Source organism: Methanospirillum stamsii (genome assembly GCF_003173335.1).
Lineage (GTDB): Archaea > Halobacteriota > Methanomicrobia > Methanomicrobiales > Methanospirillaceae > Methanospirillum > Methanospirillum stamsii.
Genome location: NZ_QGMZ01000026.1, coordinates 1 through 53,916 on the forward strand (window position 1 = coordinate 1; position 53,916 = coordinate 53,916).

Annotated in this window: 60 protein-coding genes; 21 read left to right on the forward strand and 39 right to left on the reverse strand. The window is 42.5% G+C overall.

Annotated features, from left to right (window positions below):
* Window positions 1-57 precede the first annotated feature (57 nt).
* Window positions 58-369, reverse strand: coding sequence for an AAA family ATPase (locus DLD82_RS11930; protein ID WP_109941352.1), 312 nt, complete (start codon window positions 367-369; stop codon window positions 58-60).
* Between the two features lie 300 nt (window positions 370-669).
* Here DLD82_RS11930 and DLD82_RS11935 point away from each other — a divergent pair, with 300 nt between their 5' ends.
* The 3 genes from DLD82_RS11935 to DLD82_RS11945 are packed head-to-tail and all read left to right on the forward strand — an operon-like array spanning window position 670 to window position 5,864.
* Window positions 670-2,391, forward strand: a complete 1,722-nt coding sequence (locus DLD82_RS11935) for an AAA family ATPase (protein ID WP_109941353.1) — start codon at window positions 670-672, stop codon at window positions 2,389-2,391.
* Window positions 2,337-4,142 carry an AAA family ATPase gene (locus DLD82_RS11940; protein ID WP_245920431.1) on the forward strand — a complete coding sequence of 602 codons (1,806 nt, stop codon included), beginning with the start codon at window positions 2,337-2,339 and terminating at the stop codon, window positions 4,140-4,142. Before DLD82_RS11935 ends, DLD82_RS11940 begins: the two co-directional genes overlap by 55 nt.
* A gap of 30 nt (window positions 4,143-4,172) precedes the next feature.
* Window positions 4,173-5,864: an AAA family ATPase gene (locus DLD82_RS11945; protein WP_109941354.1), complete on the forward strand. Its 1,692-nt coding sequence runs from the start codon at window positions 4,173-4,175 to the stop codon at window positions 5,862-5,864.
* A gap of 42 nt (window positions 5,865-5,906) precedes the next feature.
* Here DLD82_RS11945 and DLD82_RS11950 read toward each other — a convergent pair whose 3' ends face one another.
* Window positions 5,907-6,935: a UDP-glucuronic acid decarboxylase family protein gene (locus tag DLD82_RS11950; RefSeq protein ID WP_245920432.1), complete on the reverse strand. Its 1,029-nt coding sequence runs from the start codon at window positions 6,933-6,935 to the stop codon at window positions 5,907-5,909.
* Window positions 6,936-7,091: 156 nt separating this feature from the next.
* On the opposite strand from DLD82_RS11950, the gene DLD82_RS11955 reads away from it, so the two are divergent.
* The gene (locus DLD82_RS11955) at window positions 7,092-8,006 is read left to right on the forward strand and encodes a glycosyltransferase family 2 protein (RefSeq protein ID WP_109941355.1); all 915 of its coding nucleotides are present in this window, start codon (window positions 7,092-7,094) and stop codon (window positions 8,004-8,006) included.
* A gap of 8 nt (window positions 8,007-8,014) precedes the next feature.
* On the forward strand, window positions 8,015-8,371 hold the full coding sequence (locus DLD82_RS11960) for an EamA family transporter (RefSeq protein ID WP_109941356.1): 357 nt from the start codon (window positions 8,015-8,017) through the stop codon (window positions 8,369-8,371).
* A 26-nt stretch (window positions 8,372-8,397) separates the two neighbouring features.
* Here DLD82_RS11960 and DLD82_RS11965 read toward each other — a convergent pair whose 3' ends face one another.
* The 23 genes from DLD82_RS11965 to DLD82_RS12075 form a co-directional block, all read right to left on the reverse strand.
* Window positions 8,398-10,488: a hypothetical protein gene (locus DLD82_RS11965; RefSeq protein WP_109941357.1), complete on the reverse strand. Its 2,091-nt coding sequence runs from the start codon at window positions 10,486-10,488 to the stop codon at window positions 8,398-8,400.
* Between the two features lie 125 nt (window positions 10,489-10,613).
* Window positions 10,614-11,492, reverse strand: a complete 879-nt coding sequence (galU, locus tag DLD82_RS11970) for a UTP--glucose-1-phosphate uridylyltransferase GalU (protein WP_109941358.1) — start codon at window positions 11,490-11,492, stop codon at window positions 10,614-10,616.
* Between the two features lie 2 nt (window positions 11,493-11,494).
* A complete protein-coding gene (locus DLD82_RS11975; RefSeq protein ID WP_109941359.1) occupies window positions 11,495-12,766 on the reverse strand; it encodes a UDP-glucose dehydrogenase family protein in 1,272 nt (423 codons plus the stop codon).
* Between the two features lie 114 nt (window positions 12,767-12,880).
* Complete coding sequence (locus DLD82_RS11980) at window positions 12,881-13,612, reverse strand: formylmethanofuran dehydrogenase subunit C (RefSeq protein WP_245920433.1); 732 nt, start codon at window positions 13,610-13,612, stop codon at window positions 12,881-12,883.
* Between the two features lie 17 nt (window positions 13,613-13,629).
* Complete coding sequence (locus DLD82_RS11985; protein WP_181391413.1) at window positions 13,630-14,049, reverse strand: type II toxin-antitoxin system VapC family toxin; 420 nt, start codon at window positions 14,047-14,049, stop codon at window positions 13,630-13,632.
* A complete protein-coding gene (locus DLD82_RS11990; protein ID WP_109941362.1) occupies window positions 14,039-14,347 on the reverse strand; it encodes a hypothetical protein in 309 nt (102 codons plus the stop codon). The genes DLD82_RS11985 and DLD82_RS11990 overlap by 11 nt, the downstream gene beginning before the upstream one ends.
* A gap of 52 nt (window positions 14,348-14,399) precedes the next feature.
* Window positions 14,400-16,097 carry a formylmethanofuran dehydrogenase subunit A gene (locus tag DLD82_RS11995; protein WP_109941363.1) on the reverse strand — a complete coding sequence of 566 codons (1,698 nt, stop codon included), beginning with the start codon at window positions 16,095-16,097 and terminating at the stop codon, window positions 14,400-14,402.
* Window positions 16,090-17,394 (reverse strand): formylmethanofuran dehydrogenase subunit B, encoded by a 1,305-nt coding sequence (locus DLD82_RS12000; protein WP_109941364.1) that lies wholly within the window; start codon window positions 17,392-17,394, stop codon window positions 16,090-16,092. Before DLD82_RS12000 ends, DLD82_RS11995 begins: the two co-directional genes overlap by 8 nt.
* Window positions 17,384-17,773, reverse strand: a complete 390-nt coding sequence (locus DLD82_RS12005; RefSeq protein WP_109941365.1) for a molybdopterin dinucleotide binding domain-containing protein — start codon at window positions 17,771-17,773, stop codon at window positions 17,384-17,386. The genes DLD82_RS12000 and DLD82_RS12005 overlap by 11 nt, the downstream gene beginning before the upstream one ends.
* Window positions 17,770-18,381, reverse strand: a complete 612-nt coding sequence (locus DLD82_RS12010; RefSeq protein ID WP_109941409.1) for a 4Fe-4S dicluster domain-containing protein — start codon at window positions 18,379-18,381, stop codon at window positions 17,770-17,772. Before DLD82_RS12010 ends, DLD82_RS12005 begins: the two co-directional genes overlap by 4 nt.
* A gap of 88 nt (window positions 18,382-18,469) precedes the next feature.
* Window positions 18,470-19,555 (reverse strand): hydrogenase large subunit, encoded by a 1,086-nt coding sequence (locus DLD82_RS12015; RefSeq protein WP_109941366.1) that lies wholly within the window; start codon window positions 19,553-19,555, stop codon window positions 18,470-18,472.
* A complete protein-coding gene (locus DLD82_RS12020; RefSeq protein WP_109941367.1) occupies window positions 19,552-20,004 on the reverse strand; it encodes an NADH-quinone oxidoreductase subunit B family protein in 453 nt (150 codons plus the stop codon). The genes DLD82_RS12015 and DLD82_RS12020 overlap by 4 nt, the downstream gene beginning before the upstream one ends.
* On the reverse strand, window positions 20,001-20,378 hold the full coding sequence (locus DLD82_RS12025) for a hypothetical protein (RefSeq protein ID WP_109941368.1): 378 nt from the start codon (window positions 20,376-20,378) through the stop codon (window positions 20,001-20,003). The genes DLD82_RS12020 and DLD82_RS12025 overlap by 4 nt, the downstream gene beginning before the upstream one ends.
* Window positions 20,375-20,620, reverse strand: coding sequence for a hypothetical protein (locus tag DLD82_RS12030; protein WP_109941369.1), 246 nt, complete (start codon window positions 20,618-20,620; stop codon window positions 20,375-20,377). Before DLD82_RS12030 ends, DLD82_RS12025 begins: the two co-directional genes overlap by 4 nt.
* Window positions 20,617-21,459 carry a respiratory chain complex I subunit 1 family protein gene (locus DLD82_RS12035; protein ID WP_109941370.1) on the reverse strand — a complete coding sequence of 281 codons (843 nt, stop codon included), beginning with the start codon at window positions 21,457-21,459 and terminating at the stop codon, window positions 20,617-20,619. Before DLD82_RS12035 ends, DLD82_RS12030 begins: the two co-directional genes overlap by 4 nt.
* Before the next feature lies 1 nt (window position 21,460).
* A complete protein-coding gene (locus tag DLD82_RS12040) occupies window positions 21,461-21,664 on the reverse strand; it encodes a hypothetical protein (protein WP_109941371.1) in 204 nt (67 codons plus the stop codon).
* 2 nt (window positions 21,665-21,666) lie between these two features.
* Complete coding sequence (locus DLD82_RS12045; protein WP_109941372.1) at window positions 21,667-22,323, reverse strand: hypothetical protein; 657 nt, start codon at window positions 22,321-22,323, stop codon at window positions 21,667-21,669.
* On the reverse strand, window positions 22,316-22,912 hold the full coding sequence (locus DLD82_RS12050; protein WP_181391414.1) for an EhaG family protein: 597 nt from the start codon (window positions 22,910-22,912) through the stop codon (window positions 22,316-22,318). The genes DLD82_RS12045 and DLD82_RS12050 overlap by 8 nt, the downstream gene beginning before the upstream one ends.
* The gene (locus DLD82_RS12055) at window positions 22,912-23,379 is read right to left on the reverse strand and encodes an EhaF family protein (RefSeq protein ID WP_109941374.1); all 468 of its coding nucleotides are present in this window, start codon (window positions 23,377-23,379) and stop codon (window positions 22,912-22,914) included. Before DLD82_RS12055 ends, DLD82_RS12050 begins: the two co-directional genes overlap by 1 nt.
* Window positions 23,376-23,612, reverse strand: coding sequence for a DUF2107 family protein (locus DLD82_RS12060; protein WP_109941375.1), 237 nt, complete (start codon window positions 23,610-23,612; stop codon window positions 23,376-23,378). The genes DLD82_RS12055 and DLD82_RS12060 overlap by 4 nt, the downstream gene beginning before the upstream one ends.
* A complete protein-coding gene (locus DLD82_RS12065; RefSeq protein ID WP_109941376.1) occupies window positions 23,609-23,836 on the reverse strand; it encodes a DUF2108 domain-containing protein in 228 nt (75 codons plus the stop codon). Before DLD82_RS12065 ends, DLD82_RS12060 begins: the two co-directional genes overlap by 4 nt.
* Window positions 23,833-24,156 carry a DUF2109 domain-containing protein gene (locus DLD82_RS12070; RefSeq protein WP_109941377.1) on the reverse strand — a complete coding sequence of 108 codons (324 nt, stop codon included), beginning with the start codon at window positions 24,154-24,156 and terminating at the stop codon, window positions 23,833-23,835. Before DLD82_RS12070 ends, DLD82_RS12065 begins: the two co-directional genes overlap by 4 nt.
* Window positions 24,153-24,638, reverse strand: coding sequence for a hypothetical protein (locus tag DLD82_RS12075; protein WP_109941378.1), 486 nt, complete (start codon window positions 24,636-24,638; stop codon window positions 24,153-24,155). The genes DLD82_RS12070 and DLD82_RS12075 overlap by 4 nt, the downstream gene beginning before the upstream one ends.
* 248 nt (window positions 24,639-24,886) lie before the next feature.
* On the opposite strand from DLD82_RS12075, the gene mobB reads away from it, so the two are divergent.
* From mobB to DLD82_RS12105, 6 genes are all read left to right on the forward strand, one after another.
* Window positions 24,887-25,597, forward strand: coding sequence for a molybdopterin-guanine dinucleotide biosynthesis protein B (gene mobB / locus DLD82_RS12080; RefSeq protein ID WP_109941379.1), 711 nt, complete (start codon window positions 24,887-24,889; stop codon window positions 25,595-25,597).
* An 18-nt stretch (window positions 25,598-25,615) separates the two neighbouring features.
* Window positions 25,616-26,557, forward strand: a complete 942-nt coding sequence (locus tag DLD82_RS12085; protein WP_109941380.1) for a hypothetical protein — start codon at window positions 25,616-25,618, stop codon at window positions 26,555-26,557.
* Window positions 26,558-26,645: 88 nt separating this feature from the next.
* Window positions 26,646-27,068, forward strand: coding sequence for a metal-dependent transcriptional regulator (locus DLD82_RS12090; RefSeq protein WP_109941381.1), 423 nt, complete (start codon window positions 26,646-26,648; stop codon window positions 27,066-27,068).
* Window positions 27,069-27,130: 62 nt separating this feature from the next.
* Complete coding sequence (locus DLD82_RS12095; protein WP_219968373.1) at window positions 27,131-28,006, forward strand: metal ABC transporter solute-binding protein, Zn/Mn family; 876 nt, start codon at window positions 27,131-27,133, stop codon at window positions 28,004-28,006.
* The gene (locus DLD82_RS12100; protein ID WP_109941383.1) at window positions 28,006-28,782 is read left to right on the forward strand and encodes a metal ABC transporter ATP-binding protein; all 777 of its coding nucleotides are present in this window, start codon (window positions 28,006-28,008) and stop codon (window positions 28,780-28,782) included. Before DLD82_RS12095 ends, DLD82_RS12100 begins: the two co-directional genes overlap by 1 nt.
* Entirely contained in the window at window positions 28,779-29,612 is an 834-nt protein-coding gene (locus tag DLD82_RS12105) for a metal ABC transporter permease (protein WP_109941384.1), read from the forward strand. The genes DLD82_RS12100 and DLD82_RS12105 overlap by 4 nt, the downstream gene beginning before the upstream one ends.
* 369 nt (window positions 29,613-29,981) lie before the next feature.
* On the opposite strand, the gene DLD82_RS12110 is transcribed toward DLD82_RS12105, so the two are convergent.
* From DLD82_RS12110 to DLD82_RS12135, 6 genes are all read right to left on the reverse strand, one after another.
* On the reverse strand, window positions 29,982-30,863 hold the full coding sequence (locus DLD82_RS12110; RefSeq protein ID WP_109941385.1) for a metal ABC transporter substrate-binding protein: 882 nt from the start codon (window positions 30,861-30,863) through the stop codon (window positions 29,982-29,984).
* A 25-nt stretch (window positions 30,864-30,888) separates the two neighbouring features.
* The gene (locus DLD82_RS12115; protein ID WP_109941386.1) at window positions 30,889-31,719 is read right to left on the reverse strand and encodes a metal ABC transporter permease; all 831 of its coding nucleotides are present in this window, start codon (window positions 31,717-31,719) and stop codon (window positions 30,889-30,891) included.
* Complete coding sequence (locus tag DLD82_RS12120; RefSeq protein WP_109941387.1) at window positions 31,719-32,462, reverse strand: metal ABC transporter ATP-binding protein; 744 nt, start codon at window positions 32,460-32,462, stop codon at window positions 31,719-31,721. Before DLD82_RS12120 ends, DLD82_RS12115 begins: the two co-directional genes overlap by 1 nt.
* Window positions 32,459-32,902: a formylmethanofuran dehydrogenase subunit E family protein gene (locus DLD82_RS12125; RefSeq protein WP_109941410.1), complete on the reverse strand. Its 444-nt coding sequence runs from the start codon at window positions 32,900-32,902 to the stop codon at window positions 32,459-32,461. The genes DLD82_RS12120 and DLD82_RS12125 overlap by 4 nt, the downstream gene beginning before the upstream one ends.
* A gap of 105 nt (window positions 32,903-33,007) precedes the next feature.
* A complete protein-coding gene (locus DLD82_RS12130; RefSeq protein ID WP_109941388.1) occupies window positions 33,008-36,661 on the reverse strand; it encodes an AAA family ATPase in 3,654 nt (1,217 codons plus the stop codon).
* Between the two features lie 5 nt (window positions 36,662-36,666).
* Window positions 36,667-37,899: an exonuclease SbcCD subunit D C-terminal domain-containing protein gene (locus DLD82_RS12135; protein WP_109941389.1), complete on the reverse strand. Its 1,233-nt coding sequence runs from the start codon at window positions 37,897-37,899 to the stop codon at window positions 36,667-36,669.
* Window positions 37,900-38,045: 146 nt separating this feature from the next.
* Between DLD82_RS12135 and DLD82_RS12140 the strand changes: the two genes are divergently transcribed.
* Window positions 38,046-38,543 carry a protease inhibitor I42 family protein gene (locus DLD82_RS12140; RefSeq protein WP_245920435.1) on the forward strand — a complete coding sequence of 166 codons (498 nt, stop codon included), beginning with the start codon at window positions 38,046-38,048 and terminating at the stop codon, window positions 38,541-38,543.
* Between the two features lie 218 nt (window positions 38,544-38,761).
* On the opposite strand, the gene DLD82_RS12145 is transcribed toward DLD82_RS12140, so the two are convergent.
* Both DLD82_RS12145 and DLD82_RS12150 read right to left on the reverse strand, forming a co-directional pair.
* Window positions 38,762-39,271, reverse strand: a complete 510-nt coding sequence (locus DLD82_RS12145) for a hypothetical protein (RefSeq protein WP_146199784.1) — start codon at window positions 39,269-39,271, stop codon at window positions 38,762-38,764.
* 109 nt (window positions 39,272-39,380) lie between these two features.
* On the reverse strand, window positions 39,381-39,752 hold the full coding sequence (locus DLD82_RS12150; RefSeq protein WP_245920436.1) for a tetratricopeptide repeat protein: 372 nt from the start codon (window positions 39,750-39,752) through the stop codon (window positions 39,381-39,383).
* Between the two features lie 332 nt (window positions 39,753-40,084).
* On the opposite strand from DLD82_RS12150, the gene DLD82_RS12155 reads away from it, so the two are divergent.
* From DLD82_RS12155 to DLD82_RS12165, 3 genes are all read left to right on the forward strand, one after another.
* Window positions 40,085-40,531, forward strand: a complete 447-nt coding sequence (locus DLD82_RS12155) for a response regulator (RefSeq protein ID WP_181391416.1) — start codon at window positions 40,085-40,087, stop codon at window positions 40,529-40,531.
* 44 nt (window positions 40,532-40,575) lie between these two features.
* Window positions 40,576-41,817, forward strand: a complete 1,242-nt coding sequence (locus DLD82_RS12160; protein ID WP_109941393.1) for an aldo/keto reductase — start codon at window positions 40,576-40,578, stop codon at window positions 41,815-41,817.
* 163 nt (window positions 41,818-41,980) lie between these two features.
* Entirely contained in the window at window positions 41,981-42,505 is a 525-nt protein-coding gene (locus tag DLD82_RS12165) for a chemotaxis protein CheW (RefSeq protein WP_109941394.1), read from the forward strand.
* Window positions 42,506-42,515: 10 nt separating this feature from the next.
* On the opposite strand, the gene DLD82_RS12170 is transcribed toward DLD82_RS12165, so the two are convergent.
* The 4 genes from DLD82_RS12170 to DLD82_RS12190 form a co-directional block, all read right to left on the reverse strand.
* Window positions 42,516-43,766, reverse strand: coding sequence for a BaiN/RdsA family NAD(P)/FAD-dependent oxidoreductase (locus DLD82_RS12170; protein WP_109941395.1), 1,251 nt, complete (start codon window positions 43,764-43,766; stop codon window positions 42,516-42,518).
* Between the two features lie 219 nt (window positions 43,767-43,985).
* Window positions 43,986-45,020 carry a LamG domain-containing protein gene (locus DLD82_RS12175; protein ID WP_109941396.1) on the reverse strand — a complete coding sequence of 345 codons (1,035 nt, stop codon included), beginning with the start codon at window positions 45,018-45,020 and terminating at the stop codon, window positions 43,986-43,988.
* A 14-nt stretch (window positions 45,021-45,034) separates the two neighbouring features.
* Complete coding sequence (locus DLD82_RS12180) at window positions 45,035-45,991, reverse strand: ornithine cyclodeaminase family protein (protein WP_109941397.1); 957 nt, start codon at window positions 45,989-45,991, stop codon at window positions 45,035-45,037.
* Window positions 45,992-46,432: 441 nt separating this feature from the next.
* Window positions 46,433-46,951, reverse strand: a complete 519-nt coding sequence (locus DLD82_RS12190) for a GNAT family N-acetyltransferase (protein ID WP_109941399.1) — start codon at window positions 46,949-46,951, stop codon at window positions 46,433-46,435.
* Window positions 46,952-47,099: 148 nt separating this feature from the next.
* Between DLD82_RS12190 and DLD82_RS12195 the strand changes: the two genes are divergently transcribed.
* From DLD82_RS12195 to DLD82_RS12215, 5 genes are all read left to right on the forward strand, one after another.
* Window positions 47,100-48,923, forward strand: coding sequence for an IPT/TIG domain-containing protein (locus tag DLD82_RS12195; protein WP_181391417.1), 1,824 nt, complete (start codon window positions 47,100-47,102; stop codon window positions 48,921-48,923).
* Between the two features lie 171 nt (window positions 48,924-49,094).
* Entirely contained in the window at window positions 49,095-49,958 is an 864-nt protein-coding gene (locus DLD82_RS12200) for a polyphosphate polymerase domain-containing protein (RefSeq protein ID WP_109941401.1), read from the forward strand.
* Window positions 49,955-50,560, forward strand: coding sequence for a DUF4956 domain-containing protein (locus DLD82_RS12205; RefSeq protein ID WP_109941402.1), 606 nt, complete (start codon window positions 49,955-49,957; stop codon window positions 50,558-50,560). The genes DLD82_RS12200 and DLD82_RS12205 overlap by 4 nt, the downstream gene beginning before the upstream one ends.
* A 158-nt stretch (window positions 50,561-50,718) precedes the next feature.
* Window positions 50,719-51,351, forward strand: coding sequence for a thiamine phosphate synthase (gene thiE / locus DLD82_RS12210; protein WP_109941403.1), 633 nt, complete (start codon window positions 50,719-50,721; stop codon window positions 51,349-51,351).
* A gap of 60 nt (window positions 51,352-51,411) precedes the next feature.
* Window positions 51,412-52,170, forward strand: coding sequence for a sulfide-dependent adenosine diphosphate thiazole synthase (locus DLD82_RS12215; protein ID WP_109941404.1), 759 nt, complete (start codon window positions 51,412-51,414; stop codon window positions 52,168-52,170).
* Here DLD82_RS12215 and tsaA read toward each other — a convergent pair whose 3' ends face one another.
* Together tsaA and DLD82_RS12225 are read right to left on the reverse strand one after the other, a co-directional pair.
* Window positions 52,171-52,602, reverse strand: coding sequence for a tRNA (N6-threonylcarbamoyladenosine(37)-N6)-methyltransferase TrmO (gene tsaA / locus DLD82_RS12220; protein WP_109941405.1), 432 nt, complete (start codon window positions 52,600-52,602; stop codon window positions 52,171-52,173). It lies immediately after the preceding gene.
* Between the two features lie 6 nt (window positions 52,603-52,608).
* Window positions 52,609-53,097, reverse strand: a complete 489-nt coding sequence (locus DLD82_RS12225) for a TspO/MBR family protein (RefSeq protein WP_109941406.1) — start codon at window positions 53,095-53,097, stop codon at window positions 52,609-52,611.
* A gap of 168 nt (window positions 53,098-53,265) precedes the next feature.
* On the opposite strand from DLD82_RS12225, the gene eif1A reads away from it, so the two are divergent.
* The gene (gene eif1A / locus DLD82_RS12230; protein ID WP_245920437.1) at window positions 53,266-53,652 is read left to right on the forward strand and encodes a translation initiation factor eIF-1A; all 387 of its coding nucleotides are present in this window, start codon (window positions 53,266-53,268) and stop codon (window positions 53,650-53,652) included.
* Window positions 53,653-53,916: the final 264 nt, after the last annotated feature.

Genomic DNA, 53,916 nt, shown 5'->3' on the forward strand with positions numbered 1-53,916 from the left:
ATGTGTTTGAAAATTGGAGGAAAACTTATCCGAAAGTCATCCCTAACTCAGCCGAGTTCAGGTCTCATTGTCTGATACTAACAATTCTCTGAATATATCTGTTAAGAGAGCAAGTTCATCTCCCACAATTGGCTGGAGTCTGTCATCATCAAGGTTGAGATATAAAATACATGATTTTGGAACTCCCTGGTTGATTAATCCGGTAATCATCTGATACATCAGGTATGTCTTTCCGGATCTCCGAACCCCGATAATGTCATTGATATGAGGAATATTCATCTGTACCTGGTATTGTCTGTGATGTATTTCCGGCAAAGAACTCTCCTGCCATTCAATGATAGCAGTTTTTAATTTTGCCCGGGTATCCATATAAAGAAGTAAGGGTTTTTACAATGATTAAGTTATCGTATATGGACGATAAATATTAATGAAATTATCGTTTATGTGCGATAGCGTCGCTCTATATAAATAACTTAAAACCAATCAGACCGGATTTTCTTGGAGGACAGTAAATATGGTATATCTGTGATAATTTGTGATAAACTTATCAAATATATGCGATGTCTTCCACTCAAAATCATTATCTCAAAATTTCGCTATCCATTAAACAATATTCCGGAAAAAGGGATACTCATAAGAATAACCGGAAACAATGATTAGTATATCGCAATGACTCTCCTAAAAATCCCGTATGGTATCAGCAATTACCGGACGATTGCCCTTGAAGGATATGCATATGTCGATAAAACCCGGTACATCCGGATCCTTGAAGAATATCCCAGCCCCTACCAAATATTCCTTCGGCCAAGGCGGTTTGGAAAGAGCCTCTTTGTATCACTTTTACATTATTATTACGATATCAGTGAAAAAAATAATTTTAATGACCTCTTTTCAGGAACAGAAATTGGAAAAGATCCGACGATAAAATGTGGAAAATACTATATATTAAGTTTTGATTTTTCTGGAATTATTTCCTCTACTCAATCAGATCTCGAACGTAGTTTCTTCAACAACACCCGATTCTCCCTGCAAAACTTTATTGAACGATATAATCTTCCATTGACCCTGGGTGAAAGAAGTTCAGCAGCAGATCAATTGACTGAATTTTTCTCAATCATTTCGACGAGAATAAATGGTCCAATATTTGTGATCATTGATGAATATGATCACTTTGCAAATGAATTACTGAGTTTTCATATAGATTTATTTCAGGGTACAATCAGTAGAGATGGTTTTATCCGGAAATGGTATGAAGTTCTTAAACGTGCAACGAAAACAATGGTTGACAGGATATTTGTAACTGGAGTTTCACCAGTCACACTGGATAGTCTTACATCAGGATTTAATGTTGCTGATGATCTTACCCGATCTCCATTATTCAATGAGATGGTGGGGTTTACGGAGAAGGAGTTAGTCCAGTTAATAGAATCAACGATATCTTCATCAATATCAATTTCCCCAATGACAGGGTTATTAAAATTTTATTATGACGGGTATCTGTTTAGTGAAGATGCAAAAGAACGCCTTTATAATAGTGATATGGTTCTCTTTTATTTAAAACAAATGCAAACCCTGAACGAAGCCCCAAAAAAGCTTCTGGACACCAATATTTCCAGTGATTATGGTAAATTAAGTAACACATTCCGGTTGAAAAATCCTGACCAGAATTACGAGGTAATAAAGGATATTGTCTCCAACAATAATATTTTTTCCCACCTGACTGATCAATTCTCGATGGATCTGCCTTTTTCTAAAGATGATTTCAAATCTCTTCTCTTTTATCTGGGTCTTCTGACTATACGCGATAGTCTTCCCGGAGCAGTATCTCTCCAGATCCCCAATTATGTCATCCGCGGATTATACTATGACTTTTTCCTTGATCTTATCGCAAAAGAGGCCCCTTTTCAGATAGAACCGGACAGAATCCGGGATGCGATATACCAGATCGCCTATGCAGGATTATGTGACAAATTAACTGCCCTTATCGAAGAACTCCTTCATGCCTTTTCAAACCGGGATTTTATCGGATTTGATGAGAAATACATCAAGATTGCCATTTTTGCCTATGCCAACATGAGTAGTTTGTACCTGGTAAAATCAGAATATGAAGTTCCGGGTGGTTATATTGATCTTGCCCTCCTGAAAAGAGACCCCTGGCACCCGGATTATTATGCTCTCTTCGAACTAAAGTATCTGAAAAAGAGTATAAGTTCTGATGAGGAGATAGAGCAGGCAGCCAGTCAGGGAATCGAACAACTAAAACGGTATACATCATCTCCGGAATTATCCTCAATCCCGAATCTGAAGAAATGGGTTTTGGTCTTTTCTGGTGACCGGTGTGTGAGAAAAGAGGAAGTGTCGGATTTAGACGACCTGAAGAACAGTCAGTAAGAAAACTATTGCATTCATACATTCCAAAAATGACCCTCCTAAAAATCCCGTATGGTATCAGTAATTATCGAACGATAGCCCTTGAAGGATATGCATATGTCGATAAAACCCGGTACATCCGGATCCTTGAAGACTATCCCAGCCCCTATCTTTTCTTTCTTCGCCCAAGACGGTTTGGAAAAACCCTTTTCGTATCGATGATCAGTTCCTATTATGACATCGCAGAGAAAGATAATTTTCAAAGGCTTTTTTCAGACACTGAAATTGGGATGGAACCAACTGAAAAAAGGAACAGTTACTATGTTCTTAGTTTTAATTTTTCAGGAATTTCATCTGAATCTGAGTCCCAATTAGAATCAAGTTTTATCCGTAAAACAAGTAACTCGTTATTTTCATTTATTAACCGGTATCATCTGGAAATTACATTGAGTGATAATGGTTCAGCCGCAGACCAGTTATCAGAATTTTTTACTATCCTCGGAGCAAAAATACATGGGTCGGTTTATGTTACCATTGATGAATATGACCACTTTGCGAATGAATTATTAAGTTTCAATATCCCTGTTTTTCAAAGTACCATCGGCAGAAATGGATTTATCCGAAAATGGTATGAAATCCTAAAGGAAGCAACACAAACAATAGTACATCGCATCTTTGCAACCGGGGTGTCACCTGTAACTCTTGATAGTCTCACCTCCGGCTTTAATATCGGGAGAAATGTTACCCGGTTTCATCAGTTACATGAGATGATGGGTTTTACAAGAGAGGAAATATCAATTCTCATTTCGAGAACTCTTCCTAAAGGCACTGTAAATCCTGAAATATCAAAATGCCTTCAGGAATATTATAATGGGTATCTTTTCAGTGAACAAGCAGAAAAACGTCTATTTAATAGTGATATGATACTCTATTATCTGCATTCATATCTTGACCTTGGGAAACCTCCTGAAAAACTAATAGATGTTAATATCGCAAGCGATTATAGCAAAATAGGAAATCTTCTCCAATTGAAAACTCCTGATAAGAACATTGAAGTAATAAAGGAAATAGTGAGTACTGGTATGACATCCGTTCAGATGACTGAGCAGTTTTCGATGGAAAAGTCCTTTTCATCTGACGATTTTAAATCCCTTCTTTTTTATCTTGGCCTGCTCTCCATTCGTGAGAGCCTTCCCGGAGCAGTCTCTCTCCAGATACCAAATTATGTCATCCGTGGATTATACTATGACTTTTTCCTTGATCTTATCGCAAAAGAGGCACCATTTCAGGTAGAACCTGACCGGATCCGGGATGCTATGTACCAGATTGCATATGCAGGGTCATGTGACAAATTAATAGTTCTTGTCGAAGAACTTCTTCATGCCTTTTCAAACCGTGATTTTATTGGATTTGATGAGAAATACATCAAGATTGCAATCTTTGCATATGCAAATATGAGTAGTTTGTACCTGGTAAAATCAGAATATGAAGTTCCGGGTGGTTATATCGATCTTGCTCTCCTGAAAAGGGATCCCTGGCACCCGGATTATTACGCTCTCTTCGAACTAAAGTACCTGAAAAAGAACCAGAGTTCTGATGAGGAGATAGAGCAGGCAGCCAGTCAGGGAATCGAACAACTAAAACGGTATACATCATCTCCGGAATTATCCTCAATCCCGAATCTGATGAAATGGGTTTTGGTCTTTTCTGGTGACCGTTGTGTAAGAAAAGAGGAAGTGTCGGATTTAGACAATCTGAAGAGCAGTCAGTGAGAATACTATTACATTCATACAATCCAAAAAATGACTCTCCTGAAAATCCCGTATGGTATCAGCAATTACCGGACGATCGCCCTTGAAGGATATGCATATGTCGATAAAACCCGGTACATCCGGATCCTTGAAGACTATCCCAGCCCCTTTGTTATCCTATTACGTCCCCGTAGATTTGGAAAAAGCCTTTTTGCTTCCCTCCTGAATTATTACTATGATATTGCGGAAAAAGATAATTTTCCGGCACTTTTTTTACATACTGATATCGGACAAAATCCAACACCCGGAAGGAATTCTTACTATGTATTAAACTTTAATTTCTCCGGAATTGCATCTGAATCAGAAGGAGAACTCTATGAAAGCTTTCGTAGAAAGACGAGAAATGCCTTAAATTTATTTATTGAACGATATAATATTAGCATTGAAATTTCCAATTCAGGTTCAGCCGCAGATCAGTTATCTGAGTTTTTCAATCTGGTATCAACTCGGTTAGATGGTCAGTTGTTTATCATTATTGATGAATATGATCATTTTGCAAATGAACTGTTAAGTTTTAATTTCAATATTTTTCAGAATACTATCGGTAGAAATGGATTTATCAGAAAATGGTATGAAGTATTAAAAGAAGCCACCGCAACCATCGTCAGCCGGATATTTATTACCGGAGTCTCACCAGTCACCCTTGACAGCCTGACCTCCGGATTTAATATTTCAGACAATATCTCAAGATCGCCCTTGATGAATACGATTATGGGATTTTCCAGAGAGGAAATCCACTCATTACTGCTACAAACAATCCCGGGAGATATTGATTATAATATGGTTGAAATAACCCTGCAGGAATATTATGATGGGTATCTTTTTTGTGAGACTGAAGAAAAAAGACTATTTAATAGCGACATGGTTCTTTACTATATAAAACAATATCAGATCTTTCAAACACCTCCAAAAAGTCTTCTTGATACGAATATTGCAAGTGATTACGGAAAACTAGGCAATCTCCTGCGAATCAAAGATCCAGATCAAAATATCAGTGTACTAAAAGAAATTGTTACAACCGGATTTGTATCTGCGAACATTACCGACATATTCTCAATGGATCTGCCTTTTTCTAAAGACGATTTTAAATCCCTTCTTTTTTATCTTGGTCTGCTTTCCATTCGTGAGAGCCTTCCCGGAGCAGTCTCTCTCCAGATACCAAACTATGTCATCCGAGGATTATACTATGACTTTTTCCTTGATCTTATCGCAAAAGAGGCACCTTTTCGGGTAGAACCTGACCGGATCCGGGATGCTATGTACCAGATTGCATATGCAGGGTCATGTGACGAATTAATAGTTCTTATCGAAGAACTTCTTCATGCCTTTTCAAACCGTGATTTTATTGGGTTTGATGAGAAATACATCAAGATTGCAATCTTTGCATATGCAAACATGAGTAGTTTGTACCTGGTAAAATCGGAATATGAAGTTCCGGGTGGTTATATTGATCTTGCCCTCCTGAAAAGAGACCCTTGGCACCCGGATTATTACGCTCTCTTCGAACTAAAGTATCTGAAAAAGGGCCAGAGTTCTGATGAGGAGATAGAGCAGGCAGCCAGTCAGGGAATCGAACAACTAAAACGGTATACATCATCTCCGGAATTATCCTTAATCCCAAATCTGAAGAAATGGGTCCTGGTTTTTTCCAGTGACCGGTGTGTGAGAAAAGGAGAGATATGAATCTCCCAGTTCGTAAAAAATAACCGTCGAATGGTTCTTTATTTATTTTTTATTCATCATCTTCAAGAGTCCATCCCTTAACTCCACCTTCGGTTCCCATCCGAGTGTCGCCCTTGCCTTCGTAATATCCGGAACCCTCCGTGTCGGATCATCCGGAGGCATCGGCTGATAGGTCAACTCTGATGATGAACCGCAAAGCTCAATAATCATCCGGGCAAGTTCGAGGATGGTCCACTCTACCGGATTACCAATATTCACCACTTCTCCTGAAATCCCCGGAAGAACTGCCAGCCGGAGAAGGCCGGTTATCTGATCAGTAACATAGCAGAATGACCTGGTCTGTTTACCGTCCCCAAAAATGGTTATAGGCTGATTATTTGCAGCCTGATCCATGAACCTGGGGATGACTCTCCCATAATGACCGTCTGATCTCATTCCCGGCCCGTAGGTATTAAATATCCTTGCAATCCTGACATCTAGCCCGTGCTGTCGGAAATATGCCATGCAAAATGCTTCACCTGCCCGCTTGGCTTCATCATAACAACCACGAATACCAAGGGTATTGACATTTCCCCGATAGGTTTCCGGAGTTGGGAAAATCGCTGCCTCTCCATAGGTCTCACTGGTTGAGGTGAATAAGAATGCTGCTTCATATTTCTTGGCGATTCCAAGGGCATTCATCGTTCCAAGGGTATTGGATTTTAGTATCTGGATTGGGTAATGCTCAAATTCGAGCGGGCTTGCCCGTGAAGCAAGATGACAGATTAGGTCAATTTTTCTCCCCGGATCATACGATTTCGAGATGTCATGGAAAATCCTGGTAAACTTCGGATGGGTTTTCAGATGATCAGTATTTTCTGCTTTTCCTGATGCATAATTATCCAGACAGATCACTTCAGCCCCTTTATTAAGAAGCGTCTCGCACATCCACGAACCCAGGAATCCGGATCCGCCGGTAATCAATACCGTCTTACTTTCAAAAGAGATATCTGATATCCCGTTTAAAATTTGTTCTATATCTGATTGTGAAGAATGAGTCATATTTTTCTTCTCCATTATATTGTCTTTCATGTATGAAAAAACTCATCCGGATGGCAATACACAAAATGAAAACAGTTGCATTATTATCTTTCATGACGGTACATTCAGAGTACTTGACATTAAGAGGTTGTAATGATTAATAGCACCCGTTTGTTTTCCAATAGAAATTAAAAAAGGATTTTTTACATGACAATTTCACTCATTGTGCCTGCATATAATGAAAAGGAGGCTATTGGTCCGGTCATCGAGGAATATTCTCCCTATGTGGATGAAATAATCGTTGTTGATGATGGTTCAAATGATTCAACTTATGACATTGCATGTTCATATGCAAGCGGGAAAATCCATGTTTTTCAGCATAAAGAAAACCAGGGAAAAGTTGGTGCATTATTAACAGGTGTGAATCAGTCAACCGGAGATATCATTGTTTTCACCGATGCTGACTGCACCTATCCAGCCAGGTATATCCCGGAATTTATTAAAGAACTTGAAAGGGGTTCTGATCTTGTTCTTGGAGTCAGGAACATCGAAGCACACAATATTCCTTTCTTTAACCGTATAGGGAATGCAATCTTCTCAACAATGGCAACGTATATAAGCGGAAAATATATTTCTGATGGTCAGACCGGTTTCCGGGCTTTTAAAAGAGAGATGTTCAAAGAACTTCATGTTCATGCAAAAAGTTTAGAATTCGAAACAAAAATGACGGTCAGGGCTGCAAAACTTGGGTATCTCATATCTGAAGTCCCTATTGAATACCGGGAACGAGTTGGAACATCTAAGCTTCACCCCGTCCGCGATGGATATCGCATGTTTCGTGCTCTTCTCTCGATAGCATGGCATGAAACCTCACCACTTGCAAAAATGATCTCGGTCCCGGGAATAATTCTTCTTTTTGCGGGTCTTATTTTCGGGCTGTTCAGTCTTCAGGAACGAATATTTCATTACCATCTTGTCCATGAATATTATCCGCTGATTTCAGTATTTCTTATGCTTTTTGGTATCCAGCTTACATCAATTGGCCTTATTATCGATTACCTGTCGAAAAAAATGGATCGTCTGGAAGAACGGATACGTCAGTTATCTTTTAAAAAGGACTAATCGTAAGAATGAACACGATAATTATTATCCTTATAGGGATTTTATTTGCTTCATCTGGACAGATCCTCTGGAAAATCGGGATGACAGACATCGGTCCGGTAACATCCTTTTCTGCCGGAACGCTTCTACCAATGGTGCTCAGTCCCTGGGTAATTGGAGGGACACTGTGTTACGGGTTATCTACGGTATTTTGGTTAATTGCATTATCACGTGCAGATCTTTCATATGTGTATCCATTTATTGCCCTTACTTTTGTTATCATTTTTATCGCTTCATTCCTTCTTTTCCATGAGAATATCAGTTTCCCCAGGCTTTCCGGAGCGATCATTATTGTCTGCGGAATAATTGTTTTAGTAAAAGGATGAAAAAGGGAAAATCTGATTTTTACTCGTTATAAAACAGATAAATTTGAAAATTTAAAGCTAAAACATTTGTCAGAGATGGTATTCATCTCCGGTATATCACATAATTTTGTACAGGTGCTGGAAAAAATTATTTCATTAAATCCTTTATTCAGATGTATTGTTCCTCCTCCTTCAGTAAACCCACCAGGAAGTGCGTTTATTGTTCCAATATCCACACCATTCACAGATATTGAAAGGTTTTTGTTTCCATTTGTTGGCTCTGCCAGGAAATAGATCTGATAATCCCCTTCAGATTTTGCATATGCTTTTATTTTTCCAGAATTTTTAAGGAAAAATTCGGGAAGTATATTTGATCCAAACCAGCCACTTTGAAAGATTAACATTACTTCATCGGGTAAAATTTCTGGTTCTGGCAGGATTTCATATACATAGGTATCTGAAAATGAATTTGTAAAACGGACAGTATGATAGAATTTTTCTTCAATCTCGTGATTAATTGATGAAATTAAAAAATTATAAAACTCATCAGATTTTTCTTCTGGTACATTTTGTAACGCTCCAATTCTGTCGGCATGTAGTAATACATATCTAACACCAATTTTTTGAAGTAGGGAAACTGTATTGTTTGACGGGAAGAAAGCTCCTGTGTCCCGCATTATTTTTGATGCTTCCTCAACGTCACGCCCACTATACCCATTTACCATGTCTTTCCAGTGGTACACGGAATAATACGTATATTCAGAGTTATCTTCAACCCATCGTGTTGGGAGTTCAATTATTGCATAATTACCTGTCTGATTGGCGAGCCATCTGTATTCCTGTGGTACCTGATCACCAGTGGCAAGTGATGCCGGCATATAAACCGGACCATGCCACGAGACAAAAATGGTGAGAAGAATAAGCCCAATTGCAACGGGAGTTTTATATGATACACTTTTTACCCGGTTGATGATTACAGCAGCTCCAAAACCCGTCAGCACAGAACAGGCAAAACTTATAACAAAACTGAACCTGGCCAGATCACGAATTATGGCAATAAATGGCACGACGGAATAGAGATAATAATACGGTAAAAAAATACCTGTTGGAGTCCCGGAAATCTTTAGTATTGGTCCTAACGTGAGAATATAACTGACAATTCCGATTATAAAAAAAATTATCGGGATTTTTTGTTGCCTGATACGATTTGGAAAGGTGATCGTGTTTTGATTATTTGGTGTATCAGTGGAAAGTGGGAGAATTATGCCGATAATTGCGAATATAAGAAAAACAATGCCAAATTTATCGATGACGGTATGAATATCAACAGGCCATGATGAATCAAATGGGGTGTCTATGTCTCTCTCGGCATCATAGTGTTTGCTGGCCTCAAAATATGGAATCGCGAAGGGTAATAGAATGATACTAATCAGGACTAATGAAATTAGTATCCTGCATAGTGCCTTTTGGGTGAGAAGTCTTTTTCGAACATCTGTATCAAGTATAACATACCCTGCTATGAAAATGCTCCCAATTATTACGGAGAATATCCCGACATACCACCCGGACAACGCCTCCATGATAAAAAAAAGGGAACATGCCAGTATGTCACGAAGGGATACGGAATAAAAAAACCGATCGAGAAAAAGGAGCATAAAAGGAACCCATTGCATTGCGAGAAGATGCAGTTGTATTCCGGTTCGGTATGCAAAAAAAGCAAAAAAGATTCCTGCAATAAATGCTGCATAACGGTTTTTGGTATACCTGAATGAAAGCAGGTACATACCAAAACCGCAGAGGACAAATGTCAGGAGTTTTAAAAAATTATGGGTAAATACCGGATCATGGGTAAGAGCATACACCGGTATTGAAAATAGTGTCCACCCTGCAAGATGTTCTGATAAGGCAAGAGAATATTCATTTGCCGGATAAAAAATATTTGCATTGAACAGGTTTGCCGGGTCTTCGATAATATGTTTTGTAGTCCAAATCAAAGACCAACAGGTAAATGCCTCATCTCCATTCCCAATTGCATCACTCATATGAAAAGCCATCGGGTATGTAAGAATGACTGTGAGGATGGAAAAGAGAGCAATTACAATGACATATTCCTGAAAAGTAGAAACCCTTTCCTCCAATTATATCACATTATTTGAGTAGATGCCAATCACCATTAATCATGATGTTTTGATTCTCCAGACTGAATATTCTCTCTAAAAATTTTCTTTTGGTTCATTACCATTGATACTATTGCTGCCCGGATCTACTTTTCACAGACATCTTTTCTTAAAATATTCAGAAGATCGTCTCTGAATTCCTCACGTTGCAGTGCAAGTTCAAAAAATGCTGTCATCCACCCTAGTTTATCACCAATATCATATCTCCGGCAGTTTGTAACAAGACCTACTGATCCGGACAATTTCCTGATTGCATCGGTAAGTTGAATCTCTCCTCCTTTTCCCGGTTTAGTCTCTTTTAACCTTGCAAAAATTTCCGGAGTAAAGAGATAACACCCGATAGCGCCAAGGTTTGAGGGAGCTTCACTTACAGCAGGTTTTTCGATGATATCTGTTATCTCGTAAAGACCGTCACCAATTTTTTCCCCATCTATTATACCGTAATCAGGAATTTTATACTCCGGAACTGGCTCAACTGCAATAACTGATTTGTTGCATTTATTGTATGCCCGGATCATCTGCGAGGTGCAGGTAAGTTCTCCTTTTGGGGCAATGGTAATGGTATCACCAAGCAGGACGACGAATGGTTCATCATTGCAGTGTTTTTCTGTAAGTAGTATTGCATCTCCAAGGCCTTTTGGTTCACGCTGCCTGATATAATGGATATTCGGGATTTCGGTGATATCTATAAAAGAATCAGGGTGATGAGAGCCCGTTCCGTTAGAAAATTTATCCTCAAGTTCAATGGAACGGTCAAAATGATCTTCTATTGCCCGCTTATTCCTCCCGGTAATAATAATGATATCATCAATTCCGGATGCGACTGCTTCTTCTACCACGTACTGGATAACCGGTTTATCCACAACCGGAAGCATCTCTTTTGGCTGAGCTTTGGTAATGGGTAAAAACCGCGTCCCAAGTCCTGCTGCCGGAATTACTACTTTTCTTACCCTATTTCCACTCATAATTACCAACAGACTCCCTCTGTCCCAAAGCCGGATAGGATTTTCCGTCCTTCAATAACAACCGGGTTTTTCATCCGGTTGAATTCGTCTTTGAGTCTGGAAAATTCAGGCCACTCAGTCAGAACAAGGCAGGCATCTGCCCCTTCAAGTGCATCACCTACAGAGGAATGATAGGATAAATCCGGGAAAATTTTCTTCATCGTTTCGGTTGCCATTGGATCATATGCAGATATGTTCGCTTCCTTTTGAAGCAACTCTTCAATTACCGGGATTGATCGTGAATCCCTGACATCATCGGTGTTATCTTTGAATGCCAGCCCGAGAACCGCAATTTTTTTGCCTTTTATTTCCCCGATTCTCTCGTACAGGATTTTTACAATGCGACCTGGTTGGTGCTCGTTCACATCAATAACTGATCTGAGGAGGATGGGCTCTTCACCATTCCTTTCAGCCAGACGAATGAGTGCCATGACATCCTTGGGAAAACAGCTTCCCCCAAAACCAAGACCGGCATTCAAAAAGTATGGGTTTATCCGGTGGTCATATCCGATCCCTTTCATAACATCATATACGTCAATCCCGATTCTCTTACATATATTGCCGATCTCATTGGAGAAAGAAATCTTGGTTGCCAGGAAGGCATTGGATGTATATTTAATCATCTCCGCTGCTTTCAGCGATGTTGTTATAATCGGTGCATCGAGTTTTTCATAGGCGTTTTTTACAACGTCAATTGCCTTATCTGACTGACCACCTATCACGATTCGATCCGGGTGCATAAAATCATCGATGGCTTTTCCTTCCCTGAGAAACTCCGGGTTCATACAAAATCCTATGATACCTGAAAATTTTCCGGATTTCCGGAGAACTGCCGGAACTACTACTGATTCGGTAGTACCTGGAGGAACCGTGCTCTTCACGGTTACTACATGGAATGAGTCAGATCCGGAAAGTGCAGACCCTATGGACTCCGCAGCACTTAAAATATACCGTAAATCCGCTGATCCGTCATCCTGCGGTGGTGTTCCGACACAGATGAATATCAGGTCAGAATCGTTAATCCCGTCATAATTGCATTGTGCTGAAAGCCTCTTTCCGATTGATTGTTTCAGGATTCCTTCCAGTTTATCTTCGTATATCGGTGGTTTACCTGCATTTATCTGCTCTGCTTTCCTTTTGTCAATCTCAATAATCCGGACATCATGACCAAGTTCTGCAAAGCATGCCGCAGTCACCAGGCCTACATACCCCCCGCCTATTACAGATATTCTCAAAATAAATCTCCTTTGTTAATCAGGTGCTGAAAACACGATAATTTGATAAATAATAATACAGAATAGGAATATTTATCTTGCTCATGCAAGATAAATGCTGTGAGCTCTTAATACTCACGTAATTTTGGATTTTACTATCAGTTCTCCCTTCCCCTTGTTCGCAACATCCCCATGATACATCATCATCCCGTCTTTTTCCCCAATCCTCTCAAAGGTCGGGAGCATCTCATGGATCTCACCCCGGATAATACAGGTTCCTTTACTCATGTTCGCTGCTGGAATTCTGGCATCCCCATCGATTATCAAGCATCCGCCACGCATTTCTGCCCCTGCAAACATTCCGGCATTTCCATGAACATGGATTTCGCCTCCAGTCAGGTATTCTCCCAGGTAATCCCCTGCATTTCCTGTGACTTCGATTTTTCCGCCCCTCATCCCCCGTTTTTCACCACGGTATCCGGAACCGCAGTAATCTCCGACATTCCCGTGACAGAGGATGGATCCTCCCCGCATCTCACGACCAAGCCATCCGTCTGCATTCCCATGAATCTCAATAAACCCTCCCCGCATGAAATTCCCGCAATGCATCCCGATATCTCCTTCAACAATAATCGTCCCGGATGACATATACTCGCCGACCCGTTTTACCCGGCTGGTATCACCCCGTAGTACGACAACAATATTTTCCGGAGAGTTTACATTTCCTTCTTTCCTGACGGTGAAGATATCTTCCAGCCTCTTTTGTTTGTTCCCTTCCCAGACAAAAAGGTCATGGCTTCCGATAAAATTCATTGGGTTTATCATCTCTGCTTCAATCGGCAGAAATGGTTTAGCCCGGGGTTTCATAGTTAGGGTTACCTGCATCATAAGAAATCCTCTGGAACAGATATAATTCCGAAATTTTTCATCTCATTGAAATGGTGATCAACTGTGAGGATTAGGGGAACATGAATACTTTTTGATACAGCCAGAAGTGAACAATCTGTGTAACTCCATTTTTTATCAGAAAAAGAATGATAAATATTCCTGGTATCCTCATCTTCAAGCCATGTGATCAGATGATAGTTACATTTTTCTCGTAAAAATGAACCAATTGGTAAGGCATATTTTGGGTGGATTTTAAATCGTAACCAGGTCATTAATTCAGAAAAAACCGTTGATATTATGATCCATTCAAGGTTTGGATTTTCCTGAATATATTGTGAAATTTTTTGATGGTTTTGTTCGGAATCAATGAAATAGGAGATGAGGGCGGAAATGTCAACAATGATTCTATCTTTCATTCCCGTCAGGCTCATGCACGCAGAACATCAGAATATCTTCATCGACGGTACTTGCATAATTAGTAACAATTGGTTTTTTTCTTTCTTTCAATTGAGGATAATCTTTCAGATCCTGAATATCAATATATCCTTTCAGTTTTTTGATTGTCAAATTCAATTTTTTTTTCACAGGGTCTGATATGTTTCTTTTATCTGGGTTTTCAGAATAAGACCTTATAATTGAGTAAACTTCGGAAAGTTTTTCAATAGGAATTTTTTTGATCTCTGTTTCAATATCTGAAAAAGTGATAGTATTCATTGGTTATCTACCTGTGTTATTGTTCATACTCTCTCTAAAGGTATCTTAATGATTATGATGTCCCGGCTTTAATGGCAACACCCCGCTGAACATATTCGTCCTGGACAAGGTAATTCTCAAGATCAACCGAATAGAATCGCGAGAACTTTTCAACAAACCGTGGACTTTTCATTACGTCCATATCTTCAGGCAGGTTCGCTTTCGACCAGAATGTCCGGTTAGCTACGCCCGTAATTACCTCTCCATCCCTGCTCACAATAACCCCGTCTTTCAGGGTGTAAAGGGTCTGTTGAAATGCTCCTATCACTTCTTCATATTGGAGTGATGGATCGGTCTGGTCCGGTTTTACCGGATAAATAGCGATATCTGCAAGTGCATCTTCCCTGAAATGACCTTTTCCCTGGTTAATTATCCCGAGTGCCTTTGCCTGGCCCGCCCGGGTCATGACAGCAATCTCTTCAAAACTCAGTTCCCGGTCGATGGTTCCCAAGGAGGTCCGGTCAGTGGTCAGTCGGTGAACCTGACGAAGTTCCTTCTCCCGGTATTTGTTCGACATTAAAAGGCCGATAATCTCCGGATACTTGACAAATGGTGCTCCGTTCGGGTTATCGGTTGTCAGCATGCACTGCCAGGGATTTTTGACGAGTAATGCAAGTTCAAGACCGATTGCCCACATGATGCTGTTAACAGAGCTTTTCCTGCTATAATAGACCGGAATGATTCCGGAGCCTGTTTCAAGTTCTACATCATGGTTACTCCATTTATTGTGGTGTAATGTGTAAAGCCTGAATTCCATCGGGCCATCAGCGGTCATCGTCATCGTCCGGCCAAACATGACCTGGCCCATATCGATAACAACCTGTGGTTTGTTATTTATCGAGTCTGATATTTTTTTTGCTTCTGATTTGATATCTCCCCAGGTATTACCGCCATACGAGTGGAATTGGACATGGGTGAGGTACAATGTCTGTCTGTCTGGATTCATATCACCCGGAATATCCAGGGTCTCCAGGGTTGTCCGGTAATTTCCTGGCATTCCAAGGTTATTACAGTGGAGATGTACTGAATGAGGAAGGTGAAGGAGTTCACAAGCCCTGATGGTTGTGTCAATTATTTCTCGCGGGGTAATGTCCCAGTTAGGTACTTCTTCATCGATACTTGCAAGGTCTTCACCAAATCCCCAGGCTTCAGTACCCCCGGGATTGGTCAGTTTTATCCCAAATCCCTTTACTGCAGCGAGCGTCCATCCGATGACTGCTGCAGCCTGCCTGATGTCTTTGTCCCCGACTGCTTCGAAAAGGCTCCAGTTACCATCGAACAGGGTATTCGCAAGCATATCCTGCATGGGAGTTGCAGCAAATTCTTCATGGGTATGCCGAGCTTCCATTGGTGCCATTGCCCCTTCAAGAAGGGTGGTATACCCCATTTTGCTGTATCGGTAACTGTTACCGTACGTTGTCGGAACGGTATACCCGGAGGTCGGATACATGGCACCCCGCCGAGGAGTCCTTCCTGCCCGCATGTCCTCCGGGCTCATGTACCTGCCAAAATTGACTTTTGTCCCGCAAACATGGGTATGAGAATCAATACCGCCGGGCAAAGTCAGATTGCCTGCTGCATCAATAACCTCGCAGGAGCCGGAGACCTTATCGACAATTCTTCCGTCACGGATGGAAATATCCATAATATCTCCATGAATGCCCTGCAGAGGATCGATAACAAATGCATTCTTAATAAGAAGTTCAGGCATGTTCTTTCCTCTCCCTGATCTGCTCATATATTTCATTCATGAGAGATGTGTCAGTTGGGTATCCGGTTTCCAAAAATTTTCTGGTCCGGATTGGAATACCATCCATCCGGTAGGCAGTACCTGCGGCATCTATACCATTTACTGCACAGGGGATCTGGACGGTGCAGAGATGAGTGGTTGCACTCGGGTACGGGTCAAAGAGTATGGTTGGGATCTTTGCGAGATGTTCACAGCACGCCCGTGGGAAGTGAGCACCCGGATCACTTGCCATAATGAGGGCAGCATCTGCTTCTTTTCTTGCGAGAATATCAACTGCAGTGGTTTCACCTGGATTATAAAAAGCAATGCCCCGTGCATAGTCAACCGCATAGGGATACCCGGTGATCCACGTGAACACTTCATTGGATCCGTATACATTCGAGTGTCCCCTCATGGGAGATATGGTCCATTTTGTATGACGGTTTAATTCATCAACAAATTCAATGGCATTGCGGATATTTTTATATTTTCCTCCGGTCATGGTTACGCCGACACCAAAGAACAAAGCACCGAACTTCGCCTTTTTGCACAGTTCAGCAACCCCGATGAGTTGAGATTTCGGAACACCTGCAATCATGTCTGGAACAACATCTTCTCTTCCCCTGACTATTGCCCGGAGAGCAGAGAGGACATGATAATCCCCTCCCTGTTCCAGTTGCACAAATTCTGTTGCAATTTCTGCGGTTGCGGTCTTTCTCACATCAAAAACGATTACTTTCCTTTCGCGGAAGGCGTTATGGAGGAAGTATGCATCGGCATAGTTTGTATACCTGCTCAGGTGGCGTGGGTGTGCCTCAATCGGGTTGGATCCCCAGTATACGATGGTGTCAGCCCGGTTTTTTACCTGTCCAAGGGTGCAGCCAGGGTGTCCTACTTCCTGTATGGCAAGGATGGAAGGTCCGTGGCAGACCGATGTTGTGCTGTCAACGACACCTCCGATTAATTCTGCAAGGTGTGCTCCGATTGCCTGCGTTTCGGTTACACATCCGGACCATCCATAGAGGAGCGGACGATCCGCTTCTGATAGTGTCTGCACGGCAAAAGCGATGGCTTCCTCATAGGAGATGTCAATCCATTCATCACCTTTTCTCATGATTGGGCCTTTCAGGCGGTTATCAGCATCATCCAGGAACTTATGTGCACCAAGGGTGCAGGCATTTTCAACTCCGGATATCTTTCCATCGGTCAGTTCAACCAGGATATCATCGCAGAGACACCCGCAATAGGGACACACAATATGCCGGACCTTATCTTCCATAAGGAACGCCTCCAAGTTGTCGCATCAGTTCTCCCACGGTTGTTATCGTATCTACCGTTGCTTCAATATCTGCATCAGTCTGTTTAAAATCAGGCATACCGGTACTGTGAGTAGTTCCGTCTACCAGGAAATTTGCATAAGGGCCGAGCGGGAGAAATCCGGTTCCTCTCTTTATTGTATCGTCGGATACTGCCCGGAGAATTATGGACAAATTATCAGTTTTTGCCTTAACTCGTTCCCCGTCATCAATACCAATCTCCATCATATCGACTGGGTTAAGCCTGATGGTCGAGGTCTCCCTGAAATATTCAGGTGAGTTTTTCCGGTCTACATGTGATCCCTGGATGACCGTCCTGCCGGAGTTGATCCTGATTTTCATGGTTCCTCAGTGATTTGAAGGGGCTCGAGTACCCGGGCAACCATCACAGATCGGTTCGGACACTGCTCCTCACAGGTTTTGCACCCGGTGCATTTCTCTTCGTGAAAAACGGTGTTAATCCCTTTATAGACCCGCATGATGACTTCATCAGATGTACTGGTTCCCTTTGCTGCCAGCTGGGGATCTATCTCTTTATTAACCGGGCAGGCGACAGAGCAGATTCCACATCCCATGCAGGTGACCGGGTTTACCGTAATATGGAATTGAAATTGCATATATGTTCCATCCTGGGCGTTCTTTGTATGTACTCGTCCGGAATCAAGGACAAGTTCTGGACATATCTCCACACAAAGCCCGCATCTGATGCAATGGCCAAGGTGGATAACTGGTTTCCATTCTCCCGGTTTTTCTGTTCTGATTACTTCGATGGCACCGGGAGCAGGACAGATCATCATACACTGGAAACAATGAGTACATTCCTTGCCGGTCAGATGAGGGAATCCCCTGAAATGAGACGGAGTTATGAGAGGCGCTGTTTTGGCAAAGAAAAATGTTTTTATCCATTCTACACTTGCCATGTGTTGGATATACGACAGTATCGATCTCATAAATCCTCGGGGTTTGGGTTTTTCTGCATGGGTCTGCTTATCATATGTTCTTACCGAGATCAACCATTAAAACATGTGACAGGTTTTTTTATCGTTCAGTGCATGCCACACAGGGATCTGAACTGATATATGCAGAAGTTACATCAGCAACAGAAGTCCCTCCAGGGATCATGTACCTGGCACATGCTTCGATGTTCATAATCGATGGTGTCTGAATCGCTATCTCCTGGATCCTTCCATGGGTGTCTGACTTTATCCGGTAGGTTAATTCTCCCCTGGGCGCTTCTCCCCGGTGTGTTGTATGTCCCCTTCCGATGGTCCCTCCACCACGAATTTTTCCTTCAGGCAGTGTTTTAATAATCATCCTGATAATGTCGATGCTCTGAAGAATCTCATCGAACCGTATCATAACCCGGGCGAAATTATCACATTCGGTTCTCACAATGGGAGTGAATCCGAGCATCTGGTATGTCGGATGTTCAGATCTGCAGTCTGCTTTAATGCCGCTTGCCCGCAATGTGGGACCGACAGCATGAACAAGTTCAGCCTGCTCGGCAGTCATGATGCCGATTCCTTTACTTCGAAGTCCGATAAGCGGGCCATGTTCAAACATGCTGATATACCTGCGTGTTTCCTCTTCGACCTGATCCATGGCTTTCATGATCCTTGAAAGGTCTTCTTCATCAGTGTCAAACCGTACTCCGCCTGGAACGATGTATGCACAGGTTACCCGTGCACCGGTAAGATATTCCAGCATATCCATTACCGTCTCACGGATGTTCAGGAGATACATGCCGAGCGTTTCATGTTCAATGGTATAGCAGTATGAAAAGTTTGCAATCAGGTGACTTTGCATCCGGTCAAGTTCATTGGCCAAAACTCTCAGATATGCTGCCCGGTTAGGAACGGTGACTCCGGATATCTTTTCCATGGTTTCAATGAACACATAATTGTGGATGACAGAACAGATACCACAGATCCGTTCGGCAAGAAACATCACTTCCTGCCATGGTCTACCTACCATTATCCGTTCTATCCCCTTTTTCATATACCCGAGTTCTACCTCGGCAGCGAGGATCTGTTCTCCAAATGTTTCACACTTAATTCGGCATGGCTCTTTAAATATCGGGTGAACTGGACCGAGAGGTATTGATACATCTACTGTTTTTCTCATTTTCGTATCTCCCAGTCTTTGAATATCAGGGGAGCGACAGAAAGAATTGCCTGGATAATTTCGGTTGGCCGTGGAGGACATCCCGGAACTTCTGCCGCAATCGGGATGTAACTTTTTGCCGGAGGTCTTGTCAGTGAATCAGGTCTGTTATATACACAACCGGAGATAGGACAATTTCCGATGGCAACTGCTACTTTTGGTTCGGGCATTTTATCCCAAATCATTTTGAGTTTGTCTTCCCACTGGGGTGTGACACCCCCGATGACTAACAGTACATCTGCTTCACGGGGGTTGTTATGAACATAGATCCCATACTGTTCGAGATCGTATCGTGGCGATAAACAGGCAAGGACTTCAATGTCACATCCATTACATGAGCCGGTGTCAACATAACAGACATGAATAGAACGCTGCCTGACTGCATTCTTGACTGACTGAAGCAGAGTCATTCTACATCCTCTGGAAAAACCTGGTTCCGGAGATATTCACGTATATTTTCTGCGTTTTCTTCGTTTTTATCAATTGTTTCAAGGGCTTTGTTCATGACATCCTGGGAAATTATTGGGATATACCGGGTAAAGAGATCAAATCCGATTTCACGCCTGATTCCTCCATCCGGGTCTCCATGTTCCATCCAACTGTCATACCTTGCTCCCAGCGATTCAAGCATCAGCATATCCAGGTTCTCAATAAAATATCTTCTGACTCTCATTGGAGGAACGCCGAGCATTTCAGCACAGGTTTTGACTACCATTTTATGGTATGGGCTTTTCAATATGGCAAATTTCATGCCAAAGAGATCACGCTCATACACCTCTGTCATACCAGGCCTCCACTTTTCAAAATGGCATACAGGCCGAAGAGGAGGATGCATGTCCAAACTGCAACCATCTCTCCATTATGAAGGAGGTGTTCTTCCTTAGAAAAAGGCAGGGCCGCAAGGCCAAGAATTAGGATTACTCCTATTATTGCCTGGAGGAGAATATGTCCTCTGATTAGTTCAACAATGAAAATTAGTCCATAAATCAGGGCACCCGTGAGCAGCGTGGTTCTGATAAGGTTCATCCCATCACCCCGAGGAAGATGATATATACAGCCAGGATTCCTGTTATCACGGTCTGCATTGCCACTGCATCAAATGGTGAAAGCATCGGAGTAAAGGCACACACAAATGAGAGTGATACAAGCAGGATAAGCATTGCCAGCAGCATCAGGTACCATGGTAATGCTCCGATAAAGAGCAGAACAAATGCTGCAAGAAGAACAAAGGTCTTCAGGGCATATGCAACTTCAAGGCCAGCCCGCCATACCCCAAAATGTTCTGTACGGTTTCCTGATACAATCTCTTTTGCTTCGATGATGGAGAAGGGGCCGTAATGCATTTTTGAGAGGATTACAATATAGAGAGCAATTGCAATGGGGAATGCATGAATCAGAAGGGGGCCGTGTATCTCCTGGTATTTTGTAATGTCACTTATCATCAGTGATCCGGTGACGACATAAATTCCTGCTATGGTTGCAAAGAGTGGAATTTCTGAAGCAGCCGACATAACTGATCTGATGGCTCCGAATTTCCCATAGGGAGATCCTGATGAGAGTCCGAGACCATGTTCGGTTATTTTGTGAAGCATGAAGACAGCAAAGAGGAGCAGCAGGCTTCCGCCACTAAAGACAATGTAAAATGCCCCGGTCCAGATAGCAATGGAAACCGCAACGATAAAGACATACATCGGCATGCTTGCCGTTTTTGGTATCCATGTCTGTTTAAATGAAAACTTCAGGGTATGGAGAATCTCCTGCCAGATTGGTGGTCCGGGCCGTCCCTGAATCCGGGCAATAACTTTGCGGTGTATACCGTGAAAGAGCAGGCCGATAAAGACAGCAGGTAATATCAATGTTATCATATTAATACCCGGTAAAAGGGAAATCTCCTTCAATATTTGATGCATTCCACCAGAGAAAGAGTGCCAGGACAAACACCGGAAATGTAAGTACCACCACGATCACTGGCACCCATCCGGGCTCAACTCCGATAGGTACGGCAAATGCGGCAACTCCGAGAATGATGGCCGTGATGATTGTTACTATCAGATATGACTCTTTTTTCATCGTTACACCGTCAGGATGATCTCAATAATCCGTAGAAAGATTAGGAGGGAACTGACATGGATCATTAATACATAGGGTGCTCCCGGTGCCCGGGTGATCTCCGCTTTTGCTATGTAGAAAGGGGCCATTCCTTCTCCCATCACCCCAAGAACCAGAAACATCTTTGCTGCAAGGGGAACCATCCCGAGCCCGGCAAGTTCCCAGATTGACAGGGTTCCGCAGGTTCCAAGGGCAGTTGCTGCTCCTCCGAAGAGGAACGTGGTTGCTACCATTGCAACGATTCCGTAATTGTATGCAGCATTCAGGACATACCGGTTATTCACTCCGGCAACAATTCCGATGTTGGTAATTCCGATGAGTGCAGTAAAGAGACAGAAATTAAACAGGTCTCCGGAGCATACTGCACCAAGGGTTGCAAGTCCACAGGCAATTGCCATAAACCGCTGGAACCGGAGATTATCTGGATTAATCTCTTTGGTATATACTGCATCAGTCCCAAACACGATATCGGTCTGCCGTTCCGGCCTCGCAATTATGGCGATGATGATAAAGGCTGTAGCAAAGAGGAAAAGGGTTGTCGTGTACAAACTAAAATAATTTACAATGTCCCCGAATTCAAGGACAAACAGTTCCTCCCCTTCTATTGGAAGATTAAACATTCCGTCCCTCCCGCATGGTACCAATGAGTGCCATCTTGGTGGATACTTTAAGCAGAATTGCACTTCCGGAAAGCATTACTGCAATAAGCCAGGCTTCGGGAATAATCATGAAGATGAAAAATGCCACTATCCAGAGTGCCCATGCATATCCTGATACTGTTTCGAGAAGGGCAAACCGTTCTTCATATCCCTTGCAGAGGAAATAAAATACAAGCCCTATCCCGGCAACCGCCCCGCCAGAAAATCCTGAAAGGATTATACCGTACACAATAAGGACAAAGGTGATGATGGGTGGTGCTGTCCTCATGACTTCAATCCGGATTGGTTTGTAGGTCGGAAGGGGAAGTTTTTCTTTCCTGATATAGAGTTCGGTGAGCATCAGGAGTTCTGAAATCCCGACTACAAGGCCGGGGAGGATGAGTGCTTCTGCAAGATCTGTTGCTACCAGGCAGATTAAGACCAGTCCGACTGTCTCTATTAAATCCACGACCAGGATCTTATGAATGTCATCACGTTCACGGAGAAGTGCAACAAAGGAAATGGCAACACAAATAAGAGTAAAGAACAGGCCTATCTGGTAAAAATCCATTATTCTTTCCTCCTGAATAGGAATGACGCGATTGCAAATGCAGTAAACAGGATACTTGTTTCTACAACGGTATCAAGGCCACGGGTATTATAGAGGATTTCATCAAGAATCCCTCCCGGATGGGCGACAATGGTGGTACCAAGAAAGGGTGAACTGTTTGCAAGGAACCATGAAAACGGAGTCAGATAGGTGGTCACATATCCGGCTGTTGGTGAATTTTCCGGATATTGCGCCTCAATATCCACTTTCGTGAAAGGTATTCCTCCCCGGTCATACGGGTCAAGGGGAGAATCACGGTTTATGGATTTTGAATAAATCTGATCCTCATGGTAAGTAATCAGGGGAACCATTATGATTCCACACATAGCAACGATAATTCCTAAAACTGCATATACTGCAACCAGGTTCTCATATGTGGACATCCATTTTGAGAAAGTCCGAAATCCCTTTCCGATCAGGCGGATCATGATGTCACCTTCCGTTCGACAAGCATGACCAGAACAAAGGTTGTCAGGGTTGAAACCGCAATGAAGGTTAGCAGAGCCAGCGTCTCATCAAATGATAATGCAACCAGAAGCAGGCCGAATGCAGGTATTTCCAGGTTGATTATCCGTGTCAGATATTCCCGGTCTCGGGGAAATGCACAGGCTCCGGTCCCTATTACCAGAATAATCAGCCCTATTATGAACTCAAGGCTCATGCTGCCCCCTTTCTGCAGAGCTGGAGCACAAATATGGTTGAAAGAGGGATGATGACCGCAAGAGCAGTTGCAACATCGACATATCCTCTCATGATAATAAGTGGCATTATGCCTCCCCCGATTATCCCGATTGCAATCAGTTTTGCATATGGGTCACGGGCAAATCCTGCAAATATACTCCCTGTCAGGATAATGATCCCAAAAACCAGGGGAAGAATAATCATTCTTCAACTCCTCCTGCAAAGGTGCTGGCGATTGCGTTGGATTCAAAGGTTGATCCAATAAAATATGCAGCTGCTGCGATAATTCCGAGTGGATGAGGGATGAGAAGGGCCATGATCCCGGATATTGCAAAGCTGAAGACATTCAGAAATGGGAGTTTTCGCATGACATCCGGTTCAAGAATTATTCTTAAAACGGCATACAATGCGATAAAACTACATAACAATGCAGCAAGTTCTGCACTCTCTGTCGGGGGGGATATGAAAGGTGATGTAAAAGGGGAAGAGAAGAAATCGAAGTTTTCTCCGAAGATGGAACTCATTTTCTGATCTCCCAAATGGCCCCGAGTAACCTGCTCGAATGACGGTGTGAAATACCCTGTATTGTTACTATGGCAATAACCATCCCGGTGATGAAATATTCAGCGGGAATACCGATGAGCGTCCCTCCATATACCATAAATGTAGCAAGGAAACATCCGCTTGTTCCTGCATGCCCTTTGTCATAACAGATCCGATTCCCGATAAATACCAGAACCGTTGCAAGAAGACCGCCGGGGATCCCAAAACAGTACACGCCACAGGCAGCAAGAAGAGTTCCGGCTGAAGCATCCGGGGAAGAAACGATGTTTCCCATCATTGTCCCTCCCCTGATATTTCCTCCTGCTTTCTCTACTGCTAAAGCAATTGCTTTTGCTCCGACAACGCCCCCTTCACGAGGCAATGCCCAAATCATATCTATAGTGATAAACAGAACCCAGCAGCAGAGGGCCGCAAAGGCTATCTGAAGGAACGAGGTAATCATGCCGGTTGTATAACGTATGCTTCGTTTGTGGAAAGGTTAAATGTTGTGATCCGTGATGAAATGCGTGCAGAGTTGGAAAATATGTCCAATTTATCTTTTTGTCAGGGAATGGGTTAGAATATTTGCCTCATATGAGTAAAATGGAAGTCCGAAGCGGAAGATTACTCTCATGATGAGGTCTGCCATTCGCATTCATTATTATCTTTCCTTGTCAGATCTAAGGATAGTATGATCCCGGGTGTTGTTGCATGAAAATATTTCACATTGCCGGATGGTCTGGATCTGGAAAAACCACGTTTATTCAGGATCTGTTGCACCACCTTTCTTTTCATGGAAAAACCGGGACTGTCAAACACATTTGTAGTCATTATAGTTCTCTTCCTGAAGGAAAAGATACAACTCTCCATTATGAAGCAGGAGCAAATCCTTCAATAGGAATAGATAGTGAAAAAACAGTAGCCTATTTTCACGACGGAGATCTTGAAAATTCACTAAACCTTCTTTCAGATGCAGGAGTCAGGTATGCAATTATTGAAGGGTATAAAAAGTATCCATTCACGAAGATCCTGATTGGCGATCTGGAGGTTTCCCATATCCTGAAAAATCCCCGTGCTTTAGATGTAATACCTGTTTTGGATCGGTTTGATGACTGGTATACTTTGACAGGACTTTCCAGGGAACTCATTGAGGAATGTCCGGGCTCATTCCTGGTGACCTGGACCGGATATACAGGTGATTACAAGGCAACTTCCTTCTTATGTGCTGATATTGAACAGGAGGTTTTACTGCATCCGGATGTCTGCGGGATACGTCTTCGTGTTCACCGTTGGGGAAAAGGAAATATGTTTCCGGTCTACCTGGTATTCGCATATCGTAAAGGTAATGGCAATATCCTTCTTTCTGATATTATGAGCCGGCTTAAACCCTGTATTTGTGAACCGGTTTCACCTTCCATCTGAATTTCTCAATATGTAATTATGAAAACCGGAACCGCTTTAAAAACATCTGATGAAATGGCCATGCTGGTTACCCGGATGGCTGAAATATCTCCTGATGAGCAGAGCTGTGTAAGCCGGATTACAAGTGAAATAATCCAACTGGTGGCTGAGCAACTGATATCACTCAGGCACGATCATCCGAGGTTTCGGGAATCTGATTATTCAATGTATACAGGAGTCGGAGAAATTACCCGAAGGAAGGACGCGAATATTTTTTTGACTGCATGTTTTCTGGAATACCGGTCAGGAAAAACTGATGTCTGGGACAATGCAGTATTCTTTTCTGAAGAGATTCTGGATGATCCTGAAAAAATCTGGCAGGTTATTCTGGACCATACCTATGAAGGCTGGAAGGAGAGATTTTATGATTATAATCTCCATCCGATGCCGGAAATACATAATCGCCTGTATTTCATCGCAAGTCGCATGGTCAGATATTATGCGGGAGATGGAAGACAGATATGGGAGGGTTATCTGCAGGATCCTGAATCTGTCTATAAAAGGCTCCTGTTGCTCCAGATTCCAAAATCAATTGCCTGTCTCGTTGTGGGCATTCTAAAAGATCTTGGGCATATCAGGGGTTCCTTTGATATCGTTGGAGATATCGTTGATTCACGTGTTCTGGGCCGGATGATTTGCGGGGATGGAAGTGGGATTACCTTCATGAAAGCAAGACGGCTTGCCCGTATGCTGGCACCGGATGATCCCTGGATTTTAGATCTCCCTCTCTATCTTATTGGTTCTTCCTGGTGTGGTCCCGGGCCAAAATGTCGCGCCTGTCCGGTACGAAATGCCTGCGTCTTTGCTGTATCTGAAGAACTGGGAATCAGGCCGGACCCGGTTTTTCGTGATCTCTTCTTTGGGAGAAAAACAGTCCAGAAGACTCTCCGGTCTTGGCAACAGATGGTTAATAATAAATAATTTTTTGGTATGTGTAAAAAAACCTGTTCTTTTTTCGGGACAAATTTTTAGCTAGAAGCTTTATTGACCATGTCGTACATGATCTTCTATGGCTGGTCGTGTCGATACTCCTCAGAAAATCAGGTTTTTAAAATATATTTTTGCTCAGGGTGGTGGTGTTAAACCCGGTGATATTGCAGGCAATTTTGGTATCCGGACTCCGACCGTAACACGAACTCTTCATGAGCTGAGTGATGCCGGGTATGTCAGGTATGATTCAAACAGGAGAGTCTTCCTTACTGATGATGGAGAACAAATGGTCTGGTTTTTAATCCGGAGACACCGGATTCTCTCTCTTATGTTTACCAGAGTCGGGCTTTCCGAAAACCAGGCCTGTGTTCAGGCAGAAAAAATAGAGCATCTGGTGCCAAAAAATCATATAAATCAGATTTGCCGGTCTCTTGGTCACCCAAGCCGGTCTTCATGTGGAGTTATCGAGCACGATCCAGTTTGTTGTGGAGTATCTGTATGAAAAAATTTAGCTATAAGCTTAATTACCAAAAACTTTTTGGAAAAAATGTTTTTGCTAAGAATTTGTTATCTCAATGGTCCTTTATTTTACTTGTTTCCTTTCTCTTACTAACAAGTGGATGCATCAGTTCAACTCCGGATACACGGGATTCAGAGGATTTAATTGTTGCCTGTACTATTCCTCCACAGGAAGAGTTCATCAGGGCAATAGCAGGGGAATCCAATGTATCTGTACTGGTAATGGTTCCTCCGGGTGCAAGTCCGCATACATTTGAACCAACGCCATCTCAAATAGCTGAGCTCGAACATGCAGATCTGTATGTTGCCCTTGGATCCGGTGTTGAGTTTGAAAACCGGTGGATAGAGAGAATTCATAAGTTATATCCTGACCTTAAGGTTGTAAACAGTTCACGTACTATACCCCTTCTGTCCGGGAGCGGACATGGTGATGAAGAAAAAGGAACAGATCCTCATGTCTGGATGTCCCTTACTAATGCAGCAACTATAGTCCGTGAAACCTGTGATGGAATGGTTGAGATTGAGCCCGGGAGAAAAGATTTGTATGAACAAAACAGGGATAATTACCTTGCACGGTTAAACCAGGTTGATGATTCGATACACGATTCCCTTCAGGATCTTTCATCCCGGACTATTCTGGTGTATCATCCGGCCTTTGGATATTTCTGCCGGGATTATAACCTTACCCAGATGGCTGCAGAGGAAGCAGGTCATGAACCATCAGCACAGGGATTAGCTGATCTCATTACGAAGGCAAAAACACTCGGCATCACGTTCATCTTTGCAGAACCGGAAACATCTACCCGGCAGGCAGAAACTCTCGCAAAAGAACTGAACGGAACTGTTATCCTCATCAGTCCCCTTGCCGGTAACTATCTTGAGAATATGCAGGAAATTGCACAAAAAATCGCAGGTCATTAATGGAAAACAACCCGGTTATTGAAGTCAGGAATGTGAACGTATATTTCCAGAATCAGCTGATACTGGATAATGTCAACCTGGTTGTAAGAAAGGGGGATTTCTATGCGATTATTGGGCCGAACGGGGCCGGAAAAACTACTCTTATTCGTGCAATACTCGGACTGACACCAGTTGATTCTGGTGAGATATTTCTTTTTGGAAAGCCCGCGTCACTTGAAGGTCGAATCCGTATCGGGTATGTTCCCCAACATCAGATGTTTGATTTTACGTTTCCCATAACTGTCAGGGAGATGGTTCTTACCGGAAGAATCGGGAAAAAACCGGGTTTAATCAGAAGATACAAGGATAAGGATTATACTGCTGTAGATACAGCATTATCAAAACTTTCCATAAAATCCCTTGAAAAACGCCCGATATCTGATCTTTCCGGTGGAGAACGACAACGGGTGCTGATAGCAAGAGCGCTTGTTGGAGATCCTGACATCCTTATCCTTGATGAACCAACGGTGTATGTCGATACCCCGACTGAGGAGCACTTCTATGAACTTCTTTCTGTTTTGTCAAAAAGCATAACAATCCTGATGATTACTCACGATATTGGTGTAGTATCACGGCATGTAACTCATGTGGCATGCCTGAACAGGCGGCTCTATCAGCATGATACTAATCATCTTACTGCAGATATGCTGGCAAAGACTTATGGGTGTCCTGTTGATCTTATCACTCATGGTGATATTCCACACAGGGTTTTGGAATATCATGGAGATAAGCCATGATTGAAGCATTGGGATATGAATTCTTTCGTTCGGCACTCGCAGCAGGAATTCTGTCTTCTATTGTGTGCGGGATAATCGGAAGTTATGTGGTCGTCAAACACATGATATCGGTAGCCGGAGGAATATCTCACGCAGCATTTGGTGGGATAGGTCTTGGATATTTTCTTGGGATTGATCCTCTTGCCGGAGCATTCTGGTTCACTCTTGGAGTAGCAACGCTTATATGGGGATTGATGGACCGGGCCAGACAGCACATTGACACCCTTATCGGAGCATTCTGGGCCGGAGGGATGGCACTTGGGATATTATGTCTATCACTCACCCCGGGTTATACTCCTGACCTCTTTAGTTATTTATTCGGGAATATCTTACTGGTTCCATCCGGTCATCTCACGCTGATTGCATTTTTATGTGTTATTGTTGTCGTTCTGGTAGGGTTACTCTATCCTGTCTTACAGGCAATTGCCTTTGATCAGGAGTATGCCTCTATTTCTGGTCTTCCTACCCGGATTTTTAACCTTTTGGTTCTTTTGCTGATTGCCGTGTCGGTAGTTGTCCTTATCCAGATCGTCGGTATCATTCTTGTTATTGCCTTACTCACCCTCCCTGCAGCGATTATTCGTCCTTTTTCAAATACGCTGAAGGGGATGATGATTGGTGCCACCCTAACCGGAATGTTCATCACAACAACGGGGATTTACTTATCGTGGATATTTGATGTACCATCAGGCTCGACGATAATCCTTCTTGGAGTGACTCTCTATCTCCTGGTTCTTTGTTACAAAGAAGTCATGGGAAAGAGAAAAAGTCCGGCGATACCCTCTGTATAACGAATTAAAAAATCTTTTTTTTTGATTTTCTGACAGGTCAACACCGATGAGGTTTTCCCTGCAACTAATAATTCTGAATGGATAAAAAAACAGTTCGATCTCTTTCAGGCTCAATCTCTTGTCCATATGAACCATTCTTCAGAGATTTTCCCGGAGGAGAGGTGGGTATACGGTGACTTTTCATGGCAAAAACCTTTCCGGGTTATTTATGGTGCTGTGTTGATGGAACAGTCGATGAATCGGTAGTTTTCCATGGGTTTATTTGTGTACTGCCACCTCGTAGTAAAAATCACCGTAGTATTACAAATAATAATCTGGTAACAACACATATGAAATTACTCTCTATATTCTATAGAGAAAAAAAAGGTGTTACTGAAGGATCAGTTCTTTATTGTGTTTTAAGACATCCGGAATTGAATTCACACCTTCAATTGATTTCGGGAAGTTAGTAAAGATAACTCTGTCAGCATAAATTGCCATATCAACAAGAGCTTCTTCAATGCCTTTGGCTAGTTCTCCGGATTGCATATTCTCAATAACGTAAATCTTTCCTCCTCCCGGAAGAATGTCAAGTGCATAGAGTTTCTGTGGATCAGCCTTCATAATGTCCACAATCTTGGCTGGTGTCTTATTTCCGCCATACGCAAATTCTGGTGCAAAAATGTCAACGACATTAACACCCAGCCATTTTTCCACCGGTTCTTTCTGCCATGCCATTACAATTGCATACTTCTTGGACAGAAGACTCTTTTCTTCTTCAGTGAGATTTCCTGCAGCAGTGATCTTACTTTTATATGCGGCTGCACGTTCTTCGAATGCTTTTGCATTTTGTGAATCAGCTGCTTTGAGCCATCCAAGGACAGTGTCTGTAAGTACCAATGCAGTTTCTGGTGTGTTCCAGGATGCGTCCGGGTTTAAAATTTTCCAGTTTGTCTTTCCATATCCATTTGAATCACGGAATTTTTCAATTGCCTGCATGGTTGCAACGTCCATGCTTGAGTTATGGGCCAGGAATAGATCTGCACTTTCAAGTGCTTCTGCATTTTTCTGAATAAGTCCGGGAAGAATGTCTCCTTGTAGGTGCGGACATACGGATGGATCTGCAATATATACGACATCAACCGCATCTCCTCCAATTGCCTGAACCGGGTCCCAGAGGACACTTGTCGTGGTTACTACATCAAGAGCCCCGGCTGCCGGCATCAGAAAGAGGATGAAGCCGAGGATAAGAAACAGTGCTACACGTTTCATAATTATTACTTCTTCATTTTTTGTATTAATGTTTGTGAAAAATAACTTTACGTTTCGGAGAAAAGGCAACTGATCCCACAAAAAAAGCACTGAAAACCACTGCTGTGAGGGGACCAACCGGAAGAGAATACATAATGCCGCAGACTGCTCCGGTCACGCTTATAATAATTGCAATGAGAGGAGCCATGATAAACATCCTTTTTATAGTATTGCAAAACTGGTACGCAATTGCTGCCGGAGTTACCAACCAGACATAAAGAAGCAATCCGCCAACGATGGGGATGCTTATGGCAACCATTATTGAAATGAGAAATAATATCCCGTAATAAATCGGCCTGACTTTAATGCCTGCGATTTCCGCAATGCGTTTGTGAAATACAATCGCGGTTATCTCTTTATAAAAGGCGATAAGGAATACAATGATTAGTATCGTAATGAGTGCCAGAGCATAGATCTCTTCCCGGTACAGGGATATGACATTCCCGTATAGTAACGAACTGGCCTCGAAACCCTTTCCTGTTCCCTGCATGAGAGCAATAAAGAAAATGGCAACGGCCATCATGGTTCCGAAGAGCACTCCGAGGGTGGTATCGGTGTGCATTCTGGTCCGGTCACTTAAGGGGCCCATAAGAAAAGCGGTCAGAATACTGATAAAAATTGCAGACGGGATGATTGCGAAACCAAAAAAAGCTCCAACTGAGCCACCTGCAAAAGCAGCATGAGACATCGTAAACCCTATGGAAGAGATGTTCATCTGGGTAATCAGAACGCTGAGCAGGGCGCAACCAAGAGATGCAAAGAGCATGGCCTCCACCGCATGGCAGAGGACATTATTCGGGATAAGAAATTCAAGCATCAGGCTGCCACCGAGGCAGTCCGCACCAGGTTCCCGACCTTTGAAGGATCAGATTGCTGGTTCAGAATTATTTTCCCGTTCTGCATTACAAGAACCCTGATTGTTCTATTCGGGAGTGCATCAAATGCATGTGAAACTATGAGGACCGGGATTCCTCCATCTGCAATTTCACATAATAGATTACTGACTTCTTCTCTGGTTACCATGTCCAGGTTACTGAAGGGTTCATCGAGAAGTAGGACTTCCGGTTCCTTGGCAAGGTTTTGTGCGATGAGAACCTTTTGTTGTTGTCCCCCTGAGAGTTTTCCTATCTGATTATGTCTTATAAGGGTAAGACCAAGGTTATCAATGGCAGATGTGACTTTTTCCATATCATAACCCGAATGTCTCTTCAGCCATCCAATCTTCCCGTATCTTCCCATCAGGACTACTTCCTCAACGGTAAACGGAGTGAACGGGTGAAAATCAAAATTCTGAATGACATATCCAATCTTTTTTCTTGCCGTGCACCCGTCACTGACCACATCATGACCACATACTGTGACACTCCCGTTTACTACCGGAAGTAGTCCGGCAATTGTCTCAAGAAGTGTTGTTTTCCCGGCACCATTCGGACCTCCGATAACGACAAATTCACCGGGTTTTATATGCAGGCTAACATCCTGAATTACCGGGAGGTCAGCACCTTCGTAGGTGGTATAGACCTGGTTTAACAAAATGACATCTTTAGCTCCCCCTGTCATACAATGGCCTCAACAGAAAAGAGCTGGTCATCCGGAAGTTTATATAGGTCTGCAGCATATCGCTCAATTTCAAGTTCATAATCCGGATTTTCATCCGGAAAAGATGTAAGTGGGTGCGGTGTTAACCTGATTCCAACTTCCTCTGAAGAGAATTCGCCGTAAATGAGATCTGATTTAACGATTTCAATATTTCCTTTTCCTAAAGTACATCCGCTTCCAAGCTGAATGCCATCAGCCAGACAGGACTGGGGTGTTACCCCGGAGCAATAAACCCGTGCTTTGATTGCAAAGGGGTTTTCTCCAAGGTTTTTCAGTGCATATCTTCCCATCCGGTATCCAAGAACGATAAAGGGACCCAGGTGGCCATGGAACCGGGCAAGTTCCAGAACCGGGTAGTCACGAGGGAGTTCCATATACTGGCAGTGTTCATGCCATTTCATGATATAGTATCTTTTTTTGTAATACAAAAAAAGTATTCATATGAACAATTGGGAATCAGGTAATAATGGTATTAAAAAGTTTAAAAAAAATTAGAACTATAGAATTTATTCCGGAATTATTATCCGGCTGTGACCATTGTTTCCTTTTTCAATAACTATCTGAGTAGGGATGCGTTCTTTTAAAGTTTTAACATGCGAAATAACTCCGATAAGTTTCCCTTCGTGCTTAAGTCCGGATAGTGTTGAAAGAGCAGTTTCAAGTGCCTCATCATCGAGGGTACCGAATCCTTCATCTAAAAAGAGTGAATCCACCCTGACATTTTTGCTTGCCATTCCTGAAAGACCAAGGGCAAGAGCAAGGCTGACGATGAACACCTCTCCTCCGGAGAGATTTTTTACTGATCTTATTACCCCTCCCTGCCAGGTATCGATGACCTGCATGTCAAGAGGAATGCTTTTGTCCTGAATGAGGATGTATCGATCAGTCATCCGTTGTAAGTGTTGGTTCGCATGGCCGAGGAGGATGGAGAAGGTAAGTCCCTGGGCAAACACTCTGAATTTTTTCCCATCTGCTGATCCGATGAGTTCATGGAGCCGTGACCATTTATCCAGTTCATGTTGCTGTTTATCCCGCCCGGCAATCTTTTCACCAAGTTGCCTCATCATCTCATCATGCTGGGAGAGTTTTTCCTGGTTTTTACCAATTTCAGTGATACACTGGGTTTTTTGATCCTGGAATGAAACGAGTTCTCCCTGAAGTTCTAAAATTGGTTTTATTGTGAGGTTTTTCCGTAGTTCCTCTTCATACCTGATTTTGGCAGAACTTTGTCGTTCATTAATCCTGGTCTGTTCGGTTCTGATATCTTCCCATACCTTTTCCAGTTGTGAAATCTCTTCCGGTTTCATAAGAGAGGTTTTAAACTTCTGCTCATCTGCAAACCCTGCCGTTTGGATTTGCGTTAGAAATATCTTAAGAGATTTTTGAATATCGTCATCAGTTATGGCAATTCGCGTTTCAAGGTCTGAAAGAAGGCTCGTTAATGACTGTAACCGATTTGAGAGGTAAGTTTTGTCTTTCTGCCTGGCTTCGAGGTTCTCCCTTGCCTTTAATACTATTTCAGCCAGGCGTTTTTCTTCATTCTCTGTAAGTTTTTCTCCGAACTTTTGCTTTCTCTCATCTTTTATTGCAAGAAGTTTTCTCTCTTCCTCTCTGAGATGTTCAGTTTTTCTGGATATCTCATCTGCCTTTTCAGATATCTTCGCTAAAAGTCCGCTTATCTCTGCCTCTATCTCCCTGAGTTGCTCTTCACAGGTCCGAATCCGGTCTTCTTCCTCCCGGAATCTTTTCTGGCGGTTTCGGAGGGTGAGGAGCAATGCCGTGATATTGGTTTCCCTACTGATTGAACAGCCAAGACCTGTCAGTATCGGTATTAATTCATCGAAACAGGTGGTAACTCTCTTATCAGCTGTTATGATTCTATTTCGATACTGCTCGATTTTGTTATTGCCTGATTCGATCTCAAACTCCTTCTCCCTGCATTCCTTCTGACAGGTATTCAGGTGTTCACGACATTTTGTTATAAGAGGTGCTGCTTTCCTGATTTTTTCCTCACATTGTTCTGCATTGTGGAGTGTTGTATCCAGGTTCGTGAGTTCTGAAGTGGTCCCATCAATGCAGGAGGTAAGGGAGAAACAATCAGTTTCAGTGTTCAAACCCAGGGTATCTGTCCCTTCGTTCCATGCTCTGTGTTGTTCGTTAAGTATTTTTTCACATTCGGTGATGTCTTCAAGACAACGTTTTAATTCACCATCTTTTTCTGCTATTTTGGTTGTGAGAGTCGTTAGTTGCCGGTTAAGATCCTTAATCTTGTTTTCTTCTTCTACAAAATCGCTTATGATCTCGTCTGGATCTAGTTCCTGCCCGATTACAAACGGATGGTGGAGGGAGCCACAGAGAGGACAGGGCTTCCCATCTATAAGCTGATTTCTCTCTATTGTCAGGTCTCTTACCTTTGCAGCAAGGAATGCCGCTTTTTGTTTTATTTCTAGGGTTTCTTCCCGATGGTTAAGATCTGATTTAATGTGGTCTTTTTCATCCCCTGATATCTGCAGGAAATGAATCAGGTCATCCCGTTTCTGTTCAAGGGCCTCCTGTTTGGTAGATACCTCTTTTATCCCTGCCTGAATCTCACTCAGCCGGTTCAGTCTTTCTAGGCGAATCTTTGTCTCATCACGGCTCTTTCTCAGGTCTTTTAGGGATGTTCCCAAAAGGAGTTTTTCCAGTTCTATCTCAAGGTTGTTTTGCTCTGCTTCCTGTTTTTTTAATTCCTGTTGCTGTTGTTCTTTTTTCTTTTGAAGGTCTGTCAGTTCTTGCTTTGCTTTCAGAATCTGGGTTTTCTGCCCGATGCATTCTGTTTTATCTTTTTCGATTGCATCAAGGTGTTCTCTGATTTGAGACGTCTTCTCTTCAATCCCTGAATATTGATCTCTTATAGTTGCGTCCGTGGCATGTTGACTGATAAAGTGGGTTGCGATTTTTTTGGAGTCTAGTATCTCCTGCTGTCTCTTTTCTGCCTGCTTCAAATTGTTATTATAACCGGTCAGGAGGTTTTGCAGCTCGTCTAACTCATTGTTATCCTTTTTAATTCCTGCTTCCTTATCGCTGATTTCCTTATCGAGGGCACGAATTGTCTGGATGAGTCTGATTCCTTCCTCTCTTTCCCGCTCTGCCTGCTCCATGCCGGTTTGAGCAGAACAGACTGCGTTATCTAAATCCGGAAGAGATGACAGCAGAGTATCTTTCGCTTGGACTGTTTCCTGCTGTTTTTCTGTATCCTTTTGCAGAGTATCCCGTTTTAGTTCCAATGGTGCATATAATCCCAGGAAAGATGCAGCCTTCTGTGCTGTTAAGAATGCCAACCGGGATGGCTCAAATGCAACCTGTTTCTCTGTTAGATGGTTCGCATCTGTTTCCAGATCCTGGATCTCTCGCCTGAGTTTTTCCACCGTTTCAATCCATCGGATAGCGTCTGTTGTTCTGGTGATTTCGCCGTCTGTTTCGGCGACCGTTTTCTGGATATTCTCTATCTGCTGATTTATGTTCTCCTTTTCTTCAGGGGAGAGGACAGAAATGAGATCAAGTTCCTGATTCAACTGATCGAGTTTTTCCCGTTCCTTTGTATATCGCTCATGGGTTTTTTTCGACAAATCTGAATAGATGGCTGTACCGGTTATCTGCTCAAGGATTGGTGCCCGCTCATCAGCACCTGCCTGAAGAAATGCGGCAAACCCTCCCTGGGCGAGAAGAATGGACTGTGTAAACTGGTAATAATCCATGCCGGTTACTTCTTCGACCATCTCCTGGACCTGGTTTATTTTTGTAGCCAGAATCTCTCCGCTATCAGCCCTGCATATCTCGTGCTGTGGTGATTGCAGTTCTCCTTCTGGTTTGTTTCTTGCTCTTCGCTGGTTCCAGTTACAGATAAATCTCCCTTTTTGTGATTCAAAAACAACTTCAGCAGAGCATTCACCGGTATGTCTGCTCATGATTTGATTACTTGTCTTGGTGACTTTACCAAGTCGGGGGGTTCTGCCATAGAGTGCAAGACAGATAGCATCAAGGACGGTAGTTTTCCCTGACCCGGTCGGACCAGTGATCACAAAAAAGCCTGAAGAGGTAAATACAGGATCAGTGAAATCGATATCCCAGGTTCCGGCCAGGGAATTCAGGTTTGAAAATTTTAGTTTCAGGATCTTCATCGATTCTACTCCAAGTTCGTGTCCTTTTCCAGCAGTTCGGTATATATCTCCCGGAATGATTCAAGGAGCTCCTGACGGTCAGTTTCAGTAATCTCTACTGAATCCATTCGCCGGATAAATACCTCTTCAGGAGTGAGCTGGTCAAGCGATTCATCCTCCCCATGTTTTTGCACGGATTGGTTTAACAGACGAATATTTTTAATCCTGAAAACTTCTACCGGTGATCCGGTGGTAATACTTCGTATCCTCTCCTGTGCGTCAGGGATAATTCCCGGATCATCTAAAAGAACCTCGACGAAAATCGAATCCGATTCAAGTTTTAATCTGGTTAATTCTGATGCAATGTGATCAAACGGTCCGGAAATTTGCAGATATTGCTGAAAGACTGGAACCCTAACATCCTGTACTGATACTGGTCCATCCCCTTTTGTCTCTATTAATAGAATTGATTTCGTTTTTCCTGCCTCTCCAAATCCCATAATAAGGGGGGCTCCGGAGTATCTCATGTGATTATTTCCGCAGACTTTTTGTGGGAGATGCAGATGGCCAAGAGCCAGATAATCAATACAGGGAGGAAATGCATCTGCACCGACACATGCAAGGTTTCCAAGATATAAATCACGGCTCCCGTCGTCATCTCTTGTGATTCCTCCTGCTGCAAAAAGGTGACCGGTAGCAATTATCGGAATATCGCACCCAATTTCTTTTCTCTTATCTTCTGCACATCTGCCGATTTCATGATATCGTGATTTTATTCCGGAGATCATATTTGCAATTTTTTCATTGCAGCTCTCACCTGCAAGAACCGTTCGAACGTCCCGGTCCCGGAGGTAGGGAACCGGGCATATAATTATTGATGGTCGATTATCCTCATCTGATATGACCAGAACCATATCTTTTGGATCTTCTGTTACATGACCGATGACATTTATATTCAAATATTTGCATAATTCACGGGGAGCAGAGATGAGAGAAGGAGAGTCGTGATTTCCAGCGGTAATAATGATATGTCTGCAGCAGGATCCTGCGGCTTGCGCCAGAAAATGGTAATATTGTTCCAACGATCGGTTCGGTGGTGTTGTTGAATCAAAAACATCTCCGGCAACAATGAGTATGTCGACATGTTCACTTTTTATCACCGCTAGTAGCCAGGAGAGGAAGGTTTCATGTTCTTCATATCGTTTCCTACCACAGATCTGACTTCCAAGATGCCAGTCTGAGGTATGGAGGATCTTCATGGTTTCTCCATGAGAAAAAAAATATTGAAGGTTTTTTGGGTATTCATCTTTCTAAAAGGTTGGAGAAGAGAAAATATGAATTATTTGTTACGTTCATATTTTTTGTCACCGACAGACTTTTGAGATTGTTGATTGGTATGGTATATATGAACAAGCTGTTGACAGGCATTTTCATTATCCTGGTTGGAGCAGCATCTTTATCCGGATGTATCGGAACAGATACTATTGAAGGCAAAAAACAGGACGTTATAATCCCTCTCCCGACCAATCCAGAACCTATGGAGAGTAATGAATCAGATATCTCCTATTCTTATGAAGAGGAAATAACAATGCTTCAGGACAAGACAAACAGAACTATTCCGGAAGAATTAAAAATCGGACAACCAACCCAGATATCTTTAAAAGAAAACCCTACAACCGGTTACAGTTGGAATGTCACTGTAACTGATGGGCTTGTAATCATAGATGATACATTTGTCGGTCCGGATAATAAGCGGCTTGTCGGAGCAGGCGGTACACACATCTGGACTCTTAAGGCAACAGGTGTTGGAAACCAGTCTTTTTCAGGGGTATATCGACGGTCATGGGAACCCGCGGATGATTCTGATACAAGATATGTAAAGGAATTCATTGTCCTTCAATAATCGGATATTTTTTTCTACATTGCATAAGACTCTCTATGAAAAATCTCCAAGGATTCCCCCGACAACTTTCTTTGAAAAATATTCTGTATAATAATGGTTTCTAGGGATTCTGAAACTCCCTTTATAATAAAAGAGATCATGAGATCAATTTCGTTTATATCGGAAAAAATTCTGAATTTCTATTTTTGGTTATATTATCTCTTTTTCTAATCATTTGTTCACACCTGCAAAGTCTGCTGTCCGTACTGGTAAATATTCATATTGTCATTGACAAACAGGGGTTTTTGAGAAAAAGCGTATTTGCTATTGGTTTTTATCCATTGCACCGGACCAATAAATGGGGAAAGTGTCCTGAATATATAATTTGCTTTTACTCCAAGTACAACAACCGCTCCTCTTTTTTTTGAGTATTCTTTACATTTCAATCCGAATTCGAGGATTCGTTCAGGTTCATCCCCGAACCATTCATCACAGCATTCAATGAGAAGAAGATCTCCTTTCTTGTTAGTAATATGGGAGATGAGCATTTCATAATCGGTGATTCTGATATCCTTAATACCGGATTCTTGTGAATGGCTAAACAGTCTGCTCCCTTCATTTAGGTAAAGATGGACAACCGACCGGTATGAACTAACCGCCTCAGGTAGTGCGGCACGAATGATATCCCTTGGGGCAATATATGCTGAAAATTCCCAGGGAGCGATGGTTGTAAGATAGGATGGTATCACCGGCATACCCTGATGGTCAGGGTCAGGAGTATATAAACTTCAGGTAAACAGGGTGAAAGTGAACTCATAAATTATTCGTCAATAGATCTAAAAAATAAAATAATAATCATCAAAGATCTCCCATTGCAAGGGAGATACCTTTTTTGATGTTCTCAAGTCCTTCCTCATGCTGGCCTATCTTTCTCAGTGTCATTCCCCTGTTGTACCAGATTTCAGCATCGTAGGGATCACACTCAAGAGCAGAATCATAACATCGGATAGCTTCAGTATGATTTCCCATGAGATCTAATACGTTTGCTTTGTGGTGTAATGCCCGTGCATTTGATGGATCATTGGAAATAATATCATTGTACAGGTTCAGGGCGAGCTGATAGTCTCCGGCCATTTTACAGTTTTGTGCATCACGGAGAGCACATTCAACATTTGGATTCATTTTTGTGAATTTATGTTCACTTGTTATTACTTCAGTAACCATTGTCATTCCCTCCCTTACATTCTGGTATTTTATACCAGTGGCCCAGATATTCAATTTTAAAGACATCTGGCATCCGAATCTACAGACACTAAAAATTTCTGATGATTCCCGTCATCATTTCTAGTGTATGAGTAACAGGTGTCCTGTTTATTCCGGGCTGAATGACCATTCAACGGATGAAATATTAACAATTTGCCAACCAGCATCGCAAATCAGACCTGCATACCAGTAATGCTGCCAGTAATGCAATACAGGAATGCCATGCAATAGCATGTCTTTGACTTTGATTCAGATAATAACTTATATTGCTAAATCCTGCAATGAATATCATATTCTATATGCCTGATGAACCTCTCCGGGTACTACACATTGATGATGAGGAGCTATGGAGATCCACCGTTTGTGATTATCTTCCGACATTTGGGAATTATCAGATAGTATCTGTTGAATCTGGTGAAAAAGCCCTTGCACTTCTTCGCACTACATGTTTTGATGTTGTTATTTCAGATTATCAGATGCCGGAGATGAACGGTCTTGAAATTCTGTTACACATCCGGCTATCAGGTAATATGATACCATTCATACTCTTCACCGGATTAAAACATGAAAGACTTGCCCAGGAAGCTAAGGATACCGGGGCTGATTTCTATGTCCTGAAAACCGGGGATCCATCTCTGGTTTTTTCAGATCTCAACCGGAAAATCATCCAGACTGTTGAAAAATACCGGACTATTCAGGCTCTTGCTACGCACAGGATGCATGAGACAAAATTTTCCATCCTCTGATTGTTCCTGAAAAACCACCAGTATTATATAACAGGGTTATTTGTATGCTTTACAGAGTTGTTCCAAAAACGCAGGAAAAACTTCCTATTCTGGGATTTGGGTGTATGCGGTTTTTGGAAAAAAATGGTGCGATAGATGAAGAGTTGTCTTTGCCCCTTCTCCGGTATGCGATTGATAATGGAGTGACATACCTTGATACAGCCTGGATGTACCATCATGGGCAGTCAGAATCTTTTGTCGGGAGGGTCCTTGCCAATGGGTATCGGGAAAAAGTCCAACTAGCTACCAAGCTCCCTCACTGGCTGGTCCGGACCAGGGGGGATATGGATGTTTTTTTACAAGCACAACTAACCCGGCTTCAGACTGATCATATCGATTACTACCTTATTCATTCTGTGGGGAAAGAAAGCTGGCAACGGATGAAAAATCTTGGTGTTCTGGATTTTCTTGATAATGCTAAAAGAGACGGAAGAATTATTCATACCGGTTTTTCATTCCATGAAGATACCCGGACTTTTAAAAAAATTGTTGATGACTATTCGTGGGATGTATGTCAGATTCAGTATAACATTCTAGATGAGTTCAGCCAGGCAGGAAGGGAAGGATTGCTTTATGCGGCAAAACAGGGACTTGCCGTTATTATTATGGAACCTCTCCGGGGAGGAAAACTGGCCAACAGACCTCCTGATGAAATCGCCCGAATCTGGGCCAGTTCAAAAGTTAACCGGACACCTGCTGAGTGGGCTCTCCGCTGGTTGTGGAACCAGCCCGAAGTTACCATGGTTCTGTCCGGGATGAATGATATTGCACAGGTTGATGAAAACTGCAAAACTGCTGAAACCGCATATCCAAAATCCCTGAACCCGGAAGAGTCAGCTACTATTGCAGATGTCGCCAAGACATGGCGTTCACTCATGAAAGTCCCCTGTACCGGCTGCCAGTACTGTATGCCCTGTCCATTCGGAGTAAATATTCCATCATGTTTTGAGATGTACAATAATGTACACATGTTTGGAGATGGATGGCGAACAAATGCTGTATATGCCATCAGGCTTGGAGGAGTAATGAGTGGAGTATCAGTAGCATCTGCCTGTGCAGAGTGTGGTTCATGTTTATCTTCATGTCCACAAGGTATTGATATTCCTAACCGGCTAAAAGACGTCTCTTCACGTTTTGAAGGACCTTTTTTTCATATCCTCGTGATGGGAGCAAAATTTGCCCTGCCTTTTATTCGATGGTATGAACTGTTCAAAAACAGGAAGTTATTTAGGATATTACATAGGTAGGTACTTCTGGTAAGATAAACTCTGATCAGGAATCACCAGATACCTGTTATCCAGAGTGGCAACGATTATAACAATATATAAATAATCCCAACAGGTAAGGGATCTACTTGGTACATTATTCCTGGAGATCAATGACCGGGTTTGTGGATATGAGGTGGTGCATATGGTTTTAGCGGCTACACAACAGGCAGGGGTTACAACAAATGAGCATGGTAATGAAGAAGTTCAGGTTGTTGAATTTATTATCGGAGACGATAAATTTGCAGTAAATCTCTTTGATGTAAAGGAGATTGTTGAAGCATCAAAAATTACTCCGCTTCCCCATGCACCTGCGTATATCCGGGGAATAATCGACCTCAGAGGAGAGATAACGACCATTGTTGATCTCCGGCAGTTACTCAGAATCACTAAAGGAAAAGCTGCAGATAATGAAGACCTACGGTTCATTGTTCTGGATGAGTCTGTTACTGATGGAAAGACCGGGGTTGTCGTAGATGAGGTCACCTCGGTTCTGACGGTAAATGTTGCAGATATTGATCAACATTCGCATGGTGCCGGAGAAGATTCACACATCCTGGGTGTCATTAAAAAGGATGTAGGAGAAAAAGGTGAAAATAAAAAGGAGCTTGTTATCTGGATTGATATGAGCGGACTTATCAGGGAAGCTGGCGGGGTTTCCCAAATCTGAATATCTCTCTTTATTTTTCTGATATTTTTTTCCCGGTAATTTTTTTGTGAATTCCACTGGCGGCAAGTGCGCCTGTAGAAAACGCAGCCTGTAGGTTATATCCCCCGCAATCACCATCAATATCCAGTGTTTCACCAATGCAAAAAAGTCCTTGAATTATTTTAGACTCCATGCTATCCTGTTTTATCTCGTCAAGTGCAATACCGCCTCTGGTGACCATAGCATCTTTTTGATCCCCAAGCCTGACATCAGAAAATGGATATTCAAGTAAAAAGGTGATAAGTCTGTTTCGGAGTTGTTTACTAAATTGTGCGCAGGTTATGTCTGATGGTATCTGAGCAACTTCCATGATTTTTCTGGCAAACCTCTCAGGGAGGTGCAGGCTGGAAAGAATCGTTTTAACCTGTTTTATTCCTCCGGACGAAAAGTATCCTGTCAGTTCATCACGTGCATTGGCACTATTCTGACAGGGCAGAAATGAAACCTTAAGTTCATCACCGTCTCTGATATATCGGGACAAATCCAGGATACCCGGACCCGAGAGTCCCTTGTGTGTGATAAGAATATCTCCTGTGGTCTCCCTCATTTTTTTGTTGTCACGAAAAACTGATAATCTGGCTCCGGAGAACGAAATACCTGATAGTTCACCGAAAGGAAATTCCGGGATATATACCGGGGCAAGTGCAGGACCTGGTTGTATTATTTTGTGGCCCATTTCTTGTGCAAATAAATAGCCGTCCCCTGTGGAGCCGGTCACCGGATAGGTAAAACCTCCGGTTGCAAGAACAACATATGGAGAGTAATATTCTGTGAGTTTGGTTGTTACAACAAATTCATCAGAATGATGCGTAATTTTTTGTACCGGTTCATCTACCTGTATTTGAACACCGGCATTATCGGCCTCATTTAATAGTGCCGTTAATATATCCCTTGATTTACCAGATTTTGGGAATATTTTTCCCTCTTCATTCTCTGTAAATTCAATTCCCTGTTCTTCAAAAAATCTGATGAGTTCATGATTGGGAAAATGCATCAGAGCAGACCTGATAAATTTTCCATGTTCCCCATAATGATTGAGAAATGAGGGAATGGTTCCGGTATGTGTCAGGTTACATTGCCCTGAACCGGAAATGAGTAGTTTTCTTCCGCATGTGTGCATCTTTTCCAGAAGAAGCACCGGGCATCCGGTTTTTGCCAGGAGTAGTGAACAGAAAAGTCCGGCAGGACCTCCCCCGATAATTATGGTAGTACTGTTGTTCATGATTACAGCTCATGGGTAACGGTGTTCAAACCCGGGGCGAATCAAAAAATAAATGACTCACCTGATCTTTTCCGGATTGAATTGTGATAACGAGGTTAATTATTTCGTCCTGAAAAAAATTGAGAAATATATTGGTGTTAGTATTCTTTTTGAAAACTATGGAATATAGTTTTCATTTTTTAGATTTTTCCAAATCATTTTACAGAGGCCCGACTAAATCTATGATATCTCTCCATATTTAAAGTCGTCAAATGCGACGGAGACAGACTGTTCTTTAATATATCCTTCTTCAGCCAGTCTTGATACAAAGAACCCTACATCCCCATGGGTAAGTGAGGTATCACTGATGGCCCGCACCATCTTTCCGTTAATATACAAGCTCAAGGTGTTTCCATCAGCTTTTACGCCAAGTTTATTGGTAACATATCCCTTGTTGAGAATGTAGGTTTCGGTTAACGGTATAAGTTCGTAGACTTTACCATCGACATGTTTTTTTACGGTAAACCAGCCTCTCCCGTTAATTCCGAACAGGTAATAGTTATCATCAGAAAAGCGGAAGAGAATCCCATACTGTCCGGTGAGTGGGCCGGAATCAAGCCTTGCCTTCACTTCGGTAATGAAATTTTCAGCATCATTTCCGAGGAGAGCCCTATCAGACATGTCTTCACCTTTCTGGACCATGTGGTATTCTCCCTGTGAATAATATCGCATATAGGTGTCACTGTCATATTCTCCCCAGCCGCTGCTTCTATCTGAAAAATCATCCGACATTGTGTACCCCTCAGATTTTGATACAGGTACTGCCGGGACTGGTGTGGTCTCTTCCTGGATAGAACTGGTATTTTCAGGAACAGGTATTTGGGTGATATTCTGCCCGGCTGATTCTGTATCTGATGAGGGTCCGGGTAAGAAGAACAAAACCATAATGATAACTATCCCAATTATGGCAATACCCGCAAGAAAGATCAATTCTCTTGAGACTGGAAGAGAAAACGTCTGTTTTTTGGGAGCCGTTTCCGGCCCTTCAAGATCATCATCCGGTGAAAGATAAGGACCTTTTACAGGTGGTTTTTCCTGAACCGGTTCTGAAGGTTTTGGGGGGATAATGTCGTCTGAAAACAGGTCATCATAGGGTGATATAGGTTCAACCACCATCTCCTTTTCATTATTGGTAATCGACATTCCGCAATATTCACAGTTATCTGTCTGACCCGATATTTCTTTACCACATGATGGACAGCGGTGTGTATGCATTTTTTTTCTCCTGTTCAGACAACAATTCCGTCATTATCCGGAAATGGCAGGTCAATGATTGTTCCTTTTCCAAGTGCCAGGTGTGCTACCGCAAGGTCGGTAATTGCAATACCGGTTGAATCAAAGACCGTTATTGCATCTGGAGAACTCCTGCTGATTTTTCCAGTAATAACTTCCCCCAGTGTGCCGGCAACCTGTTCAGGATGATAGATTCCTGTACTGATCGGCACATTTATCTCTCCCGAATGAACTGCCTGCATCAGATCATCCACAAATACTTCTGCTCGAGAGAGAATCGCTGGATCCAGTTCCTGTTTCCCTCGAGCATCAGCACCCATTGCATTAATATGTGTCCCTTGTGCAATCCATTCATCAGAGATCAGAGGGGCTTCAGATGGGGTGACCGTGAGAAGAACGTCTGCATCTGCTGCTTTTTTTAGTTCTACTACTTGGACTGGAAGATTCGGGAACTGTGATGCAAAACGCTCTGCATGCTTCATAGACCTTGACCATACCCGCACCTCCATCGGTTCAAAGACATGATTAAGTGCCATAAGGCCTGCCATTGCTTGTCTGCCTGAACCGATAATCCCGACAATGCCCTTTTTTTTGGGAGCAAGCACACTTGTTGCTACTGCAGCAGAAGCTCCGGTTCGAAGGGCAGTAAGATTTGATGTGTTTAGGACTGCGATTGGTTTTCCTGTCGGAGGGTCAAGAAGGATGGTCATTGACATAACCGTGGGTAATCCGATTGTAGGGTTATCCGGATGCACATTTACGACCTTGACTCCAGCGACATTTAATGAGGGGAGATATGAAGGCATCGTCCTGAAATCACCCCCCGGAAGATCAACATATACTTTTGGTGGCATTACACATCTTTCTTCCCCATGGTCTGTAAATGCCGTTCTGACCGCTGCAATCAGGTCATCCATCTCAATCACCTCCTCAGGTGCCGGGTAATATTGCATAGTACTTTACTCTTTTTTCACAAATATAGAACGATTCTGGTTCTATTTATGGACCTGCTAAAACATCAAATTCCCGGTTGCTTTAATATTGGGTCAGGTAAGAACTTTCTCTTGCAAGAATGACCTCATGGGGGAATTCCAATCATATCAAGAAGGTTGGATCCTCCAATCATGGGGACAGGTACCAAGATAACTCCTGCCATATAAAAAAAATACGAGAGAAAGTATCCTAAAAAATTTTCAGGTATTGTTTCCAGAATGGTAGATGAGGTGGTATGATGAGACTCATTCCATATCTGTTCACTTTCCATCTTCCAGTGTGTTTGTATTCAGGCAAATCAGTCGGTTTTTACATCCTGGAGGAAGTGAATGATATCAAAATTATTCACAACATCTGCACAATAGTTTTATCTTTTAAAGGAGGTTTTCTTTTATGCTCTTTCATTGGGTATGAAAAGTTACGTACAGGCATTCATGAAAGATTTGCCCGTTTTTAAAAATAGCATCTTTATGTATTGCTTCCAGCACAAATCCGTTCTTTTCAAGCACCCTTATTGACGGGAGGTTGGTATGGAAAACACCTGCCTGGATTCTGATAATCGGTAATTCATGAAAAGCCACCGGAATGATTGCATGAACTGCATCGGTTACAATCCCTCTTCCCTGAAATGCCGGTGAAAGCCAGTAGCCTATCTCCGCTGTTTTCTGGTATATATCATTAAGCTGATGGACTCCGATACCCCCGACTGCTTCTCCCCTGATGTCAATGGCGAGAATAATGTTGCAATTATCCCCGGTTGTCATCTCAATAAAGTGTTCTGCATCCTTTTGCGTGTAAGGAGAAGGAAATCCGTTTCTCATCCATTTAGCAACTTCAGGGTGATTGGCGTGAAGGATGAGTGAGGGAATGTCGGTATCTGACCATTTTCGAAGTACGCAGGATGGTGTTATAAGATTCATAATCACTATCTGAAAATTACTCCTCAAACGTCTTTTTCATAAATGAAAAATATTTCTTTCCGACAGGTTGACATACAAATATTTCTCCTTTTATTTTCTAATATAAATCTGTGTGTAAAACCGAAACCCGGTTTTCATGGAGAATTCTATGAATCCATTTGATATTCACTTTAATGGGTGCTGCCAACCGGTAACACCTTTCAGACATCTTTTGTTTGTACTTACGATCATGGTATGTACAAGTTTCTGCCCGGTTTTAGCTACCGAAATAGTCCCTGACATTATGTCACTAAACCCAGATACCGGCTATGCTGGATTCTCTTATCTGGTTACGGTCAATGGTCAGAATTTTAAGCCAGATATGACCGCCAGTCTTGAGCTTGATGGTTCTGTTCTCAATCTCTCTGAAATTTCCCTGGTAAACAATAGTTCCCTGACGTTTCGTGCTCTTATTCCTGCGAGTGTAAAACCTGGGTATTATCAGTTTTCTCTGGTTTCACCGGATGGAAAGGTACAGAAACTGAATCAGGCATTTCATGTCCAGCCCCCTGCTGCACCGATGATTCAGAATCTCTCTCCTGCACAGGCAAAAGCTGGATCACTCGTTCCTGCACAAATCACTGGGAAGTATTTCAGGTCTGGTGGTAATGTTTCTCTTTCCAAGGGGAAAGAGAAGATAATTCTGACAAATCAATCCGTTTCATTCACTAATATCTCCGGAACATTTGCCATTCCGGTTGATGTCGCACCTGGAACCTGGAATGTAACCGTCACAAATTCAGATGGACAGAATGCAACTCTTCCGGAAGCATTTACTATAATGGCACTTCCTGCTCCCCGAATTCTGGCAATAACTCCGGACCAGGGAGAGATGGACACACCAGTAACCGTAGCAATAACCGGTAGTGAGTTCCTTCCGGGAGCGGTATTTTCCCTGAACCGGAAAGACCTGGTCATAACAGGAAAGGATGTAGTGACTGATTCATCAGGGAGAATAACCGGCTTCGTCCTGGTGCCATCCAAATACCCGGAAGGGCTTTGGGATCTCTGGGTTACAAATCCGGATGGTCAGTCAGTTCAAAAGAACAATGCATTCCTCAGTGGAACTCCTGCAGCTCCCTTCAGTCTGCACATCTCACCTTCATGGGCTGTTCAGGGGACAAATAGAGAGGTTACCATCCGAGGCATGGCATTTCTGGAGGGAGACAGGGTTACTCTTCAAAGTGCAGAAAAAACGATTCAGGCAACCAATATTACGGTAGTGTCTGATACCCAGATAACCTGTACTTTAGAAATTCCATCAGATGCAAAGACTGGTTCCTGGGATGTCGTTGTTACAAGCAGATATAATAAAAGTGATATTCTCCCATCCGGATTTAGAATTTATGATAAAGAATCCCTTCTTCTGGCAGGAATAGAGCCTGATGTCGCTGAACAAGGGCAGTTTTTTACCGCGACGGTTTATGGCCATAATCTGGTGAATGGGTCCGGGATTTCTCTGACTGCAGAGGGAGAAGAACCCATTTTGGGAGAAGTAATGTTCATTCCCTCTTTAGGAGAAATGGGGGTTTCATTTCATATCCCCGCCGATGCAATGCCGGACATCTGGGATCTTACCCTGATATCTCCGTCTGGAAAAGAACTCACGAAAGATAAGGCCTTAAAAGTATCATATAACAATACCCCGGTAATTTTTACGATTGATCCTGACCGTGCTCCGGCAGGGACAGATGATATGAAGGTAACAGTTACCGGAAAAAATTTTGGTGACAATGAATATCTTGACCTGAATCTTTCCCTGAATGGAACTACCCTTCCGGTCAGTGGAACAGTATCATACAAAGGAACTCGTGCTATTGGCTATCTCACGATTCCAAATGGAACGCCCACCGGATGGTATGACTTGTCTCTAATCCGGGATGCAGGCCAAGGAAAAGGTTCAATGGAGCGGGAAATGTTTCGCGTACTGTGAATATTTATCCCGCATTTTTTTGTAATATATTCAACTTCCCGGTTGTATCGCACAACCACTCTTATACTGCTTTTTTATATCTGAATTACACGGAGTTTTAGTATCTCATGATCAGCAACGTCTGGTCATCAAATACTCAACCAGTATTTTTCCCAGGATTTTTAAAAAACGATGATAACTATGGCTTTCACGATATCAGATGCGATAAATTTCAAACCGAATAAAAATAAGTACCCGGAAAAGGCCGATTCACTCCGGAAAAACCTGCAGAATATAAATGCAATTCTTTCCTGCTATAATCCGGTAAGTCTTTCAGAAATGGAAGGTGCAGCTCTCATGGATCGGTGTGAGGAGAAATATGTACTTACCGGGAATGAAGCGGTGGACGTCCTTAAAACGCTTCCTGCTGATTATTATGTGTTAGAGATAGAGGGCAGCCGCTATATGGGATATGAAACCTGCTATTTTGACACTGATAAGTATGACACGTATCTCCAACATCACAACGGAAAACTAAACCGGTATAAGATACGTTCACGAAGGTATGAAGTTACAAATGAGAGTTTTTTTGAAGTAAAACAGAAATCCAACACCGGGAGGTCTAATAAGAAACGGATCTCTACTGAAAGGTTTGTGACCAGAATTGAAACCAGTCTGATGGGTTTTCTTCATGATTGTTATCCCTATCCGACAGAAGGGTTCAGTCCCCGGATTCTGAATAACTATAACCGGATAACCCTGGTGTCACAGGATCTCTCTGAACGGGTTACTCTGGATTTTGAGTTGTCATATCTTCATAATAGCAGGCAGATTACTCTTCCAAATATTGTCATTGTTGAAGTGAAAACCCCAAGTCGGAGAGCAAAATCTCCAATTCGACTCCTTCTACGGAATATGAGAATAAGGCCGTCCAGTTTTTCAAAGTATTGTATTGGTGTCTCCCTGCTCTGCCCGGAAGTGAAAAATAACCGGTTCAGGTCAAAACTTCACCAGATATGTAAGATGATGTCTTCAGAAGGAATGGTGTCTGCATGACCGGGTCAATAATGCTTGCAGCAGGTTTTTTAGTCAATTTCATCTCTGCCCTGATAATAATCAGGGGGATTTACTATCCAAAGCAGAAGGACCATAATTTCATCTTTACATTTCTGGTATTTAATGCTGTAATCTATATTGTGATGAGCCTTTTTACCAGTGTAGAACTCTCTATTGGCATTGGTTTTGGTTTGTTTGCTCTCTTCTCAGTCTTACGGTACAGGACAGAAACGGTTCCAATCAGGGAGATGACCTATCTGTTTGTGATGGTAGCACTTCCCCTTGTAAATGCATTCTTCTTTCAGGCCGGAAAGTATGAAACACTGCTGCTTTCAAACCTCCTTATCATCCTGGTAACCTGGATTCTTGAAAAAGGGATTGGTTTCTCCTGCGAAGGGCAAAAACAGATCGTTTATGAACGAATTGATCTGGTCCATGCTGACCGGAGGGAGGAATTGATTGCCGATCTCAAAAGCAGGACTGGTCTTTCTATTATACGGGTTGATGTCCTGCTTATTGATTACCTTCGGGATACTGCAGATATCATGGTTTATTATACGATAAATGCCGGGAAAAAGGAGAACCTCATTTCGGAGCAGTGAATTTCAAATTCGCCTCCACCATTATGTGATGATTTCGTTTCAGGCTCCTCACTTTTTTTAATCAGAAAATCACCGATTTATTAAATTATCCGGTCTTCCGGATTCACGTTACTCGAAAAAAATAATAAGATATATCTGAAGCATCAAACGATGAATGCATGGATTATGGTCTTTATATTGTCACTGATGAAATATTAGCCCCCGGATGCTCTCATATTCAGATTGCAAGGGAATCCCTTGCCGGTGGGGCAAACATCATTCAGCTTCGGGATAAGAGAAGAGGTGGTGCTGAATTATATATAATCGCAAAAGAAATTCGCTCGTTATGTAATGAATATTCTGCAGGGTTCATCGTAAATGACAGGCTGGATATTGCTCTTCTGACCGGAGCAGACGGTGTTCACCTGGGACAGGATGATATCCCGGTATCTGCAGTCCGAACACTGGCTCCACGTCCTTTTATCATCGGTATTTCTGTTGGTTCTGTTGAAGAGGCAATACTGGCTGAAAAAGGTGGTGCAGATTACCTTGGTGTCGGACCGGTTTATCCAACCGAAACCAAAAAGGATGCCGGACCAGCGGTAGGTCCCAGTCTAATCAGGAAAATCCGGGAAAAAACAAAAATTCCGATTGTTGCGATTGGGGGCATTAATCTTTCAAATACCCGTGATGTCATTGATGCAGGAGCTGATGGAATTGCAGTCATCTCTGCTGTGATTTGCAGTCCGGACATTAAAATCGCATCCAGGAAGTTTGTGCAGTTATTGTCCGGAAAACCATCTGTTGTCTGATTCACATTTGCCTTTACAATAAGAACTCATTTAGATTATTAGATATAAGCGAGTAAGGACATGACACTTGATGAAATTACTATCAGCAGGGCAATCATTTCTGACTACATGCACACGCTTCTTGAATATATGGAGATGGATGTTGCCATTGTTGGTGGCGGGCCTTCTGGTCTTGTGTGTTCTGCACTTATTGCTGAAAAAGGCTATAAAGTTGGTCTTATTGAGAAAAAACTCTCTATTGGTGGGGGGATGTGGGGCGGAGGGATGATGTTTCCCCGGATTGTGGTACAGTCTGAAGCGAAACGCCTCCTTGAGAGGTTCAATATTACGCACTCTGAATTTTCTCCGGGTTATTATACTGCCCGTTCAATTGAAGCGGTTTCAAAACTTACAACGGCAGCGGTCGATGCAGGAGTTGAATTTTTTAATCTCACCACAGTTGAAGATGTAATGGTTAAGGGTGACGGAAGGCTGTCAGGCCTTGTCATTAACTGGCAGCCGGTTGAAGCAACCGGGTTACATGTTGATCCCTTAACTATCAGGTGCAGGATGATTGTTGATGCAACCGGGCATGATGCAGTGATCGCTCATTATGTCTCAAAAAAGATGGGAAAACCTGACATTAAAGGTGAAGGAACCATGTGGGCTGATAATGCGGAATCAGCTGTAGTCACTCATACAAAAGAGGTATTTCCCGGATTATTTGTATGTGGTATGGCAGCAAATGCCGTATCCGGTGGACACAGGATGGGTCCGGTTTTTGGTGGGATGTTTCTTTCAGGTGAATCCGCTGCTGTTCAGATCCTGCAGCAACTCTGATTATTCCTTCTTTTCAAAAGGATTTAGTGCATCAAAAATACAGTCTATCTCGACAACATATGGTTTTATGTCAATTACCAAAGAATTGTCCAGAGCCTCTAGTCCGGTGACGGTAATTATTCCATCAGATATATCCTCTATCTTTCCTATCGAGAGAGCTATTGGATTTGGCCGTGACGGGGAGCGAGTAGTAAAAACGGGTTTTTTCTCTGTCCATTCCGGTCTTTTCGCAAACAAGGTATTCCGGTCTGCCCGGTCCATCCAGTAGAGAACCCAGATATGTGATATCCCTGACATGGTTCCGATTCCCTGTTGATATTCGGGATAGATTTCAATCTTCATTTTTTCATTAGAGCTGCGTCCCTGTCTTGGTGCCTGTCCGTGTCCGGTAAAGGGTGAGTGAATAATTCCGATAGGTGTCAAATCAATCATGGGATATCACATATTCAGGATTACTATCATTGCATTCAGTAATGTGGCAAATGAAGTCCAGCACAGGTACGGGATGAGCAGATATACTGACCATGGGGATGCGAACCTGAAATAATGCATATTCAGAAGTATCAGGAATAATAATACCAAAATTACGACAAGACCTCCTATAGGAGACTGCATGCCAAAGAACACAACCGACCAGAGAAAATTCACCCCTAACTGGATTAAAAACCACAAGGTGACTCTCCGGACTGCCGGTTTATGAAACCCTGTTTTCAGGGCAAACCACCATGCCACCCCCATCATGATATAAAATATAGTCCATGCCGGTGCAAACACCCAGTTTGGGGGAGAGAACCATGGTTTCTGAAGGGTCAGGTACCATCCGGTAATTTGAGTTATGGTAAAAAATGAACCTATAAATCCAACGATGAGGGGAAGGGAAATAGCCAGAATGAGGAGGAGAAAAAGGTAAAGATTACGATTTTTCATATAATTGTATTATGTTTGCATAGCATTGTAAATAAATGGTATATGATTTTTTTGCAACCGATATCTTCTTTTGGTATTGGAACCTTTATATTCTTACAGACAGGATTTTTAAATTTTGTCATAGTTACTAGTGCGAACTGATTGCCCAAATCTTGTTATTCTTTCCCTATGCAGGCTTTTCGTGGTTTTTTTGCACTTTTTACCGGAGATGGTCAGATCACTCAAATAGAAACAGAAGAAGGGATAGAACAACCTATTGCAGCACCGGCACCAGCAGATGTCGAAACCGTCAGGGTGCGTCTGCCCAATAGCAGGAAAGGAGAACAGTTCGCGTATGCTGAACTAATGTTAGGCTCTTTTCATATCCGTGTCCGCTGCTCAGATGGTATAACCCGTCTTGGCAGGATTAAAGGAAAGATGAAACGTCGTGCATGGATAAGGGAAGGAGATGTTATCATCATTACTCCCTGGTCTTTCCAGGATGAAAAATGCGATATCTCATATCGATATACTCCTCCTCAGCGGGATTGGCTGAGAAGAAATAAGTATATCTGATTTTTTTATTTTTTGATCCCTTTAATGGGATGATAGTTACCTGTGTTGGTACCTTGTTACTTTAGTCAGGGTTTCTTTATTTCCGGCCACAAAAGCTGTTTTCGTCACAGTATCTTGTATTTCCTGGAAAAAGAGGTTATTGTCTGATTTTTCTCTACCGGGAAAAATATTTAATCTTATACAATGAGCATAGAGCATGTCGGCTCTGTCTGAATTTCTAGTGATATGAAAAATTTTTCAATGAGAATTACATTTAGAGAGATT

Coding starts and splice junctions, on each gene's coding strand:
- DLD82_RS11930 (WP_109941352.1), bottom strand. CDS start 369: ATGGATACCCGGGCAAAATTAAAAACTGCTATCATTGAATGGCAGGAG.
- DLD82_RS11935 (WP_109941353.1), top strand. CDS start 670: ATGACTCTCCTAAAAATCCCGTATGGTATCAGCAATTACCGGACGATT.
- DLD82_RS11945 (WP_109941354.1), top strand. CDS start 4,173: ATGACTCTCCTGAAAATCCCGTATGGTATCAGCAATTACCGGACGATC.
- DLD82_RS11950 (WP_245920432.1), bottom strand. CDS start 6,935: ATGAAAGACAATATAATGGAGAAGAAAAATATGACTCATTCTTCACAA.
- DLD82_RS11955 (WP_109941355.1), top strand. CDS start 7,092: ATGACAATTTCACTCATTGTGCCTGCATATAATGAAAAGGAGGCTATT.
- DLD82_RS11960 (WP_109941356.1), top strand. CDS start 8,015: ATGAACACGATAATTATTATCCTTATAGGGATTTTATTTGCTTCATCT.
- galU (WP_109941358.1), bottom strand. CDS start 11,492: ATGAGTGGAAATAGGGTAAGAAAAGTAGTAATTCCGGCAGCAGGACTT.
- DLD82_RS11980 (WP_245920433.1), bottom strand. CDS start 13,612: ATGAAACCCCGGGCTAAACCATTTCTGCCGATTGAAGCAGAGATGATA.
- DLD82_RS11985 (WP_181391413.1), bottom strand. CDS start 14,049: ATGAAAGATAGAATCATTGTTGACATTTCCGCCCTCATCTCCTATTTC.
- DLD82_RS11990 (WP_109941362.1), bottom strand. CDS start 14,347: ATGAATACTATCACTTTTTCAGATATTGAAACAGAGATCAAAAAAATT.
- DLD82_RS11995 (WP_109941363.1), bottom strand. CDS start 16,097: ATGCCTGAACTTCTTATTAAGAATGCATTTGTTATCGATCCTCTGCAG.
- DLD82_RS12000 (WP_109941364.1), bottom strand. CDS start 17,394: ATGGAAGATAAGGTCCGGCATATTGTGTGTCCCTATTGCGGGTGTCTC.
- DLD82_RS12005 (WP_109941365.1), bottom strand. CDS start 17,773: ATGAAAATCAGGATCAACTCCGGCAGGACGGTCATCCAGGGATCACAT.
- DLD82_RS12010 (WP_109941409.1), bottom strand. CDS start 18,381: ATGAGATCGATACTGTCGTATATCCAACACATGGCAAGTGTAGAATGG.
- DLD82_RS12015 (WP_109941366.1), bottom strand. CDS start 19,555: ATGAGAAAAACAGTAGATGTATCAATACCTCTCGGTCCAGTTCACCCG.
- DLD82_RS12020 (WP_109941367.1), bottom strand. CDS start 20,004: ATGACTCTGCTTCAGTCAGTCAAGAATGCAGTCAGGCAGCGTTCTATT.
- DLD82_RS12025 (WP_109941368.1), bottom strand. CDS start 20,378: ATGACAGAGGTGTATGAGCGTGATCTCTTTGGCATGAAATTTGCCATA.
- DLD82_RS12030 (WP_109941369.1), bottom strand. CDS start 20,620: ATGAACCTTATCAGAACCACGCTGCTCACGGGTGCCCTGATTTATGGA.
- DLD82_RS12035 (WP_109941370.1), bottom strand. CDS start 21,459: ATGATAACATTGATATTACCTGCTGTCTTTATCGGCCTGCTCTTTCAC.
- DLD82_RS12040 (WP_109941371.1), bottom strand. CDS start 21,664: ATGAAAAAAGAGTCATATCTGATAGTAACAATCATCACGGCCATCATT.
- DLD82_RS12045 (WP_109941372.1), bottom strand. CDS start 22,323: ATGTTTAATCTTCCAATAGAAGGGGAGGAACTGTTTGTCCTTGAATTC.
- DLD82_RS12050 (WP_181391414.1), bottom strand. CDS start 22,912: ATGGATTTTTACCAGATAGGCCTGTTCTTTACTCTTATTTGTGTTGCC.
- DLD82_RS12055 (WP_109941374.1), bottom strand. CDS start 23,379: ATGATCCGCCTGATCGGAAAGGGATTTCGGACTTTCTCAAAATGGATG.
- DLD82_RS12060 (WP_109941375.1), bottom strand. CDS start 23,612: ATGAGCCTTGAGTTCATAATAGGGCTGATTATTCTGGTAATAGGGACC.
- DLD82_RS12065 (WP_109941376.1), bottom strand. CDS start 23,836: ATGATTATTCTTCCCCTGGTTTTTGGGATCATTATCCTGACAGGGAGT.
- DLD82_RS12070 (WP_109941377.1), bottom strand. CDS start 24,156: ATGAGTTCCATCTTCGGAGAAAACTTCGATTTCTTCTCTTCCCCTTTT.
- DLD82_RS12075 (WP_109941378.1), bottom strand. CDS start 24,638: ATGATTACCTCGTTCCTTCAGATAGCCTTTGCGGCCCTCTGCTGCTGG.
- mobB (WP_109941379.1), top strand. CDS start 24,887: ATGAAAATATTTCACATTGCCGGATGGTCTGGATCTGGAAAAACCACG.
- DLD82_RS12085 (WP_109941380.1), top strand. CDS start 25,616: ATGAAAACCGGAACCGCTTTAAAAACATCTGATGAAATGGCCATGCTG.
- DLD82_RS12090 (WP_109941381.1), top strand. CDS start 26,646: ATGGCTGGTCGTGTCGATACTCCTCAGAAAATCAGGTTTTTAAAATAT.
- DLD82_RS12100 (WP_109941383.1), top strand. CDS start 28,006: ATGGAAAACAACCCGGTTATTGAAGTCAGGAATGTGAACGTATATTTC.
- DLD82_RS12105 (WP_109941384.1), top strand. CDS start 28,779: ATGATTGAAGCATTGGGATATGAATTCTTTCGTTCGGCACTCGCAGCA.
- DLD82_RS12110 (WP_109941385.1), bottom strand. CDS start 30,863: ATGAAACGTGTAGCACTGTTTCTTATCCTCGGCTTCATCCTCTTTCTG.
- DLD82_RS12115 (WP_109941386.1), bottom strand. CDS start 31,719: ATGCTTGAATTTCTTATCCCGAATAATGTCCTCTGCCATGCGGTGGAG.
- DLD82_RS12120 (WP_109941387.1), bottom strand. CDS start 32,462: ATGACAGGGGGAGCTAAAGATGTCATTTTGTTAAACCAGGTCTATACC.
- DLD82_RS12125 (WP_109941410.1), bottom strand. CDS start 32,902: ATGAAATGGCATGAACACTGCCAGTATATGGAACTCCCTCGTGACTAC.
- DLD82_RS12130 (WP_109941388.1), bottom strand. CDS start 36,661: ATGAAGATCCTGAAACTAAAATTTTCAAACCTGAATTCCCTGGCCGGA.
- DLD82_RS12135 (WP_109941389.1), bottom strand. CDS start 37,899: ATGAAGATCCTCCATACCTCAGACTGGCATCTTGGAAGTCAGATCTGT.
- DLD82_RS12140 (WP_245920435.1), top strand. CDS start 38,046: ATGAACAAGCTGTTGACAGGCATTTTCATTATCCTGGTTGGAGCAGCA.
- DLD82_RS12150 (WP_245920436.1), bottom strand. CDS start 39,752: ATGACAATGGTTACTGAAGTAATAACAAGTGAACATAAATTCACAAAA.
- DLD82_RS12155 (WP_181391416.1), top strand. CDS start 40,085: ATGCCTGATGAACCTCTCCGGGTACTACACATTGATGATGAGGAGCTA.
- DLD82_RS12160 (WP_109941393.1), top strand. CDS start 40,576: ATGCTTTACAGAGTTGTTCCAAAAACGCAGGAAAAACTTCCTATTCTG.
- DLD82_RS12165 (WP_109941394.1), top strand. CDS start 41,981: ATGGTTTTAGCGGCTACACAACAGGCAGGGGTTACAACAAATGAGCAT.
- DLD82_RS12170 (WP_109941395.1), bottom strand. CDS start 43,766: ATGAACAACAGTACTACCATAATTATCGGGGGAGGTCCTGCCGGACTT.
- DLD82_RS12175 (WP_109941396.1), bottom strand. CDS start 45,020: ATGCATACACACCGCTGTCCATCATGTGGTAAAGAAATATCGGGTCAG.
- DLD82_RS12180 (WP_109941397.1), bottom strand. CDS start 45,991: ATGCAATATTACCCGGCACCTGAGGAGGTGATTGAGATGGATGACCTG.
- DLD82_RS12190 (WP_109941399.1), bottom strand. CDS start 46,951: ATGAATCTTATAACACCATCCTGCGTACTTCGAAAATGGTCAGATACC.
- DLD82_RS12195 (WP_181391417.1), top strand. CDS start 47,100: ATGAATCCATTTGATATTCACTTTAATGGGTGCTGCCAACCGGTAACA.
- DLD82_RS12200 (WP_109941401.1), top strand. CDS start 49,095: ATGATAACTATGGCTTTCACGATATCAGATGCGATAAATTTCAAACCG.
- DLD82_RS12205 (WP_109941402.1), top strand. CDS start 49,955: ATGACCGGGTCAATAATGCTTGCAGCAGGTTTTTTAGTCAATTTCATC.
- thiE (WP_109941403.1), top strand. CDS start 50,719: ATGGATTATGGTCTTTATATTGTCACTGATGAAATATTAGCCCCCGGA.
- DLD82_RS12215 (WP_109941404.1), top strand. CDS start 51,412: ATGACACTTGATGAAATTACTATCAGCAGGGCAATCATTTCTGACTAC.
- tsaA (WP_109941405.1), bottom strand. CDS start 52,602: ATGATTGATTTGACACCTATCGGAATTATTCACTCACCCTTTACCGGA.
- DLD82_RS12225 (WP_109941406.1), bottom strand. CDS start 53,097: ATGAAAAATCGTAATCTTTACCTTTTTCTCCTCCTCATTCTGGCTATT.
- eif1A (WP_245920437.1), top strand. CDS start 53,266: ATGCAGGCTTTTCGTGGTTTTTTTGCACTTTTTACCGGAGATGGTCAG.